This is a genomic window from Novosphingobium sp. BL-S-32 (genome assembly GCF_056857055.1).
Window position 1 is genome coordinate 737317 of sequence record NZ_CM166476.1, and the last position, 57671, is coordinate 794987.

Here is a 57671-nt window from a genome sequence, read left to right on the forward strand (position 1 = left end):
CGCGCATGTGCTCGCCAAGCTCTACAAGATCGACCCCAGCGAAATCCTCGGCGCCGAGACGCTGGAAGAACAGCGCCGCGTGTTCGACGAGCGCTTCGCCCCGATCTTCGAGCGCAAGCTGGTGCGCTGGCTGACCGATCAGCCCGCCTCGCTGTTCGGTCTCGGAATTCCGCCCGCGCAGTACGACGCGCTGGCAGGCGGCCACCGCATGGCCGACGTGCTGCGCGCCCGCCTCGATAAGCTGGCCTGCCACTTCCCGCTGGGTGACAATTACTTCGCCTGGCAGGCCTTCGGACGCGGCTATGGTCGTCAAGCCAAGGCACCGCTTCCCCCCTATCTGCAGGAAGCCAACGTGCCGATGGTGCGTGAACGTCTGGGCCGCCTGACCCTGCGCCATGCGAACTTCACGCAGGTCCTCGCGGAAAGCGCGGATGCCTCGTTCGACCGCTACATCCTGCTCGATGCGCAGGACTGGATGAGCGATGCCCAGCTCACCGAACTGTGGAGCGAAATCACCCGCACCGCCCGCCCCGGATCGCGCGTGCTGTTCCGCACCGCCGCCGAACCCACGCTGCTGCCCGGCCGCGTACCGGAAGAGATCCTCTCGCGCTGGGATTACCGCGAGGACGAATCGCGCGCCGCAACCGAGGGCGATCGCTCCTCGATCTACGGCGGCGTCCACCTCTACGTGCTGAAAGGCTGACGGTGACCGAGACCACCCTTCCCGCCGATCACGCCGCGCTGATGGACCGCGTCTATCGCGGCCAGCGCCACATCTACGACCTCACGCGCAAGTACTATCTGTTCGGCCGCGACCGGCTGATCCGGGAGCTTGATGCGGCCCCGGGCATGGCCGTGCTGGAAGTCGGCTGCGGCACCGGGCGCAATCTCGAACTGGCAGGCAAGGCGTGGCCCGGAGCCACGCTCCACGGCTTCGACATCTCCAGCGAAATGCTCAAGAACGCCCGCAGGCGGTTGGGCGAGCAGGCCGAGCTAACGCCCGGCGATGCCACCCGCTTCGACCCCAAGGCCCTGTTCGGCCGCGGTGGGTTCGACCGCATTTTCCTCTCCTATACGCTTTCCATGATTCCCGGCTGGCAGGACGCCCTGTCGCGTGCAGTGGCGGCGCTTTCCCCCGGCGGCGTGCTTCATGCCGTCGATTTCGGCGACCTCGCGGGCCTGCCTTCCCCCTTGCGGGCGGGCCTGCGGGGCTGGCTGGCGAAGTTCCACGTCACACCCCGGCTGGACCTGCCCATGCAGGCGGCACGCATTGCCGGAGACCGGGGCCTGTCGGTGGAGTTCACGCGCGGGCCACTCGGCTATTACCAGATGGTGCGGCTGACGCGGTGAGTTTATGGCCTTGGCCATGAACGCGAATCTCCCGAATCCGAATCTTCAGCGCCGCCCGACCCACGAAGGCGTGCTCGAAGCCGCCGCCAAAGTCGCGGCGATCCTGCCACGCACGCCGCTGCTGCCGCTTGAGGTCGATGGCCGCACGATCTGGTGCAAGGCCGAGAGCCTCCAGCCGGTGGGCGCCTTCAAGATCCGCGGCGCCTGGCACCGCCTTACCGCGCTAACGGATATCGAGCGGGCGCGGGGCGTCGTCGGCGTTTCCAGCGGCAACCATGCGCAGGGCGTGGCCTGGGCCGCACGACGGCTGGGCATTGCCGCCACCATCGTCATGCCGACCGACGCGCCGGAGGTGAAGCTCGCCAATACCCGCGCCCTCGGCGCCGAAGTGGTGCTCTATGACCGCCCCGGCGGCGAGGACCGTGACGAAGTGGCCAACCGCCTTTGCGAAGAGCGCGGGGCCACGCTCGTCCATGCCTACGGCGACCCCTGGATCATCGAGGGTCAGGGCAGCACCGCGATCGAAATCGCGCTGCAAATGGCCGAACGCGGGCTCGGTGGGCCCGACCAGATCGTCGCCCCCTGCGGCGGCGGCGGGCTCACGGCAGGAATCGCCCTCGCCCTTCCCGATGCGGCCGTGGTGCCGGTCGAGCCCGAAGGCTGGGACGATGTCCGCCGCAGCCTTGCCGACGGCGAGATCCGCCGCGTGGCCGCCGATGCCCCGCCCACGGCCTGCGATGCCTTGCAGACGCCGGCCACCTGGCCGATCAACTTCGAGGTTCTGAAAGCCCGCTGCCCCTTCGGGCTCGTTGCCACGCCCGCCGAAGTGCGCGCGGCGCAGCGCCTCGCTTTCGCCAAGCTGCGCCTTGTCATCGAGCCCGGTGGAGCCGCCGCGCTCGCTGCCGTGCTGGCGGGCAATGTCTCCCTGACCGATCGTACCGCCGTGGTGCTTTCGGGCGGCAACACCGATGCCGAGGCCTTCGCCAAGGTATTGTCCGGAAACGCCTAAGTCCTGACCCAAGTACCGCATTGACAAGCCGGCCGGCGCGGCCGAGGCTCGGGTTCGCAGCAAGGGAGATCCCATGACCGGAATGGCAATCCTGCAACCCGTGGTCGCGCTGGCGGCCTGGACCATGGTCATGTGGTTCTGGCTCTACGGATCGCGCCTTTCCTCGTTCGGCAAAGTCGATCCGGAAGAACTGATCGACGATCCCCATGTCTCGCTCGACCATGTGCTGCCGCCGCAGGTCGAGTGGAAAGCCCATAATTACAACCACCTGCTGCAAGATCCGGTGATCTTCTATGCGATCTCGATCACGCTTGCGCTGCTTGGGCTGGGGGATGGGATGAATGCGCAGGTCGCCTGGGCCTACGTGGGCTTCCGGGTCATGCATTCGATCGTGCAAACAACCTTCAATCGCATGCCGCTGCGCTTCGCGTTTTACGCGCTTTCGACCTTCTGCCTGATGTTCCTGATCGCCCGCGCCGCCGTGGTCATGTTCTAGACGAAGCGCTCCCGGCGTAGTAATCTCCTTATCGGGAGATGCGTAGTTCGGGAGGTGCTGCGTGAAGACAGTTCGCCGGCAATTGGCAAGTCCGCGAGTACTGTGGGCAGTACTCGCGCTGGAAATCGCTTTCATCTTCCTGACTTTGGCCACGCTCGTCAGCAAGGTGATGGCAACCAGCTGGAACCTGAGTTGGTCGATGTTCTTCGTGGGCGTGATCGGCAGCGCCTGGGGCGCAGTGATCTACCAGCTGCTATCCTGCAATGCCGACGAATCCGAGAACGACGGGAATACGTGACGTTCGCGGCGGATCCCTGTAGGGAGCGCCATGGACTTCGACGATCAGCTCCGCCGCTACTTCGGCACCGACGACCTTTCCACCATCGCCCCTTCCACGCTGGAAACCGGGCTCGATCGCATTCGCGTCGATCTTGGCATGGAGAAGGACCGCGCGCGGCGCTTCGCGCTGTGGTGCCTGCTCTATATGTTCAACGCCTCGCCCGATCTCGATGTCGCCTTCGACAACGAAGAGGACCGCAATTTCGCGCGGGACTTCATGGACATGATGGCAAAAGCGCAGGAATCCGACTGAATTCCCGCGCTTTTCACCCGGTCACGCGCGCTCGAAATAGCTCGCGAGTTCGACATGGGTGGACCAGCGGAACTGGCCGACCGGGCGCAGTTCCACCAGCCTGAAGCCCGCCTCGATCAGCCGCGCCGCATCGCGCGACCAGCTTGACGGATTGCACGAAACATAGACCACGCGGCCAACGCTCGAAGCCGCAATGCACTCCACCTGCTCGCGCGCACCGGCGCGCGGCGGGTCGAGGATGATGGCATCGAACTTGCTCAGTTCGTCGGGCTGGAGCGGGTTGCGGAACAAGTCGCGGTGATCGCAGAAAACCGGCAGTTGCGCGCGTCCGGCGGCCGTCTTGCACGCCAGATGGGCATCGCGCGCAGCCTCTGCGGCCAGCACTCTGGTCTGCGGTCCGGCCAGCGCCAGCGCGAACGTGCCGAGGCCGGAGAACAGATCCGCCACGGTCGCCGCGCCTGCCAGCCAGCCGCGCGCGGCCTCTACCAGCGCCTCTTCGCCGTCCGCCGTCGCCTGCAGGAACGCCCCCGGCGGAAGCGGTACCTGGACGCCACCTAACCGCACCGTAACCGGCACCGGCTCCCACACGGTCTCGAAACCGTAGCCGCCATCCATGGTGAAGCGCGCGAGCTTATGTTCGCGCGAAAAATCGAGCATCGCCTCGGTCGCGGCGAGCCCTTCCGCCGTCAGTCCCTTGATGCCGAGATCGACTCCTTGCTCGGTCAGCGTCATCTCGATGTCGGCGGCCATGCGGGGCTGCTGGTGCTTGGTGGGCTTGCCGGGGCGGCCACCCTTCTTGGCAGGCGCCGCCTTGCCCATGGTGATGAGCAGCTTGCGCAGCGGCCCGAGCACGGCGAACAGTTCCGGCGCCATCACCGGGCATTCTTCCAGTTCCACCAGCCGGTGCGATTTCGCCTCGCGGAAGCCGATGGTCACGCGCCCGCCCGAGCTTTCGGCGCGCAACGATACGCGGCGGCGCGCGCCCGGCGGCGAGAGGTAGGGCGGCGCGATCAATTCGGCGCCCAGTTCCTGCGAGGCCGAGGCATTCGCCACGCGCGCGGCGACGAAGTGCTCAAGGCTCTCTTCGTCAAGCTGCTGAAGCTGACAGCCGCCGCAGCGGCCAAAATGGCTGCACGCTGGCTGGATGTGGTGCGGCCCCCATTCGAGGGTATCGTCCTCATGCAGCAGGTCGCCCGGCGCCGCGCCCCAGGCGAAGCGGCCGGATGCGGTCACACCATCGCCCTTGGCGGCGATACGCAGAATTTCTTCGGTTCCAATAGTCACAGGCAGGCCGCTAGCGCAGCCGGGACCATTTGTCCAAGCTGGCCGGCGGTAAAGGCGGGTCCGGCGCGGCGCGCCGCCTCTCCGTGGAGCCAGACTCCCTCGCAGGCGGCCGCGAATCCTTCCGCTCCGGCAGCGAGGCGGCTGGCGATGCAACCGGCCAGAACATCGCCGGTTCCTGCGGTCGAGAGCCACGAACTGGCACGCGGCGCGCAGGCGATCCGCCCGTCCGGAGCGGCGATCACCGTGTCCGGTCCCTTGGCGACCACGATCATTCCGGCCCCCTTGGCCAGTGCCAGCGCGCGGTCGGCTTTGCTGCCCCCACCATCGCAGCCGAACGTCCGTTCGAGCGTCACCAGCTCCCCCTCATGCGGAGTCGCCACTGTCGCGCCCTTGCGCTCGGTCAGCAGGCGCGGCCCGAGCAGCACGAGCGCATCGGCATCGATCACTGCCGGTACCGGATCGGCCAGCGCAATCGCCAGCCGCTCGCGCGCCAGACTGTCTCGTCCAAGACCCGGCCCCACCAGTACGGCGGTATTCCGGTCGTCGACCAGCACGTCGAACAGCTTGCCCTGATCGACCACGAGATCAGCGGGCACATTGCGCTTGCTGTCCGCGAAGAGCTTCACGTACCCGGCTCCGGCGCCTTGCGCCGCCACACTCGCCAGCACCGCCGCGCCGGGCATCGCGCCGCCGACCACGGCGAGCAGTCCGCGCCGATACTTGTGCGCATCCACCGCAGGCGCGCCGATCCGGGGCTTGGCGACCGGAATCGCTGCCCCCTCCACCGGAGCCACGCCAATAGGCACTTGCCGCAGCGTGCCCATCGTCGCTGCAGCCGGCATCAGGAAATGCGCGAATTTCCACGCCCCAAGCCCAATAGTCGCATCGTAATACGGCAGCCCCGGGTTCAACGTCATGCCGGTGTCGGACTGCACGCCGCTCGGCAGGTCGAGCGCCAGCCGGTGGTGATGCGCCTGCGCCAGCCGCGTGAGCAATGCCACATGCTCCGCCGCAAGCGGTCGCGTGAGCCCGCTGCCGAACAGGCAATCGACGAAGACATCGCCGTGAATCTCAGTATCGGGCGCTACTATCGCGCCGTGGTAGAGCGCGCGCGCTTCGCGCGCCGCGTCGGTTTTCGGATCGCCTGCGGCCACCACGGTAACCTGCCCGCCGCGCTCGCGAATGGCTTCGGCGATCACATAGCCATCACCGCCGTTGTTACCGGGGCCGCAGAGCACCGTAACCGCCCTGCCCGCCGAAACCCGCCAGACCCATTCGGCCGCGCCGAGCCCGGCAATCCGCATCAGCGCGGAAACCGAAGACCCCGCCGCGATCAGCGCATCTTCGGCCGCGCGCATCTGCGCCACGGTCAGGATCTGGTCATTCTGGGGCAGCAGCCGATGGGGCATGGGGCTTCCTCGTCGCCGGGAACAGGTAGCGGTCGGCCCCGACCGAAACGTCGAGCCGGTCGCCGTTCAACCTTGTTACCGCCACTTGCGCCCCGTCGGCAACCTCAAGCCCGCGTCCGTCGCTGACCACGGCAAAGCGGCGGAAGCCGCCGTCCGGATGGCGAACCAGCAGGGACAGCCCATCCGGCCCTTCCAGCCGCTCGACCGCGCAGACCGGCTGAAGCTTGCCGGAGCCGGAGACGGCACAGGGAATATGCTCGTCCCCCTCGGCCACTTTCGGCGCTTCATGCCGCGGCGAGCAAGCGGCGAGCGCAAGGAGCAAGGCAATGCCTGTAAGGGAGCGGGCCATGCGCCTCTGCTACAAGGACATTCCCGCAAGCGACAAGCATCTATGCGGCACAGCCCGAGAATGGGACACATGCCGCCAGACTTGAATTCGGCCGAGCCGTAACCCGGCCGGAAAACCCGGGGTGGGACCAAAGCCCACCCCGTGCGTCTTGGCTCAGTAGCCGTCCACGGCCTTGCTGACGAGGATGTTCACCGCAACGCGGCGGTTCTGCGCCTTGCCTTCGGGCGTGCTGTTGTCCGCCAGCGGATCGGCCTTGGCCATGCCGGTGGGGGTCAGCATGCGATAGGGCTTCCAGTGGCAAGCCTGCTGGAGGTAGTTCACCACGCGGGTGGCGCGCTTTTCGCTGAGCGTCTGGTTGTAATCGTCGCTGCCGACGGAGTCGGTGTAGCCGACCACCAGCAGAAGGGCATTATCCATGCCGTCGGCCGAAGTGGCCGCCGAGCAGAGATTGCTCTTCGCCTCGGGCGTCAGATCAAACTTGCCCGTGTCGAAGTTCACGTTCGTCGTGCCCTTGATGTTGTACTTGTCGATGTCGCCCATGCGGCCACGCAGAGCCTCGGTTGCCGCTTCGTTGGACGCGAAGCGCTGATCCGTGCCGTTGTGGATCATGGAGGCGACCTTCATGTCCTTGTTCTTCAGATCGATCGAGCTGGCCACCAGCGCGCCGCCGCCCTGCAAGGTGTCGATCGAAACCGGCAGACCATTGAGAAGCTGGTTTGTCGCCAGCTTGTTGCTGTTCAGGCCCAGGAAGCCGCCGCTGGACTTGACCTTGGTGGCACTGGTGACGGTGACGATCGTCTTGTTGCCGTTGGCGCTGGTAACCTGGACCCGGTCACCGCTGCGCGCGGAGATGATGCCTTCGACCTTGGGACCCTTGGTCATGCCGGCCGTGTCGACCGGCTGCTGGCTGGAGGCGTCTGCCGTAACGCTGCCTTCCAGGCCGTCCTGCTGCTGCGCGGAAACGCTGCCGGCCACCGAAACAGCCAGCGTGCCGATCAGTAAAAGGACTTTGGGGTTTTTGGAAATGACACTCATTGCGCTACTCCTTCAATCTCGACCAGTCGGGCCTGCGTGATCGCAGCTTCTCGTCCGACTGCCGTCCCCCTGTGATGGTGTAACCGGCTGTCAGAACCCCTCCATTTCGCTTCATAAAATGTGCGACCGGTAAGCCGCACCTGAACCATGGATGTTCTGCCTGTTCAGATTCACCTTGCGGGCACATGAACACTCTCCCTAACAACCGGGCCCGTGCGGGTAATCCGAGTGCAACGTGCGGTGAACCGATGGAGACTGCACGGACGAAACGCACTTTTGCGTGATCCGGAACTGCATTTTCACTTGCCGGGATTGGGTTAAGTGGCGCGCTGTTGTTGCGAATAGGGCGGGAATGCGTTTTCGGACCGAATCGAGGGCCTTCTGCTCAACTCATTAAAAACATTCGCGTAGACAGTTCTTCGCGTATGCTTTCCGCGAAACCGGATTTGGTTCCCGGGCGATCAAAATAAAGTGCGGAAGCGAGCGCACCGGGCCGCTTGCACTCTGATCCGCCTGACCGGGAGTACAATAGACAACGGGGCCCCCGCTTTCGCAGGAGCCCCGTCAGGAATTTGGAGATGGGATGCGCCCTGCCGAAGGGCGTCCCTTTACTTCCGCTTGAGCTGCGTCACATCGCGCACCGCGCCCTTGGCGGCGCTGGTGGTCATGGCCGCATAGGCCTGCAGCGCAGCGGAAACCTTGCGCGGGCGCGGATGGACCGGCGACCAGGCATCGGCGCCGCGTGCTTCCTGCTGAGCGCGGCGGTGCGCCAACACTTCGTCCGAGACCATCAGGTTGATCGTGCGGCCCGGGATATCGATCTCGATGGTGTCACCGTTCTCGACAAGGCCGATGGCACCGCCCTCGGCCGCTTCGGGCGAGGCGTGGCCGATCGAGAGGCCCGAAGTGCCGCCCGAGAAGCGACCGTCGGTCAGCAGCGCGCACGCCTTTCCGAGGCCCTTCGACTTCAGGTAGCTGGTCGGGTAGAGCATTTCCTGCATGCCCGGCCCGCCGCGCGGTCCTTCGTAGCGGATGACCACGACGTCACCGGCGCCGACCTGCCCGCCGAGAATGCCGGCAACGGCGGCATCCTGCGATTCGTAGACGCGCGCGGTGCCGGTGAACTTCAGGATGGAATCGTCCACGCCTGCCGTCTTCACGATGCAGCCGTCCTGCGCGATATTGCCGTAGAGCACCGCAAGGCCACCGTCCTGGCTGAAGGCGTGCTCCTTGCTGCGGATGACGCCGTTCTCACGGTCGAGATCGAGCTCTTCCCAGCGGCGCGACTGGCTGAAGGCGGTCTGCGTCGGCACGCCGCCCGGCGCGGCCTTGAAGAATTCCTGAACCGAAGGCGCGTTGGTGCGCGAGATGTCCCAGTGGTTCAGCGCATCGCCCAGCGTGCGCGCGTGCACGGTCGGCAGGTCGGTATGCAGCAGGCCCGCGCGATCGAGCTGGCCGAGAATGGCCATGATGCCGCCCGCGCGGTGAACGTCTTCCATGTGGACGTCGTTCTTTGCAGGCGCGACCTTGGAGAGGCACGGCACCTTGCGGCTCAGGCGATCGATGTCCTCCATGGTGAAGTCCACGCCCGCCTCAACGGCGGCGGCCAGCAGGTGAAGCACGGTGTTGGTGGAGCCGCCCATGGCGATATCGAGGCTCATGGCGTTCTCGAACGCCTTGAAGCTGGCGATATTGCGCGGCAGCGCGGTCTCGTCTTCCTGCTCGTAATAGCGGCGGCAGAGATCGACCGCGAGGCGGCCGGCTTCGAGGAACAGGCGCTGACGGTCCGAGTGGGTCGCCAAGGTCGAGCCATTGCCCGGCAGCGAGAGGCCCAGCGCCTCGGTCAGGCAGTTCATCGAGTTGGCGGTGAACATGCCCGAGCACGAACCGCAAGTCGGGCAGGCCGAACGCTCGATCGCCTTCACTTCCTCATCGGTGTAGCTCTCGTCGGCGGCGGCAACCATGGCGTCGACCAGATCGAGCGCCTGCTCCTTGCCGCGCAGCACGACCTTGCCCGCTTCCATCGGCCCGCCCGAAACGAAGACCACCGGGATATTGATGCGCAGCGCGGCCATCAGCATGCCGGGCGTGATCTTGTCGCAGTTGGAGATGCAGACCATGGCGTCGGCACAGTGGGCGTTGACCATGTACTCCACGCTGTCCGCGATCAGGTCGCGGCTGGGTAGCGAATAGAGCATGCCGTCGTGGCCCATGGCGATGCCGTCGTCGACCGCGATGGTGTTGAATTCCTTGGCGACGCCGCCCGCCGCCTCGATCTCGCGCGCGACCATCTGGCCGAGGTCCTTGAGGTGGACGTGCCCCGGAACGAACTGCGTGAAGGAGTTTACAACGGCGATAATGGGCTTGCCGAAGTCCGCGTCCTTCATCCCCGTCGCGCGCCAGAGGCCACGCGCGCCCGCCATGTTGCGGCCGTGAGTGGAAGTGCGTGAGCGATAGGCGGGCATTGTGCGAACTCCGGGAAATGACCGGTGCCGCACGTCGCGCGCACCGTCTTGCCCGCGCCCCCTACGCGATGCGGGCGGCTTTTGCGAGCCATAAAATGTCCCGGATGACCGATTTAACTTTCCGGATCATGCGCAATCGCGAGGCGCCGGAGAAGCCCCGATTGACAGGATGGGGGCTTCCATGAAACCGTTTGCATCAGGGGCATCCGGGCATGGGGGATCACCATGGCACCAATGCGTTGGAGCGGATTTGGCGGCTTTGCGCTGCTTACGGCGGCGCTGTCGCTGAGTGCTTGCACGAACGCCCCCGGAAGCCGGGGGCCGACCGAAGGCACCGAATACTGCGACGTGATCCAGGACTATGTCCTGCCCGACGACTGCACGGAATTCGCCAAGCAGGCGGCGCGGCAAACCGACGGCACGGCGGCGTTCAACGCGCCCAATCCACTCGAACGCGGCGAGAGCTTTACGGTGTGGCTGGCAGTCGCCGCCGATCCGCCGAAGCCTCATCCCACGCCTGCACCCTCCCCGACGCCGCCGCCCAGCCCCAAACCAAGCCCTGCACCCAGCGAGGACGCGTCGGCCGCGCCCGTGGCCGAGGCGACCGACAATGCCGCGCTCGTCACCCCGGCCCCGCCGTCTGCGACCACCGCAGACCTTGCCCCAGCGCCCGAGCAAGTCGTCGCGCAGATGCCCGGCCAAGTGCAGCACTTCAGCGTCACCGTGGGCGAATTCGTCGCGGCGGACCTGCAAGGCGACGACTCCTTCGAGATCAAGCCGCTGCGCGACCGCACCCAGCGCGTCCACCTCGGCAAGCCCTACCCTTCGACGGTCTGGGGCTGGCAGGTCACACCCAAGCGCGGCGGCGACCACATGATGACGATCACTACCGTAGTGCAGGTCAAGGACCGGCAGGGCCAGTTCTGGGACGTGGTGAGCACGCCGCATTCCTACGGTTTCCACGTCAAGGTGGGCGTGGTCGGCTGGATTCAGGACACTTTGGAAGGCGCGCCGTTCTGGCTGAAGCTGGTTACCGGCGTGGTCGTCGCGCTGTCCGCGCTGATCGTGGCGGTGACCGATCTGCGCAAGAAAGTGCTGGCGCTGTTCGGCATCGGCTCAGGCAAGTCCGACCCGCCCGATCAGCCTTCCGGCGGCAAGCCGTAGCGGTTTTCCTTGGCCCGCCCCGGCTGCGCAAGCAGCAGGACAAGCACGCCTACCGCGCCGAGAAAGAGCAGGCTGTTGAACGCCAGAAGCCCAAACAGGCCCATGTCCGGCTGAGGCCCGACGAAGATCGCAGGCATCCTTGCAAAGGAGAAGAACAGGAACGGCAGCGGCAGCAGTCCCCATGCTCCGCCGCGCCCGGCGTCGTGCAGGCGGCGGACGATAGCGGCGGCCAGCAGGACGATGGCCAGCGCGGCAATGCCCTCCATCGCCGCAAAGATCGGCGCCGGGTCCGGCATCAGTTCAGGGTGATTGCCCTCGATGCGGATCTGGTAGCTGCCCGGCCCGCTCGTGACAGTCGCCTGATCGGGATGCTCGCGAGCGAACTGCTGCATCCGGGTCATGGTGGAGAGCATCATCGGCGCCACCGCGATGACACCGATCACGAACGTCAGCCCGATCACCACGGCGACCCATGGCCAGAACTTCGCACGCGCTTCGCGGCCGGAAAATTTCGCCAGTCGCACCACATGATAGCCGATCATGACGTTCCCCCGATGCTTAGGTGCCGGAAGAGTATCGTGACGGCCCGCACTCCACAAGTCAGCCGAGACGAGCTGCAACCTCCCGGCACACCCGCGCCATGCGGTCGGCCCAGAGCGCCTGCCCGGCCGCGTCCTCGATCTGGTCCTGCCGGATCTCGATGCCGAGATAGGGGCGGCCATGCGCCTCGGCATGGCGGTTCATCGTCGCGTTGAGCACTTTGCCCGAATAGGGCAACTGGTCGCCCACCACGAGGCCCTCCGCCTCCAGCAGCGGAATGGCGATCCGCGCGGCGCGGTCATCCTCGTTGTAGAGCACGCCGACATGCCACGGGCGCGGCTTGTCACAGGTCGCGAGCGCGGGCGTGAAGCTGTGCAGCGAGAGGATCAGCGCAGGCTCGGCGTCCACCAGCCGGGCTTCGAGACCGTCGTGATAAGCGTGGAAATACCGCGCAAGGCGGGCCGAGCGGCCTTCCGTGCACAGCACATTGCCGGGGATCGCGTGGCCGTCCGACACTTCGGGCAGGAGCCCGGGCGCATCGAGGTCGCGGTTGAAGTCGCAGACGAGGCGGCTGACATTGGCGAGCCAAGCGGCGATGCCGCCGCTCCCGCCCTGCTCGACCATCCGCTCCGCGACGCCGGCCACGCCGATGTCGATGGCGATGTGCCGCCCCATCAGTTCGGCGGGAATGCCGAGGTCGATCCCTTCGGGCACGCGGTTGGAGGCATGATCGCCGACGATCAGGATGCCGCCCGCTTGCGGCGTGCCCAGCAGGCGCCAGGCTTCGGTGATGCGAGCTTCGGTAATCAACGCAGGCTCCCGGACAATTGCCACCAATCGGGGCGGACCGCCGCCACCCTTGCCGCCGCTTCGCTTAAGGCTTGCTGACTCTCGTAGAGCGCGAAACAGGTCGCGCCCGAACCGGACATACGGGCAAGGATAGGCGCGGTCTCGCGCAGTGCCGCCAGCACGTCCGCCACCGCCGGGCAGATTTCGATGGCGGGAGCTTCCAGATCGTTGCGGCCGGAGAGCGCGATATCGCGCAGCGTGCCGTCCGGCATGGGCCCCCGATCGATCCTGTCCCAGGCCTTGAACACCGGCCCCGTCGGCACCGGAAGGCGCGGATTGACCAGCAGGACCGGACAGCCTGCGAGGTCGTTTTCGGAAACTTCGGCAAGATCGGTACCGGTGCCGGTGCCGATGCAGGGCCGGGAAAGCACGCAGGCGGGCACATCGGCGCCCAGCTTGGCGGCGCGGGCGTGCCAGTCCTCGGGCAATCCGTGCGCGCGCTCGACCATGCGGAACACCGCGCCTGCGTCGGCCGAGCCGCCGCCCAGACCGGCGGCCACCGGCAGGCGCTTTTCGAGATCGACCGCCCAGCCTTTACCATGAGGCAATGCGGTGAGCGCCTTGGCGACGATATTGCCGAAGGGATCGTCGATCTTCGCCGCGAATTCGCCGTGGGTCGTCAGGCGGTCGGCTTCGGCGGGAACCGCCGTCAGTTCATCCCCGGCATCGACGAAGGCAAACAGCGTTTCCAGTTCGTGATAGCCATCCTCGCGCCGTCTGCGGACGTGGAGCGCGAGGTTGATCTTGGCGTAGGCGGTTTCGGAAATCATCGCCTTGTCCATGCCGCTATGCGAACGGAGAGGCAAGGTGGCCCTCGTTTTCGGACTCCCGAATGTTTTTCCAACACCCGAACGTCCTGCCTTTTGTCATCCTGAACTTGTTTCAGGATCCATCCGGCCGCCTGCTCCGAAGCGTCGTGTCGCCAGCGGAACTCTCGCCTGGCTGTCTCCAGTTCCGCCCACGCTGCACGATGGACCCTGAAACAAGTTCAGGGTGACGATGAAGATGGGCCGCAAGAAAGATTCGCCGCAAATAGAAGCCGAAAAGGGGGAAGGCTCAGCCTTCCCCCTTGCCGATTACATATTCGGGTAGTTCGGACCGCCGCCGCCTTCCGGCGTGACCCATTCGATGTTCTGCGTCGGGTCCTTGATGTCGCAGGTCTTGCAGTGGACGCAGTTCTGCGCGTTGATCTGGAGCTTCATGCCCGAACCGTCCGGATCGACGAATTCGTAGACGCCCGCCGGGCAATAGCGCGCCTCGGGACCGGCATAGACCGGCAAGTTGATCCGCGTGGGAACCGTGGGGTCCGTCAGCTTGAGGTGGACCGGCTGGTCTTCCTCATGGTTGGTGAACGAATAGGACACGCTGGTCAGGCGGTCGAAGCTGATCACGCCGTCCGGCTTGGGATAGGCGACCGGCTTGTAGAGGTCCGCGCGTTGCAGGCTGGAAGCGTCGGTGTGGTGCTTCATCGGCTTGGCCACGCCGAAGCCGAACAGCGTCCGCAGCCACATGTCCGCGCCCGCCAGCACCGTGCCGATCTCGCCGCCCCACTTGGCGACCAGCGGCTCGGCGTTCTGGACGAGCTTCAGTTCCTTGGCGATCCAGCTTTCGCGCACGGCGGTATCATATTCGCCCAGCGTATCCTGCTCGCGGCCCGCCTTGATCGCGGCGGCAATCGCCTCGGCCGCGAGGATGCCGCTCTTCATCGCGGTATGCGTGCCCTTGATGCGCGGCACGTTGACGAAGCCCGCCGAGCAACCCGCCAGCACGCCGCCCGGGAAGGCCAGCATCGGCACCGACTGCCAGCCGCCCTCGTTGATGGCGCGCGCGCCATAGGCCACACGCTTGCCGCCTTCGAGAATGGCGCGGATTTCCGGGTGCTGCTTCCAGCGCTGGAATTCCTCGAACGGATAGACGTAGGGATTCTTGTAATCGAGTGCGGTGACGAAGCCGAGCGCTACCTGGTTGTTCGCCTGATGGTACAGGAAGCCGCCGCCCCAGCTGTCGGTCTCGCTCATCGGCCAGCCCTGCGTGTGGATCACGCGGCCGGGGACGTGCTTGTCCGCCGGGATGTCCCAGAGTTCCTTGATGCCGATGCCGTAGATCTGCGGCTCGCAATCTGCCTCCAGATTGTACTTGGCCTTCAGGCGCTTGGTCAGGTGGCCGCGCGCGCCTTCGCAGAACACAGTGTACTTGCCGAGCAGGTTCATGCCCGGCTGGAAGTCGTCCTTGGGATTGCCCTCGCGGTCGACGCCCATGTCGCCGGTCTGCACGCCGATCACGGCGCCGGCATCGTCATAGAGTATCTCGGCAGCAGGGAAGCCCGGGAAGATCTCGATCTCCAGCGCCTCGGCCTGTTCGGCCAGCCAGCGGCAGAGGTTGCCGAGCGAGCCCGTGTAACTGCCCTTGTTGGACATCAGCGGCGGCATCACCAGATGCGGCAGCGAGAACTTCTTCTTCTTGGTAAGGTGCCAGTGCCAGTTGTCCGTCACCGGGGTTTCGGCCAGCGGGCAGCCGTCTTCGCGCCAGGTGGGCAGCAGCTCGTCCAGCGCCTTGGGATCGATGGTGGCGCCCGAAAGGATGTGGGCGCCGATCTCCGAGCCCTTTTCAAGGACGCAGACGGAAAGTTCGGGATCGACCTGTTTCAGACGGATCGCCGTGGCAAGGCCGGCTGGCCCGCCGCCGACGATGACGACGTCGTAAGGCATCGATTCACGTTCAATCATGGCAACCCTCGTAGTCTGGCCCCGTAATCTGGCCCGGTTCTGGCCCCAACAGCCCCTGAAATTCACGATTCACGCACTTAAACGCGCGATTAATTCGTGTTGTGCCTTGATTGGTGGAATGCGACAGGTCAAGACCCACGCGATGGATCAGGCCCCAAATCGGCAATTTCTGGACGATATCAAATCCGATATCACCGCCGCGCTCGACTGGTGGCGCGAGGCGGGGGTCGATTGCGACTTCCTCGACGAACCGCGCGAATGGATCGTGCCCGAGGAAGAGCAGGCCGAAGACGGCAGTCGCCGCCCGCCGCGCCGCCGCCCGCAAGTGGTGGAGGAAGCCCCCGCCGCGCCCACCAGCATCGATCCCAAGCTGCTGCCCGCCGACCTCGACGCCTTCCGTTCATGGTGGATGACCGAGACCCTGCTCGACGATGGCGGCCCGACCGGCCGCCTGATGCCCGAGGGTGAGGCAGGCGCCGAACTGATGATCGTGGTGGAAACGCCCGAGGGCGAGGACCGCGAGCGCCTGCTCACCGGACCGCAGGGCAGGCTGCTCGACGCGATGCTCAAGGCTTTCGGCATGCGGCGCGAGGATGTCTACCTCGCCAGTGCCCTGCCCCGCCCCGATCCGGTGCCCGACTGGCGCGCGGCGGCCTCTCGCGGGGTGGGCGACGCGCTGGCACGGCACGTCGTTTTGGCCGCGCCGAAGCGGCTGATTGTGCTCGGAGGCAACGTCCTGCCGCTGATCGGCCACGAATCACCGCAACGGGCTGCCGTTTTAAGACAATTCCACCATGAAGGAATGACTATACCTCTGTTGGCAGGATGGGGGCTTGCTGCGCTGCTGCAAAATCCGCGCGCGAAAGCAAGTATCTGGAGGGCCTGGCTGGAGTGGACGGCACCCTGAGGGAGCATCCATCCGGCCACGAAATTCGGGGTCAGGTCGCAGGATGCGGGGAATTGAAGTGAAACACATTGCCAAGGCAGCGCGCGCCGCGGGGGTGGCTGCGCTAGCTGTCGCCACGCTGGCAGCCACGCCGGCATTCGCCAACAGCGCAGCGGTGGAATACTTCCGCACCCGCGCAGACAACACGGCGGTCCCGTCGCTGCTCAGCCAGGACGATCGGGATTACTACAAGCAGGCCTTCGCCGCAGTGGACGCCAAGGACTGGGCGACCGTGCAGAAGATGCTGACGGACCGCCCGGACGGCCCGCTCCACCAGCAGCTCCGCGCCGAATACTTCCTGGCCTCCGGCTCGCCCAAGATCGAGCTTAGCGACCTCCAGACCTGGCTGGCTCAGGGCACCGAGCTTCCCGGCGCCGACCAGATCAGCCGCCTCGCCCTGAAGCGCGGCGCCGCCAGCGTGCCCACCGTCCCCAGCGAACAGGCTTTCGCCCGTCTGCCGACGATGACCAAGCGCGTGCGCCCGGCCTCGATCGATGACGGCACGATGCCCGCCGCGATCTCGGCCAGCATCAACGAGCGGATCAAGAACGACGATCCGACCGGCGCGCGCACGCTGCTCGACGGTATCGACGCTTCGCTCAGCCCCTATGCGCAGGCCGAATGGCGCCAGAAGGTCGCCTGGGCCTATTATATCGAGAACCTTGACGCGCAGGCCTATCAGGCGGCGCAGCTGGGCGCGATGGGCGCCGGTCCGTGGGTGGGCGAATCGTGGTGGACCGCCGGACTTGCCGCCTGGCGTCTGGGCGATTGCGACGGCGCCGCCGACGCCTTCGACAAGACCGCGAAGAATTCCGAAAACGCCGAACTCAGCAGCGCCGCGCACTATTGGCGCAGCCGCGCGCTGGTCCGCTGCCGCAAGCCGGAGATGGCTGCCACCGAACTGCGCCTTGCCGCTGGGCGTGACGAAACGCTCTACGGCATGCTCGCCGCCGAGCAGCTGGGCATGAAGCTGCCCGAACAGCACGCCGCCGCCGACTTCACGCAGGCCGACTGGCAGGCACTGCGCAACACCCCCAATATCCGCGCCGCCGTGGAACTCTCCGAAATCGGCGAGGACGGCCTTGCCGACGAAGTGCTGCGCCATCAGGCGCGCATCGGCGATGCCTCGCAATATGTGCAGATCACGCGCCTCGCCCGCGATCTCGGCCTGCCTTCGACCCAGCTCTGGATGGCCTACAATGCGCCGACCGGCGGCCGTCCGGAACCGGCCAGCCGCTTCCCGACGCCGAAGTGGACTCCGGCCGGTGGCTGGAAAGTCGATCCGGCGCTCGTCTATGCGCATACGCTTCAGGAATCGATCTTCCAGACCAGCGTCGTCAGCCCCGCCGGCGCGCGCGGGCTGATGCAGATCATGCCCGCCGCCGCACGCGACCATGCCGCCGCGCTGGGCGTGTCCGGCACGCCGGGCGACCTCAACAAGCCCGAGGTCAACCTCGCCTTCGGCCAGCAGCACTTGCAGACCCTGCGCGACGCGCCGGGCACGCAGGGCCTGCTGCTCAAGGTCATGGCGGCCTATAACGCGGGCCTCGTGCCGATCACCCGCTGGAATACCGAAGTGAACTGCGGCGGCGATCCGCTGCTGTGGATGGAATCGCTGCCCTACTGGGAAACGCGCGGCTACGTGAACATAGTGCTGCGCAACTACTGGATGTACGAGCGTCAGGCCGGCGGCCCTTCGGAAAGCCGCATGGCGCTTGCACAGGACCTGTGGCCGACTTTCCCGGGCCTCACCGGCTCGCAGGGCGTCCACATGGCAGCGAACGGAGCGATTGTGCGTGGCCATTGATCCCGAACGTCAATTCAAGCCCATCAACATCGCCCTGCTCACCGTTTCCGACACCCGTGGACCCGAGAATGACACCTCGGGCGACATTCTCGAGCAGCGCATTCGCGACGCCGGACACCGGCTCGTCACCCGCGCCATCGAGAAGGACGACGCCGCGCGCCTCGCCAGCCGCTTCAACAACTGGATCGACGATCGCGAGATCGACGCCATCGTCACCACCGGTGGCACCGGCCTGACCGGCCGCGATGTCACGCCCGAAGCGATCGACCGGGTGAAGGATCGGGACATTCCCGGCTTCGGCGAACTGTTCCGCTGGCTGTCCTACAAGACCATCGGCACCTCGACCGTCCAGTCGCGCGCCTGCGCGGCGGTGGCGCGCGGGACTTACATCTTCGCCCTGCCCGGCTCCAACGGCGCGGTGAAGGACGGCTGGGACGGCATCCTTGCCGAACAGCTCGACAGCCGGAACCGCCCCTGCAATTTCGTCGAATTGATGCCGAGGCTCAGTGAAGTCTGAGCCCCGCCTTCTTCAGGCAAACAGTGGCAGGCGTGCCGCTTCCTCGTCGGACAGGGCAATGCCCATGACTTCGCGCAGAGTGCGGGCGTAATCGGCCGCATCGGCAATGTCGCGCGTCTCACTGGCGCCGTTTTGATAGAGCGAAAGCTGGCGGTCCGTCATTGCCGCAAAGCCGTCTTCCAGCACCACGCTGGCCACGCAGAGCGTCGTGAAGCGCGTATTCGGCCGGGTCGAGGTCCAGTGGTTGCCCATCTCGAGATCGTCCTGCGCGACCTCGCTGAGGTCGAAGATATATTGCGGCTGCCAGTCGCCGTGCGGCGCGCTGCGTCCGTCGGTGGCGCTGGCCGGCCCCGCGCGTTCAAGCCGCCATTCGCCGCCAAGCGATCCGCGCTCGCCGCTGCGCAGCAGGCGGTGCCAGGCACCGTCCGGCGTCTGCGCCTGTGCGCCGTCCTCCAGCGGCATCGGCGGCACGAAGCTGCCTCCGAAACCGGCATCGGCGATCCACGCCGCGCCCTGCATGTTCACCAGTAGCAGCGTATGCGTGCGGGGCGGCGCGGCATGTTCGGCCAGCCCCAGCAACACACGCGCCAGCAGCGGTCGGTTGACGAGACCTATGGCTGAGAGAACGTCCGAAAACAGCCGGTTCTGCTCGAAACAATAGCCCCCTCGCCCACGCGTGACGAGCTTGTCGAAGACGCTGGCGCTATCGATGCGGATGCCCTCGCCCAGCGGAATGGCCAGGTTCTCGAAGCCAATCGCGCGGCGATGCGCCAGTTGCAGCGCTGCGAGGCCTTCGGGATCGGCGGCAGGTGCGGCGTCGAGGCCGATACGGGCGAGGTAGCGATCGAGGTTCATCATCGCTCTAGAGCACCTCGTTCCATTGCCGGGCAAGCCTGTTGATAAGTTTGTCGATATAGCAGGCATATCCTGTCGGAAAGCTGTCGGCAGATGGTGCGCAAGCCGGGATAACCTTGCGCAGGTTTGTGGATATATCGGGTATAATCGGTGGACCGACTGTGGGTGGGTTGTGGGCGGCCGGTGGGTAAGGGCTCCGGACTGCGTACCGCTGCTTCTCAAGAAAAGCGGGGTCCCCGCCTTCGCGGGGACGACGGGGTTTGGGTTCTGGAGCCTCGCTCTCTCGAGCTTGCCAATTGCGGGCCCCCGCCCGTCGTCGTCCCGGCAAACGGCAGCATGGTGATTGACGCGCTCCCGGCAAACGCGCCATTCGCATGGCGCTTTGTTCAAGCGCCGTGGCAGGTTGGGAGCGATCCCCGCTTTCGCTGAGATGACGGAGGAGGAAAGGCGGTGCCTAACGCCCCCCGTCATCCCCGCGTAGGCGGGGATCCCGCTTCTTCTGTGCAAGGTGCAACCAGCGCCCCGAATACACTCCGGCGAAGACGACGTCCGTTACTGGCTCGCAAGCTCAAGCAAAAATGGCACCAGCTTCGGCCACGAACGGAACAGCGTGTGCCCGTTTCCGCCCGAATGCGTCTCGACGGAACGCTCGTTCCACTCGTCGTTGCCCCATGGCGGATCGATGAAGCGCGAATGCGGGATCATGCGGTGCACCCATTCCGAAGTGGCCCGCGTGTGCGAAAGATCGCTGGTGCCTGAGCGGAACACCAGCACCGGCATCGTCAGCCGCGCAAAGTCGCGCTGGGTCATGCCGGGGACCGGGCTCACCGGCGAAGGCACGTAGGCCGCCGCCCATTTCTGCATCACCGCGATGAACTTGTCCGGATCCTGCGCCAGGATGAAATCGCGCGCCTGCGGGCTTTTGGCGAAGTTCTCCGCCCAGCTCGTCGCCGAAAGGACAGCCTCCATGCCGCCCCGGCTGGCCAACGTCCCCGCCTCCCCGCAATAATAAGTGGCAAGCTGCATGAGCCCGATCGGATCGCCCGAGATCCACCAGAGCGCAAGGTGCGAGCAGATTTCGGGATCGCGCGCCGCCGCCAGCATCGAGACGCGGCTGCCGCCCGATCCGCCCGCAATCACCGTCGGGCCAAGGTCCAGCTTGCGGATCAGGCCAGCCAGCGCCTCTGCCTGCATCTCGGATTCGCTCTCGCCCAGCAGGCAGGCATCGGATGCGCCGCAGTTCGGACGATCGTAGATCAGGACCCGGCGGCCCGCCGCGACAAGGCCTTCGGCCATCTCGTGCAGGCCCGGTACCTCCATGGTGAAGCGCCCGCCCGGCGTCAGCGCAACTGCCGGGTCGCCCTCCTTGCCGAGCAATTCATAGGCAATGCCGATTCCACCCACGTCGATCCGAGGCATCCGCGTTCTCCCCAATGCGCCCTTCGCGGGCGTCGCGAGCGGAATGCTCTGCCGCCCCACCGACGCGCGCAAGACAGCCGCCGCGAAACCGCCACGGCGTTGCGCCGTGCGGCACCGGGTGGACAGCCTTGTGGATAAGGTCGGTAGAAATAGGGTACAGCCTGTGCATGCACCGGGATAAAAGCGGCCGCAGGCGCACCGGATTTGCCATCAGCTGGCGCCCGAAAGCAGCCGCAATGTGTTGATTCTTCGGGATCTCACGGACCGCGCCGACACGCCGGAATGTCGCCATTCCAGCGTGTCGAAATTACATGGCGTTCGGGACTGAAAGCCCGGAACGCACCTGCTCAGGTAATGACGTCAGGCGCCGTGCGTCCGGTGTGGCGCGCGATCCCGGCGATGGCGTCGGCAGCGGCGATCTGGTGCTCCAGCATCGCGGCGGTCTCGGCGTCGAGATGGCCGAGCGGCTGCTCGTAGCGTTCGAGATAGACGCGCAGCGTCGCCCCTTGGGTGCCCGTGCCCGAAAGGCGGAAGACCACGCGGCTGCCATCCTCGAACAGCACGCGGATACCCTGGTTTTCGCTGACCGAGTGATCGACCGGATCGGTATAGGCGAAGCTGTCGGCATGCGCGACGGTCAGCGGACCGAACGTCTTGCCCGGCAGCGCAGGCAGGGCGGTCTTGAGTTCGGCCATCAGGGCATCGGCGTTTGTCTTGTCGATGGCTTCGTAGTCGTGCCGCGCGTAGTAATTGCGGCCGAAGCGCGCCCAGTGAGACTTCGCCAGTTCGTCCACGCTGATCCCGCGCACGGCAAGGATGTTGAGCCACAGCAGCACGGCCCAGAGCCCGTCCTTCTCGCGCACGTGGTCCGAGCCGGTGCCCGCGCTTTCCTCGCCGCAGATCGTCGCCTTGCCGGCATCGAGCAGGTTGCCGAAGAACTTCCATCCGGTGGGCGTTTCGTAGCAGGGAATGCCGAAAGCCGTTGCCACGCGGTCGGCTGCGCCGCTGGTCGGCATCGAGCGGGCAATTCCGGTCAGGCGGCCGCGATAAGCGGGCGCGATCTCGATATTGGCGGCCAGCATGGCCAGCGAATCGGACGGCGTGACGAAGCGCCCGCGCCCGATGATGAGATTACGATCACCATCGCCGTCCGAAGCGGCGCCGAGATCGGGCGCGTCAGGCCCCATCATCAGATCGTAGAGGTCTCGCGCGTGGATCAGGTTGGGATCGGGATGATGCCCGCCGAAGTCTTCCAGCGGCGTACCGTGCACCACCGTCCCCTGTTCAAAACCGAGGCGTTTTTCGAGGATCTCGTGCGCATAGGGCCCGGTCACGGCCCCCATCGCGTCGAAACGCATGGTGAAGCCGGAAGAGACCATCGCGCGGATCGCGTCGAAATCGAACAGCGTCTCCATCAGTTCCGCATAGTCCACGACCGGGTCCAGAATGGCGACCGTGGTATCGGCCACGCGGACTTCGCCCAGCTTGTCGAGATCGATGTCGTCCGCCTTGACGGTCAGCCAGCGGTCGATCGTCTCGGTCCGCGCGTGGATCGCGCCGGTCACGCTCTCCGGCGCGGGGCCGCCGTTGGCGATGTTGTACTTGATGCCGAAATCCTCGTCCGGGCCGCCGGGATTGTGACTGGCCGAAAGGATCTGGCCGCCGCTGGCGCCGTACTTGCGGATCACGTGGCTGGCCGCCGGGGTCGAGAGAATGCCCCCACGCCCGACCAGCACGCGCGCATAGCCATTGGCCGCGGCCATGCGGATCGCCTGCTGGATCACCTCGCGGTTGTGGAAGCGTCCGTCACCGCCGATTACCAGCACTGCGCCCGGTGCGGGCCTCACCACATCGAACACCGACTGGATGAAGTTTTCCGCGTAATTGGGCTGCTGGAACACCCGCACTTTCTTGCGCAGGCCCGAGGTCCCGGGCGCCTGACCTTCATACGGAGTGGTGGGTACGGTCACGGTCCGGATCAAGGGCGTGTCTCCAATGCAGTGGGGGGGAAGTGTGCGGCAGGAATGTGAAAGCCGAAGGAATGCCGGAAGCGGAGCCAAGCGATTTCGGAAGCTGGACAATTCCGCCGGATAGAGAGTGTCTGGAAATAACGAAAGACAGTCTGGTTCCATCGCCCACAATGTCAAATACCCGAACGGGGCATTTCGGCGGAATGATGGGTCCCGCGCGATAAACGTCTTTCAGATCAATCCTCTCTCGCGAAAACTCACGGTGCGGTTCCAGCCGATCACGACATGATCGTCGAGTTCGAGGTCGAGCGCGCCGACAATCTCGCCGAAATGACGGGTTGCCCGGATGTCCGCCGCGCTGGGCTCGGGATTGCCCGAGGGGTGGTTGTGCGCGATCACCAGCCGCCGGGCGTCAAGGTCGAAGGCACGGCGTACCGTGCGGCGCAGCGGCAGCCTCGCCGTGTTGCAATGGGCCCCCGCGTAGAAATCCTCGGCGATGAACAGACCCTCCGCCGTCAGGAACAGGACCAGCACGCATTCCTCGTGACGCGGGCCGAGCCTGCGGACGAGGTATTGGCGCAGCCGTGGATTTCCCGGCTCGGTGGGTTCGCCATAGAGCGCTTCGCGGGCGGCCAGCATATTGATGTCACGCGCCACGATGATCGCTGCCACCAGCATATCCTCGTTGCAGTTGCCCCCCCTGATCGCGTCAGCGAGAGCCGTGGGCGATGCGCAGGTAATCCCGCGCAGCGACCCGAACGACTGGATCAGGCGGCGGGCGATGTCCTCGGCCTGCCCTTTTGCAAAGGGCTGGAGGATGTGCGCCAGCAGCGATAGCTGCCCGCTGTCTTCTGCCGCCGCATGTGCGACGCAAGACCAATCCCCATCGCGATCGTCTGTGCGTAGGAGGGCATGATGCTCATCGCCAGATAGCCCGTCCCCGCCAAATCGTGGGCCAGCAGCGGATAGAAATGACTTGAGAGCGCCACCATCTGCGCGCCCCCTATCCACAGCGGGTAGCTCCGGTTGGCGCTGAGAGCGACAGTGACGAAGACTGCAAGGCCGATAACGTCGATCGCGAAATGACCAAGGTTCACTCCCATGACCATCACGGGATGCTGTCCGGTGATCAGGTGATAGATCCGGTCGAACACAAGCATGCCGAGAAGGGTTGTCGTCAGGATGCGTTCCGGCGCTGCACCACGGCGCAGCGCCAGAACGAACAATACCAGGAGCACGGCGTGAAGCACGTAGGCCCGCGCATCCCAGATCAGCATGGCAGCCCCCCGCCGCCATGCGAACCCGATCGCGCGGACCTTGCGATCCCGCCGGACCTGTTCAGGCGAACTGAAGCAGCGGCGCTTCTTCGACCAGAGTGCCCGACGCGGGGCAGGCTTCGGGCTCGTCGATGATTGCCTTGACCTCGCGGCCGGCGTCGAGCAGCGCGCGGTGAACGCGGATCATGTCGTTCTGGCATTCGATCAGCGAGCGCTGCGACTTGGCAAGGCGCAGGATCGCGGTCTGGCCCGTGAAATTCGCCACGCCGTCCGCCTGGCGTGCCAGCAGCATCGATTCCATCAGGCGGGCAGAGGCAAGGAGCGCCGAATCGAGCGAAAGCTCGGCTTCGGGGAGCTGGCGGCTGATGCGGGCAGTGGCTGCGGAAATCGTCATCGACATAACGACCCTCCATCGACGCCTTCGACCCGAACGAGACGCCTGACATTGTGAGCGATCGACGCTGGCTCACGAGAGCCGGCTCAGCGCCGTGGCAAGATCCAGCCCAAACACCGCAACAAGCAGCAGGCCGCCGGCGATGAGGACCATGGCTGCCATGCGGTTGAGACCTGCATCGGGACCATCGAGCACCTCGGGAACAAGCCGGTCGACCGGTTCGGCGTGCCAGGGCGCCTCCACTCTGAAGGTCACTCCATCGGCAAGCCTGAGGCGGTCGCCCTGCTCGTCCTGCCCCCACTCTTCGGCGGCAACGTCGATTGGCGAAACCTGGGGATTCTTGTCTGGTAGAGGATTACAGGCTGCAGCCGGCAGCTTCTGGTACTGGCGATAGACGCGCGCCAGCTCCGCCCGCGGCGGCGAGCCGGTGCGATTGCGAACGCCTTCGATGCGCTGATTCACCGCGCTTTCGGAAATCCCGAGTTCCCATGCGATTTCCTTGCTCGTGCGATTCTCCGCCACGAGGCTCAACACCTCATGCTGTTTCTCGGTCAACAGCGGCAAGACTTCCAAAATCCGCCGAAACTGCGCCGATTCCGGTTCGTGCGCCCAACAATCGATTTCCATCGAACCCGTACTTCCCCGTTCCAACGGGGCAGCCCCCACCCCGTCGGTCCTTTCTTGCTACATATATGTCGGTAACCAATTGGTGTTCAACCCGGCGTACCGGCAAATGCCATCGAGCGAGCGGCTTTTCCGGCAGCTTAATTGGGACCTTTTCCAGACCAATCGCCGAAACGCCGCCCTCGTCCGCCGGAATTTCCTGCGCAGGTCTTAACTACGTTCGCAAACACAATGCCTTAGCCGTGCCCATGCATCGAGTTGGTCAGTCTGTAACGACTGCGACGGGACCGTTACAATTTCTTACCATTCGAGGATTTGCCGGGAGGCACTCTCCATCTAGCCCGGAAAACATGAGGACCTCCGCTATCGCCCGCACACGCGCCCTGCCCGCACACCACAGTGCGCTTTACCTTGCGCTGGCCTCCACGGCGCTGGCCGTGCCGGTGGAGACTCGCGCGCAGCAAGCTGCGACGGCCGCGCCCGCTGCGGCACCGAAGTCCTCCGCCGCCAAGAGCAATTCCGCCGCCAGCTCGAACGAGACTGTCAGCAATGACGAGATCATCGTCACCGGACAGGCGGTTCCCGGCGCGGTAATCGGCGACATTCCGCCGGAGAACCAGATCGGCCCGGGCGAGATCGCATCCTACGGCGTCGATTCGATCAGCGACCTGCTGAACGAGATCGCCGACCAGACCGCCAGCATTTCCGGCCGCGATTCGTCGAGCGGGCCGGTCGTGCTGGTCAACGGCAAGCGCGTCTCGGGCGTCAATGAAGTTGGCGACCTGCCGGTGGAATCGGTGCTGCGGGTGGATATCCTGCCCGAGGAAGTGGCCATCAAGTATGGCTACGACGCGCAGCAGAAGGTGGTGAACATCATCCTCAAGCGCCGCTTCCAGTCGCGCGTGGTCGATCTGGGCGGCGGCCTTTCGACCAAGGGCGGCGGCGGGCAGGGCTCGGGCGCGTTCACCTATACGCGCATCCACGACAACGACCGCGTGAACCTGACCGGCAAGATCAACACGCAGGCCGCGATTCTGGAGAGCGACCGCGATATCCAGCCCGATCCCAACAGCGGCATAACCCCGGCGGCCGGGCTTTCCGACGACCGCGCCTATCGCACGCTTCAGGCATCGACGCGCAACTATGCGCTTGGTGCCAGCCTTGCGCACGATCTGGGCGGTTCCGCGAACCTCTCGTTCAACGTCAAGGGCACGTACAAGACCAGCCGCTCGCTGGGCGGACTGGCCGACGGCGAACTGACGGTTCCCGCCGACAATCCCTTCTCGGACGGCACTGCAACCACGCTCAACCGCTATCTTTCGACCGATCCTTTGAACCGGTCGACCAATACCGGCGATGTCACGGCCGGATCGACTTTCAACATGGATCTGTCCACCCGCTGGAAGCTCTCGGTCATCGCCAGCTACGAGCACACCGAGACGGATACCCGCACCGAGACCGGCTACGACACCGCCGCCCTGCAAGCCGCGCTCGATGCCGGGGATCCCACGGTCGATCCCTATGGCACGCTGTCACCCGGCCTGCTGGGGAACATGCTGACCAACCGTGCTAAGTCCAACAGCGACACCGGCAGCGCCAGCGCGTTGATCTTCGGCAAGCTGCTCAAGCTGCCGGCCGGCGACATGGGCGTGAGCCTGAAACTGGGCGGCGACTTCACGTCGCAAACATCGACCACCATTCGCGAGGGCTCGACCATCGATGGCGACGCCAGCCGCACCAACGGCAGCGCCAAGCTCAGCGTCGATATTCCGCTGACCAGCCGCACCAAGGGCTTCCTGGGCGCGATCGGCACGCTCAGCCTCAATCTCAACGGCGGCATCACTCAAGTTTCGGACTACGGCACGCTCGGCACGTTCGGTTACGGGCTCAACTGGACGCCGGTGAAGAACGTGACCGTGATCGCGGCGGTGAACGAGGACCGCAGCGCGCCGACCGTGGCCCAGCTCAGCAATCCGGTGATCACCACCACCAACCAGCGCGTCTTCGACTATGTGACGGGCGAGTCGGTGCTGGTGACGACGATCACCGGCGGCAATCCCAACCTCAAGGCGGATGACCGCCACAGCTTCAAGCTGGGCATCAACGCCCAGTTGACCAGCGAGCCCAAGCTCAATTTCAGCGCCAGCTACGTCGACAGCCGCAATCGCAACGCCATCATGAGCCTTGGCGGCGTGACCGAGCAAGTCGAGGACGCGTTCCCGGATCGCTTCATCCGCGACGATTCCGGCACCCTCACGAGCGTCGATTCGCGGCCGGTGAATGTTTATCGCCAGCGCACCGAGCAAGTGCGCTGGGGCTTCAACTTCTCAGCCCAGCTTCGCAAGCCCAAGCGCCCCGAGCGGCGGCCCGGGGAGGGCCCATGGGGCGGCCGTCGGTTCGGTGAGCAGGGCGAGCGGCCTGCCGGTGGTCAAAGACCCGGGCAGACGCCGGGCCAGCAGACCGGAGTGCCGCAGCCGGGCCAGCCGGGCGCGGACAACGAGATCACCGTCAACGGCCAGCGCGAGGGCGAAGGCCCCGGCGGCGGCTTCGGCCCTCCGGGTGGACCGCCGCCAGACGGTTTCGGCCCTCCCCGCGACGGTCCGCCGCCAGACGGCTTCGGACCGCCTCCCGGTGAAGGCGGTCCCGGTGGCCCGGGCGGCCCCGGCGGCGGCCGACCCGGCGGCTTCGGCGGCCCGGGTGGGCGCGGCGGGCGCGGATTCTCGGGCGGGAGCGACAACGGCATGCGCCTGCTCGCCTCGGTCTACCACACCTGGGTCCTGCGGCAGGACGTGCAGCTTACCGAGGACAGCGAGACGATCGACCTCCTTCACGGCGGCACGATCACCGGCAACGCGACGCCGCAGCACAAAGTCACCGCCAGCCTTGGCGTGATCGACAACGGCCTTGGCTTCCGGCTGGAGGGCAACTGGCAGAGCGCAACCCATGTCGAGGGCGACGGGCTCTCCTCGTCCACCGGCGACCTGCACTTCTCATCGCTGTCGACGCTCGACCTTCGGTTGTTCGGGAACCTGCAAAACCGCTTCCGGGGCAAGGCCTGGGCGCGCGGCACCCGCGTCAGCCTCTCGATCGAGAACCTGTTCGACCAGCGCCAGCGCGTGACCGATGCCACCGGCGCCACGCCTTATGCCTATCAGAAGGACTATCTCGACCCGATGGGCCGGACTGTCCTGCTTTCGGTGCGGCGGATTTTCTGAGGTTGTGGCGGCTTCGGCCGTCGCGCTTGAAGTGAAGCGGGATCCCCGCCTTCGCGGGGATGACGTGGTGGTGGGTTCAGGGTCGTTCGACAGCCCCCGCGACTTTAATTTCGTCATCCCCGCGAAGGCGGGGCTGTGGATTCACATTCGAAGTGCAACGGTTGAAGAGAGCATGCCTCGGCGGGTGTTTTGAAGTCGAGGCATTTTCGCGGTGTATTGTTGTAGCGTTGGATGATGTCCTCAAAGTGGGCAGGCGAGAGATCCTCGATGTTGGTCTTGCGCGGCAGGTCGCGTCTGAGGCGGCCGATGGCGTTTTCGACGCCGCCCTTTTGCCATGGGGCATGGGGGTCGCAGAAGAACGTATCGATGCCGAGACGGTGCAACCTGTGGTGCTGTGCAAACTCGGTGCCGTTGTCGAGGGTCAGGGTTTGGCGCAAGGCGGCGGGCCAGGGCCGCAGCATGGCGGCGAGCAGGTCGGCGGTGCGCCGGGCCTTTCGGTCGGGCGGATGGCAGATCAGGGTGTAGCGCGAGGAGCGTTCATGGGCGACGAGGATGGCCTGGCCGTATCGGGCGAAGAGCATGAAGTCGGCCTCCCAGTGGCCGGGCCGGGACCGATCCGCGGCCTCGTCCGGGCGCATGGCGATGGGTTGGCGCTTGGCGATGAAGCGGACCGAGGATCCGCCGGGCTTGCGGCGCCATCCGCGGCGGGCCTTGGCGCGGGGCAGATAATGGCGCCATGATCGATCGTTCGTCCGCCTGATCTGGGCATGGATGAAGCGATAGATGCTCTCGTGACTGATGATACGCACGCCGGCCTCGCGGGCCATGCGGCCGGCGATCTGCTCGGGTGACCAGCCGGCCGCGAGGCGGCCCAGCACGCCCTCGCGCAAGGCCTGATCGCGTTCGAGGCGCATGCCCGACCAGCGCCGGGCGCGCGCCTGCTCTTGCGCATAGCCGGGCCGATAGCCCACCGTGCTGCCGCTGTTGCGCTTCAGCTCCCGAAAGATCGTCGATGCCGAGCGATCCACAGTTGCCGCGATCTGGCGCAGCGATTGCCCGTCTTCATGAAGACGGGCAATCGTACACCGCTCTTCCAGATCAAGCTGTTCGAAAGCTCTTCCCATGACAACACCATAACCTGGTGTTGCACTTCGTTTGTGAACTTGGCGGATCCCGCTTCCTTCCTCCAACGCCACGGCAAAGAAAAAGGGCGGGAGAGCCTCGCTCCCCCGCCCTTTTCTCAATCCACTCGAAGCGAGCCGGTAGTTGGCCTCACTCCTCGCCCATGCGCAGCGCGGCGATGAAGGCTTCCTGCGGAATCTGCACGTTGCCGTACTCGCGCATGCGCTTCTTGCCTTCCTTCTGCTTTTCCAGAAGCTTCTTCTTGCGCGTGATGTCGCCGCCATAGCACTTGGCAGTCACGTCCTTGCGCATGGCCGAAATCGTCTCGCGCGCGATCACCTTGGCGCCGATCGCCGCCTGAATCGGGATCTTGAACATGTGCCGGGGGATCAGATCTTTCAGACGCTCCACCAGCGCGCGGCCGCGCGGTTCGGCCTGGCTGCGGTGAACCACCATCGAAAGCGCGTCGACCGGCTCGTTGTTCACGAGGATGTTCATCATCACGAGGTCACCCTCCTGAAGCCCGATCTGCTCATAGTCGAAGCTGGCATAGCCGCGGCTGATCGACTTCAGGCGGTCGTAGAAGTCGAACACCACTTCGTTGAGTGGCAGTTCGTAAGTCACCTGCGCGCGGCCACCGACATAAGTCAGGTCCTTCTGGATACCGCGACGGTCCTGACACAGCTTCAGGATCGAGCCGAGATATTCGTCCGGCGTGTAGATCACCGCCTTGATCCAAGGCTCTTCCATGAAGTCGATCTTCACCGGATCGGGCATGTCGGAAGGGTTGTGCAGTTCCTTCACGGTGCCGTCGGTCATCGTCAGGCGATAGACCACCGAAGGCGCCGTGGTGATGAGGTCAAGGTCGTATTCGCGGCTCAGGCGCTCCTGGATGATCTCCAGATGCAGCAGGCCGAGGAAGCCGCAGCGGAAGCCGAAGCCCAGCGCCGCGCTCGATTCCATCTCGAAGCTGAAGGAGGCGTCGTTGAGGCGCAGCTTGCCGATCGATTCGCGCAGCTTCTCGAAGTCGTTGGCGTCGACCGGGAACAGGCCGCAGAACACCACCGGCTGCACTTCCTTGTAGCCCGGCAGAGCCTGCGTCGCGCCGCCCTTCACCGTGGTGATGGTGTCGCCGACCTTGGCCTGTTCCACTTCCTTGATCTGCGCGGTGATGAAGCCGATTTCGCCCGGGCCCAGTTCGGGCAGGTCGATGCGCTTGGGCGTGAAGCAGCCGACGCGGTCGATCAGGTGCTCGGTGCCGCCCTGCATGAACTTGACCTGCAGGCCCTTCTTGATGACGCCGTCGATCACGCGCACCAGAATGACGACGCCGAGATACGGATCGTACCACGAATCGACCAGCATGGCCTTGAGCGGCTGATTGCGCTCACCCTTCGGCGGCGGGATCTTGGCGACCACGGCTTCAAGGATCTCGGCAATGCCGATTCCCGACTTCGCGGAGGCGAGCACCGCTTCCGAGGCGTCGATGCCGATGATGTCCTCGATCTCGGTGCGAACCTTCTCGGGCTCGGCAGCGGGGAGATCGATCTTGTTGATGACGGGCACGATCTCGTGGTCGTGCTCGATCGACTGATAGACGTTGGCCAGCGTCTGCGCTTCCACGCCCTGCGCCGCGTCCACCACCAGCAGCGCGCCTTCGCAGGCGGCAAGGCTGCGGCTGACTTCGTAGGCGAAGTCGACGTGGCCCGGGGTGTCCATCAGGTTGAACTCGTACGTGAGCCCGTCCTTGGCGGTGTAGTTCAGGCGCACGGTCTGCGCCTTGATGGTGATGCCGCGTTCCTTCTCGATGTCCATATTGTCGAGCACCTGGGCGCTCATCTCACGTTCGGAGAGGCCACCGGTCGACTGGATCAGACGGTCGGCAAGCGTGGACTTGCCGTGGTCGATATGGGCAATGATCGAGAAATTTCGGATCTGGGCGAGTTCGGTCATGGAGCGCCGTTAGCAGCGCTTTTGGCCGCTGTCAGCCTGCCTTGCGCATTGGCCCCGAATCGCTTGCCTCGCGAAGGGTGCGCGGAGGGGTAAAAAGCACCGCTCCGTGCGCATCCAGCTCCAGCGGCGCCGCGAATTCGACGCCCATGTGATCTTCGCGGCACCAGCGCGCATGGGCGAGAACGACGTGATCGTCGGACAGATGCAGCGCGAAGCAGGTCTCGACCGGCACGTTCCACAGCCCTTCCACCAGCGCGCCGGTCTGCGACACATTGCGGATGGTGGCATGGTAGATATGGCCGCCGTGCTCCAGCATGACCTTGCGCAGCATGGTCTGGCGCGGCGCACGCGCTGAACGCGGGCCCTGCGCGGTGGCGCCCAGGCCAAGGGCCAGCCGCGCCGCCACGCCAACGCCGTCCAGCGGCCGTTCGTAGATATAGCCCTGCACGTGGCTGCATCCGAGCAGGCGGACGAGGTCCAGCTCGTCCAGCGTTTCCACGCCCTCGGCCGTGGTCTCCATGTTGAGCGCCTCGGCAAGGCTGACGATCGAGGAAATGATCGCGCCGTTGCGGCTGCCTTCGATGGTGGCGCCGCGCACGAAGCTCTGGTCGAGCTTGATCTTGTCGAACGGCGCTTTCTTCAGATAGCCGAGCGAGGAATAGCCGGTACCGAAATCGTCGAGCGCCAGACGCACGCCGATCGCCTTGAGCGCGGCGAACATCGCCTCGGTCGATTCGTCCTCCCCCAGGAAGACGCTCTCGGTGATCTCCAGTTCGAGCCGCGAGGGCGCGATTCCGGCATCGGCGATGGCGCGGGTGACGATCGAAGGCAATGCGGGGTTGGAGAATTGCAGCGGCGAGACGTTCACCGCCACGCGCACTTCGTCCGGCCATGCGGCAAGATGGCGGCAGGCGGTGCGCAGGGCCCATTCGCCGATCTCGGCAACCAGCCCGGTCTCTTCCGCCACCGGCACGAAGCGGGCGGGCGAGAGATAGCCGTGGCGCGGGTGATTCCAGCGCAGCAGCGCCTCGAAACCGGTGATCCGCTCGGTCGTGGTGCGGATCTGCGGCTGGTAATGGAGTTCCAGCGTGCCCAGCGCGATGGCGTCGCGCAGGTCCTGTTCGAGCTGCTGGCGTTCCTTGACGTCCGAATGGAGATCGTCGTCGTAAAAGTAATGCCGCCCGCGCCCGCCGCCCTTGGCCGCATAGAGCGCGAGGTCGGCATTGCGGATGATCTCCTCCGCCGTCACGCCGTTGTCGGGGCAGAGCGAGATGCCCACCGAGGCGCCGATGGTCACTTGCGCGCCGTCGATCGGATAGGCCTGCGACAGGTTCTCGATGATCCGCCGCGCCAGATGGGCAAGGCCCTCATGCTGGTGATGGCCGGGCAGCAGGACCTGGAACTCGTCGCCGCCAAGGCGCCCGACACGGCCCATGGCGCCGACAGTGCCGGTCAGCCGCTCGGCCACTTGCTTGAGCAGCGCGTCGCCGGCCGGATGGCCCATGGTGTCGTTGACTTGCTTGAAGCGGTCGAGATCGAGCAGGAACACCGCGCAGGCGCGGCTTTCGAGGCGCGGCGAGGTGAGGATCTTCTCCAGCCATTCCGCCATCTGATAGCGGTTGGCGAGCGCGGTCAGCGAATCGAAGCGCGCCAGCTGCGTCACGTGCTGCTGCGACTTACGGGTCTCGGTCAGGTCGGTGCCCGAACCACGAAAACCCAGGAAATTGTGGAACTGGTCGAGCACCGGACGGCCCGAGATCGACCACCAGCGCTCATCCGCCTCGCCCGTCGCGGCGCGCACGGTCAGGTCCTGAAACGAGGAGCGCGTGGCGAAGTGGAAGGCCAGCGTGCGCTCGCTCTCCTGCTGTCCGCCGGTCTCGACATGGAACAGGCTGGCGAACGTGCGTCCGGCTGCTTCTTCCTGCGTGCAGCCGAGAAGCTGGGCAATGCGCGGCGAGACATACGTGACCAGCCCGCGCCGGTCGCTCTCCCAGAACCAGCCCTGCCCGGTGTCTTCATATTCGCCGAGCAGTTCCTCGGCGCGGTGCTGACGCAGTGCCTGTTCGGCGCGGCGGGCCGATTCCGCCGCCGCCGTCCGCATCTGGCGTCTGGCGACGACGAGGCCCACGGCACTCCCCGCGACGATCAGGCCGAACGCATGAAACGAGGTGGACGGCAGCGAAGCGCCGCACCACAGGGCCACGGTCGCGGTCACGATGGACGTCTGCCGCCCTTCGAGCAGCACGGTCGCCAGCAGCACGGTCAGCACGAAGACCGAGATCGTCACGCTTCCGCCAAGCTCGGGAGAGGACAGGGTCCAGTCCGTCGCCGCGGTGCCGAACAGTGCCATCGGCAATGCGATCGCCAACAGCATCAGCGGGTAACGCTTCCAGCTATCGTGCGCGCAGCGTTCCTCGATACGGGCGAGCCACGGCGCGGCAAGGCAGCCAAGCGCCGCGAACAGCGTCAGCAACGAGGGCCCGGGACCCGGCGCAGCCCGCGCCACCAGCCCCATGATGACCAGCGCGCAGATCATGCACGGCGCCATCAGTTCCCAGCGGCGGGCAATGAAATAGAACAGCGGGTCGCTGCTTCCGCCCTTGGGCCGCAGCAGCGCGAAATTCCCGGCGGCACTGCGCGGGGCAGTCGCTTCCGATACCGGCTCGTCGACGGCGAGAATGTCCGGAGCACTATCTTGTGAAACAGTCAGCTCCGATTCGCCGGCCGCATCGACGCGCAGCGGCGCAGAGGCGCGCGAATCCGGCACGCCCTCGCCAGCGATCGGCCATCGCCGTCTGGAACCTGTTTTCGCCATGCCCTCGCTATTGCAGGCGGGGCCATTTCAAAAGGGTTAAGCCCGCACCGCTCGGTGACCCCAAAAATCCGAATTTGCTGCGCCTCACAGGGGATAACACTTATCCGCGACGGGCACCCGCCCACTTGGGACAGAGCGCAGCCAAGTGGCCGTTTTCGCTTGCTCCGTGCCCTGCCCCATGCTTGCTTGCAAAGTGACGGGGCGCACGCCCGGTGCGCCCTCTCACGGGAGAGCAAGTCCATGCGGCATATCGCGATCGTGGGTTCGGGACCGGCCGGCTACTACACCGCCGAGGCAGCGCTCAGACAATGGGGAGACGGTGTGCGCGTCGATATCTTCGATGCTCTTCCGGTACCCTTCGGATTGATCCGCAGCGGCGTGGCCCCCGATCACCAGTCGATCAAGGGCGTCTCCCGCCGCTACGAAACGACCGCGCTTTCCGAAAATGTCCGCTTCGTCGGCAATGTTTATATCGGCCGCGACGTTACCGTGGCCGAACTGCGCGACCTTTACGATGCCGTTGTGCTGGCCACCGGCGCCCCCAACGACCGCAAGCTGGGCCTGCCCGGAGAAGATCTGGCCAATGTCTTCGGCTCGGCCGCCTTCGTCGGCTGGTACAACGGCCATCCGCAATTCTCCGGGCTCGCCCCGCAGCTTTCGAACGATACGGCGGTGGTGATCGGCAACGGCAATGTCGCGCTCGACGTGGCGCGCATCCTTGCCAAGTCCAAGGAAGAGTTCGCGGGTTCGGATATCGTCCGGCACGCACTCGATACCTTGCTGGGGTCGCAAGTCCGCCGCATCGTCATCCTCGGGCGGCGCGGGCCGCACCAGATCGCGATGACGCCCAAGGAACTGGGCGAGCTGACCCACCTCACCCGCGCCTGGCCGCATGTCGATCCGGCCGACCTGCCGCCCATCGCCGAAGACGCCGCGCTCGAACCCGGCCAACGCAAGGCGGTGAGCCATTTGCGCGCCTTCGCGGCGGTCGAATCGGAGGCCGAAACGGGCCCCGAGCCCGCAGGCGGCCGCGTCGTCATCGATTTCGACTTCTTCGCCGCCCCGCGCGCCATCCTGGGCGAAACCCGTGTCGAGGCGGTCGAGGTGGAGCGCACCCGGCTGGAAAACGGCAAGGCAGTCGGCACCAGGGAGATCTATCGCATCCCCGCCGGACTAGTGATCGCCTGCATCGGCTACCAGACCTCGCCGATTCCGGACGTGCCCTATGACGACAAGCTCGGCCGTTTCGCCAATGAGGACGGCCGGATCGCGCCGGGGCTCTATTGCGTGGGCTGGGCCCGGCGCGGCCCCACCGGCACGATCGGCACCAACCGACCGGACGGTTTCGCGATCGTCGAGAAGATTTCCGACGACCTTGGCGGCTTCCGCGCCGATGGCGCCGGCAAGCCCGGCCGCCCCGGGTTCGACGCGCTCGCGGCCGAACGCGGGATAGACTACGTCAAGTTCACCGACTGGCAGAAGATCGACGAGGCCGAGATCGCCAATGCGCGCGACGGCGCCCCGCGCGAAAAGTTCGTCGCGGTGGAACATATGATAGAGGCCGCCGGAAAACACTGACACCGTCTGCCGGTGGCTGCCGATCCAGCGGCCACCGGCAACAAATGCGTAATTTTCACTGGACCGCCCCGCCGCCGCAGCTATCCCCTGCCACTCTTGCGAACAGGGGGTTACGCACGATGAAGATGAAGCATGTCCGCACCGCAATCGCGGCGGCATTGATGTTGGCCATGCCTGTGGGGACAGTCGAGGCCAAGCCCGCACCGGTGGTCGGCCAGATGGCGCCGGACTTCGAAATCACCCTGATGGACGGCAGCAAGGTCACGCTCGCACAGCTTCGCGGGCAAGTGGTCGTGCTCAATTTCTGGGCGACGTGGTGCGTGCCCTGCCGCAAGGAACTGCCCACGCTCGATCACTACTACAAGATCCAGCACCAGCACGGCCTCAGCGTCTTCGCGATCACCACGGAAGACTCCGCGCCGCTCTATCTGCTGAAGGACCTGTTCAAGGCCATGGCGATCCCGGCCGCCCGCAAGATCAAGGGCCCGTATGGACCGCTCACCGGCGTCCCGACCAATTTCGTCATCGATAGGAACGGAAGGCTGCGTTACGCCAAGGCCGGCGCCTTCGACCTTGACGATCTGAACGCGGTTTTGGTGCCGCTGCTCCAAGAAAAGGCTGTCGTTACCGAAGCGAGAGCCGAAACCGCTGCAAAAGCCCGCCTGTAAAGCGCCTTAACATTGCACTTTGATGACAGCATTTGAAATTAAATAGTTGTTATTATTATGATTTCTTAGAACTTGTCGTCTACTTAGCCGTCCGAAATCAACCGGGGCGATATCGAAACCCCGAAACTTCGGGTGCATGATGTCATCTTGGAAACCGGCGATTGGCCGGCTGCTTTCGTCGCTGGAAACGCGTCTTGTCGGCGCGCTTGCGCTAATCGTCGTGGCGACCGTGCTGTTGCAGGTCGTCACCCAACGCGAAGCCTTCGGGCTGCGCCATGAGGGCGAGGCGCTTGTTCACGCATCGGCCATTGCCGAGAACGCGGACCAGTTCGCCGAGGCCGTAGGCAAGCTGCGCATGGCCACCAATCGCGGCCTTGTCGCCAGCGACGATACCGCGGACGAACTGACCGACGCGGCCATCGCCATCGGCGACCGGCTCGGCAAACTGCGCAACAGCGGCATGGCGCTCTATGACCTGCCGGAAGCCTCCGATCCTTTCGCGGATCTGGACAAGCACATCGCCGCCATTCTCGAAATCCAGTCCCGCCACAACGCCGGCCAAGGCCTGATCGACCGGATCGAGGCGCGCAACAATGCCATGGCCGGCCTTGCCGCCCGCATCGTCGAGCGTGCCCATGCCGAGCGCGAGGCCGCGCAGCGCCGACTGGTCGCGTCGATCGGGCGCTGGCAGATGCTGGTGCTCGGCACCGGGCTGGTGACGATCCTGATCGTCTCGCTGGTGCTGTTCGACATCCTCAAGAACATCCTGCCCGCCGTGCGCCGCATGCACGGTTCGCTGCAACGCCTTGCCAATGGCGACCTCGACATCGAGATCGGCTCCTTCCGCCTCAAGGAACTGAAGGACCTGTCCGGCCCGCTCGAAACCTTCCGGCGCAATGCCAAGGCGGTCAAGAACCTGGCCTTCAGCGACCCGGCCACCGGCCTGCCCAACCGCCGCGCGTTCCAGGAAGACGTGACCTGGCTGTTCAGCGCCGCGCCCGAGCGCCGCTTCGCCTGCATGCTGATCGACATCGACCGCTTCAAGCATATCAACGACGATTACGGCCACGCCGCCGGAGACGATCTGGTGCGACTGATCGGCGCCCGGCTCAAGGCCAATCTCGGCGACGGCAGCATCGTCGCCCGCGTCGGCGGGGACGAGTTCGCGGTCTGCATCGAAATGGCCGAGGGCGAATCCGCCACCGTACTGGCCTCCCGCCTCACCGATTCGGTGCGCACGCCCTTCAGCCTCGGCGAATATTCGGTGGCGATCACCGCTTCGATCGGCGTCGCCGAAGTGGAAGCCTCGGACGAGGCCGACATCGACGAGATCCTGCGCAATGCCGACATGGCGCTCTATGCGTCAAAGAAGAACGGCCGCAATTCCGCCACCGGCTTCGCGCCGCAAATGGCCGAAGAGCGCGCGGTCGACCGCGCGCTTGAAAAGGACCTCGAAACCGCTTTCGAAAGGGGCGAGCTGCGCATGGTCTACCAGCCGATCCATCCGGTTTGCGACACCGTGCAGGAAGTGGAGGCGCTGGTCCGCTGGAAGCATCCGGATCTGGGCGAAGTTCCGCCTTCCACATTCATCCCCGCTGCCGAGCGCAGCGGCCAGATGGTGCGGCTGGGCGAATGGATCATCCGCCGCGCGCTGGCCGATTTCGCCCGCTGGCCCGACATGACGATGAGCATCAACCTCTCGCCGCTGCAACTCCAGCACGACGGCTTCAGCGCCTTCCTGCTCGACGCCTGCGGCCGCCACGGCATCGCGCCGCAGCGCCTGTTCCTGGAAGTGACGGAATCGCTCTCGATCGAGCGCAATACCCGCGCGCTGCTTACGCTCAACCTGCTGCGCAATCTTGGCTTCCGCATTGCGCTCGACGATTTCGGCACGGGCTATTCGTCGCTGTCGATGGTCAAGAGCTTCAAGTTCGACCGCATGAAGCTCGACCGCAGCCTCGTCATGGATCTCGGGCAGGACCCGGCCTCGGTCGCGGTGCTGGAAGCGGCGGTGACGATGGCCCGGCATGTCGGCGCCGAAGTGGTGGCCGAGGGCATCAGCGAGGCCCACCTCATCGACGCCACCAAGGGCGCGGGCTGCACGCACCTGCAAGGCTACTTCTACAGCCAGCCGATCGAGGCGGATGAAGTGCCGCACTATTTCGCGGTAGAGACCGACGTGCGCACTGAGGTGGCCTGAGTTACAGAACTGATTGAAGGTCGTGAGCCGATCCTCTCCAGCCCCTAACCCAATAGACCATCGTCGCCCCCGCGAAGGCGGGGGCCCCGCTTCTTTCGCGCCACGCCTCAAAGAAAAGCGGGATCCCCGCCTTCGCGGGGATGACGGCAAAGGTTCGAGACGGCGGAGGCTTGGGCAAGCAGCCTACCCATCCCGAACGCGCAAAGAAAAAGGGCCGGAGCTTTCGCCCCGGCCCTCTATCCTGCGATAATGCCCGAAATCAGACGCGCATCGGCATCAGCACGTAGAGCGCGGGGCTCTTTTCATCCTGACGGATCAGCGTCGGCGCCCCGGCGTCAGCAAGGTGCAGTTCCACCGTGTCGCCGTCGATCTGACCAAGGATGTCCTTGAGATAATTGGCATTGAAGCCGATCTCGAAACCATCCGACGAATAGTCCGCCGGTACTTCTTCCGCAGCCGTGCCGTTGTCGGGCGAGGTGACCGAAAGCGTCACGCGGTCCTGCTCCAGCGCCATCTTCACCGCGCGGGTCTTTTCGGTGGCGATGGTCGCCACGCGGTCCACACCTTCGAAGAAGCTCTTGGGATCGATGCGGAGCAGCTTGTCATTCCCGGTCGGGATGACCCGCGTGTAGTCCGGGAACGTGCCGTCGATCAGCTTGCTGGTCAGCACAACGCCGTGCTCGCCGCCCAAAGTGAAGCGGACCTTGCTGGCCGAAAGATCGACCAGCACATTGGTATCGAGCGCTTCTTCGAGAAGCTTGCGCAGCTCGCCCACGCACTTGCGGGGCACGATCACGTCCGGCATGCCCTCGGCGCCGTCGGGACGGGCCAGGGTGAAGCGGGCAAGGCGGTGACCGTCGGTGGCGGCAGCCTTCAGTTCCTCGTCCGAGACGTGGAGGAAGATGCCGTTGAGATAGTAGCGCGTTTCCTCGGTCGAAATCGCGAAGCGCGTGCGGTCGATCAGCTGCGCCAGCGTTGCCGCCGGAATTTCGAAGCTGGTCGGCAGCTCGCCCTCGGCGATCATCGGGAAATCGTCGCGCGGCAGCGTCGGCAGCTGGAAGCGGCTGCGCCCGGCCTTCACCACCATGCGGTTGTCGGCCGCATCGAGGCTGACCTGGCTACCGTCCGGCAGCTTGCGAGCGATGTCGAACAGGAGGTGGGCGGAAACCGTGATCGCGCCGGCCTGCTCTACCGAGACCGCGCCAAGGGTTTCCACCACCTGCAAGTCGAGGTCGGTCGCCATGATGCGCAACGACCCACTGCCCGAAGCCTCGATCAGTACGTTCGAGAGAATGGGAATGGTATTGCGCCGCTCGACGACGGACTGCACGTGACTGAGGCAGCGCAGGAGCGTGGAACGTTCGATGGTGGCCTTCATGTCAGCCTCAGGTCCCCCTTGGTCGGGCTTGGGACACCCCCGCGAAGGCGGGAGATCCCGAATTTCAGGACGAATATCTCTAGCGTACGTAAGGCTTGCGGCAAGCGAGTAATGCCCCCTGAAAGGCGAAACTGGGGATAAATCGGGGGTTTCTCGTGACTTTTCGCCCCGGCGCCGCAGCCCGCCGCATTCCGGCGCCCCGATGACGCTCGCCGCTTGCCCCCAAGACGCGTTCGGAGCATGTTCACAAGTACCCCCAGCCACGCCGAAATCGTGGGAGACGAACCACTTGTCTGACCATCTGCGCATCGAACGCAAGGATGAGAGCGGCGAAATTCGCCCGATCACCCTGCCTGAATGGAAAGAGGCCGTGATCGGCATCGAAGGCGTGCGGCTTGCCGATGGTGACGCCAACGCGCTCAATCCGGTTACCCGCGAGTGGGTCGTCATGCCGAACCGTGGCGGCGATGTGGAAGTCTGGCGCGATGGCTATGGCGGCTGGCTGCGTGCGCTCTGGTGGTCGCCCAACGGCACCGTGAGCTTTGCAGCGCCTGATCCCGAACCGGACGGCCACTCGATCCTTGCCGTCGCGCGCGATCTCGCCGGAAAGCTGGGCGCGGATATCGTGAGCGCGGACCGCACCGTTCACGATTAGGATTCGAGCATTTTCCCGAGACAGATCGACTGCGGCCGATCCGCATAGCGGCCATACGGTGCGATCTCGACATAGCCGTGACGCTCGTAGAACGAGACCGCACGGGCGTTGACGCGCCGGGTGGAGAGGCATGGCGCGCCATAGCCATCGGCGCGCGCGGCAGCTTCGAGATGGGACAGAATCGCCGCGCCGCTACCGTGTTCGGCATACATCCGCTTGATCTCGGCCACATCGCCTTCGAGCGGCCGATAGGCGCCGCAACCGATCGCGGCGCCATGCTCATCCCGCGCGATCACGAAAAGCGCGCGGGACAGGAGCACGTCGGCCGGATCGAAGGAGGACGTACCGCCATCGCCGGTGATGGCGTTCAGCGCCTGCGAAAGACGCTCCATCACCGAAACGGCATGGGGATCGCGCGGATCGCAGGGCTCAACCCTGACCATCCGCGCCAATCTCAAGGTCATGTCAGACCATCACCATGCCGCCGTTGACGTGGATCGTCTGGCCGGTGACGTAGCCCGCTTCCTTCGAAGCGAGGAATACGGCGGCAGAGGCGATGTCCTCGCCCTCGCCCATGCGGCCCATCGGGATGCGGCCGTTGAGCGCGTCCTTCTGCGCGTCGGGCAGAACGTCGGTCATCGCGGTGCGGATGAAGCCCGGGGCGATGCAGTTCACGGTAACGTTGCGGCTGGCGAGTTCCTGCGCGAGGCTCTTCGACATGGCGGTGATGCCGCCCTTGGCCGCGCAGTAGTTCATCTGGCCGGGGTTGCCGGTGGTGCCGACGACCGAGGTGACGTTGATGATGCGGCCGAAGCGCGCCTTCATCATCGGCTTGGTCACGGCGCGCATCAGGCGGAAGGTCGATTCGAGGTTGATCTTGATGACCTGATCCCACTCCTCGTCCTTCATGCGCATGGCGAGGTTGTCGCGAGTAATGCCGGCGTTGTTGATCAGGATGTCGATCTTGCCCAGCGATTCGAGCGCGGCAGGGACCAGCTTCTCGACCTGCTCGGCATCGCCGAGGTTGCAGGCGATGGCAACGTGGTCGACGTCCTGCAGGTGCTGCGGGGTGTGCTCGTCCAGCTCGTCGCGGAAGGCGCGCAGCTTGTCGGCATTCGAGCCCGAGATGGCAAGGCGCGCCCCCTGCGCGGCGAGCGCGCGGGCAACGGCGGAACCGATGCCGCCCGAGGCGCCGGTGACGAGGGCGGTCATTCCGTTGAGGTTGAACATCTTTTCAAAATCTCCGTGAATCGCCTGCCTGAACGGCAGCGACGGCCCGCTGAACGGCGCCTTTCTTCAAACCTTCAGGGCCGCCGGGTCAAGCCCGGCGCGCCGATCAGAGCCCCAATCAGAGGCCTTTAGCCAGTTCCTCGATCTCGGCCATGGTCACGGCGGAGATCACCTCCACCTCACCGGCCGAACGCTTGATCATCGGACCGAGCACCTTGCCGCCGAGTTCGACGAAGGTCTCGACGCCAGCCTCGCGCATGGCGATCGCGCTTTCGCGCCAGCGGACGCGGCCGGTGACCTGCTCGACCAGCAGGCGCTGGACTTCGGCGGGATCGGTGACCACCGAGGCGGTGACATTGGCGAACAGCGGCACGTGCAGGCTGCCCGGCGGAGTCTTGCCCAGCGCCTCCGCCATGGCATCGGCTGCGGGCTGCATCAGCGGGCAGTGGAACGGCGCCGAAACCGGCAGCAGCACGCCGCGCTTGATGCCGTGGTCCTTCACCAGCGCGATGGCGCGCTCGATGGCTTCCTTGTGGCCGGAGATCACGACCTGCGTGGGGTCGTTGTCGTTGGCGACGGTGCAGACCTGACCTTCGGCAGCGGCTTCGGCCAGCGCCGTGGCCTTTTCGATATCGGCGCCGAGCAGCGCCGCCATGGCGCCAAGACCGACCGGAACGGCCGCCTGCATCGACTGGCCGCGCAGCTTCAGCAGGCGCGCGGTGTCGGCAAGGCTGAAGGCACCGGCGGCGCAGAGCGCGGTATATTCACCCAGCGAGTGACCGGCGACGAAGTCCGCCTTGTCGGCGAGCGAGATGCCGCCTTCCTTCTCCAGCACGCGCAGGACGGCGATGGCATTGGCCATGATCGCCGGCTGGGCGTTCTCGGTAAGGGTCAGTTCCTCTTCCGGGCCCTGCGTCATGATACGGAAGAGATTCTGGCCGAGCGCGTCGTCCACTTCCTGGAAGACTTCGCGCGCAATGGCGCTGGCTTCGGCGAGTTCGGCGCCCATGCCGACTTTCTGGCTGCCCTGTCCGGGGAATACGAATGCACGCATGTGGCGGCTCCTCCTGTCCGGCGGGTTAGCGGATGCGCCCTGCCGATTTGCGATTCGAACGTGGCGCGGCGGGTTATTGACCTTAGTGTCTCTCGGCAAGCCCGAAGGGAACGATGCGGTTCATCGCGTCATGCCCGATATCGGCGCTGCCGAGGTAGGGGATCGAGTGATGCGCGCACCAGTGGCGGGCGATTTCCTCGGCTTCGATGCCGAACGGACGGTCATTTTCGGGCACGTCGCTGACCCGGCCGAGGCGCAGGCCGGCCACGCCGCCGAGGTGCGCGGTCAGGTGAAAGAACAGCCGGTCCACGGCATAGAGATACTCGGAAACTTCCTCCACCAGCACGACATGCTTGGCCAGCCCCGGCATCAGGCGGGTGCCGCAGAGCATCGACAGCGTCATCAGGTTGAAGGCGACGCGCGGATGATCGTCGCCGGTGGGTTCGACGCCGGAAGCATCGCCAGTAAGCCAGCGTAATGCGCGGCGCACCGCTTCTGCCCCGCCCTCGCGCCGGATATCGGCCAGCATCGGCCCGTGAACCGGCTTGCCGATCCGCGCACGATAGAGCCCGCCAAGCAGGTAGCCCGCATCGGAATAGCCAAGGAAAGTCTTCTTCTGTGCGTCATGCGTGAATTTCGCGATAGCGCTTTCGGCCACGCGGCAGGCGCCGTAGCCGCCCCGCGCGAACCACACTGCGTCCACCGAGGGGTCGTTGGCGCATTCCACCAGGGCCGCGATCCGCCGCGCGTCGCTGCCGGCGAAATGGCCTTCCACTTCGAAGCACTGATCGTGGATCGCAAGCTCCACGCCGGGGAACTCTTCTGCCGCCAATGCGACGACGGCCTCCGCATCCTCGCGGGTGATCGGGGTGGACGGTGCACAAACTGCGATACGGGTCATGGCTCCTTCCTATCGAGGTTGTCAGGACGAACAAGGCCGCATACCGAAGCGTCATGACTTCCGAGCATCACGACCTCACTTCACATCCCTGGTTCTTCTGCGGCATCGGCGGATCGGGCATGTTGCCGCTCGCGCTGATCCTCAAGGGGCATGGCGCGCAAGTAGCGGGCTCGGACCGCAGCCGCGATCAGGGCCGTACGCCCGAAAAGTTCGCCTGGCTGGAAAGCCTCGGCTTCAACCTGCACCCGCAGGACGGCAGCGGCATTACCGGCGCGGCGCAGACATTGGTCGCCTCGGCAGCGGTGGAAGACACCGTTCCCGAAGTGGTCCGCGCGAAGGAATTCGGCTGCCCGCGCATGAGCCGTGCGCAGCTTCTGGCGACTTTGTTCAATGCCGCGCCTTTCGGCATTGCCATCGGCGGCACCTCGGGCAAGTCGACCGTCACCGGCATGACCGGCTGGATCATGACCCACGCGGGCCGCGATCCCACGATCATGAACGGTGCGGTGATGAAGAACTTCGCTTCGCCCGATGCGCCTTTCGCCAGCGCCCGGGTGGGTGAGGGCGACGTCTTCGTGTCGGAAGTGGACGAGAGTGATGGGTCCATCGCGCTCTATCGCCCCAAGGTCGCGGTGCTGGGCAATGTCAGCCTCGACCACAAGAGCCTTGAGGAACTGCGCCAGCTTTTCGGCGATTTCCTCGGCTGCGCGGAAGTTTCGGCGATCAATCTCGACGACGCGGAATCGGCCGCCCTCGCCCCCCATGCAAATGCGCTGGTGACGTTCGGGATCGTTTCGCCGGATGCGCAGATCACTGCGACGGATATTGTGGAAGAGCCGATTTCGCTGACCGCAACGGTCGTGGATCGCCGCGACGGTTCTGCCCACGCGCTGGCGCTCAAGGTGCCGGGCCGCCACAACCTCTACAACGCGCTCGCCGCCATTGCCGCCGCCAATGCCGCGGGGGTTTCTGCGGCCGAGGCGGCCGAGGCACTGGGCAGTTTCGTCGGTCTGGCGCGCCGGTTCGACATCGTCGGCACCTCCCCCTCAGGCGTGACGGTGATCGACGATTTCGGCCATAATCCGGATAAGGTCTCGGCCACGCTCGCCACGCTCAAGGCACACGAAGGCCGGGTAATCGCCTTCTTCCAGCCGCATGGTTACGGCCCGCTGCGCCAGATGGGCCACGAACTGGCCGAAGTCATCGCGGCGAAGCTGGGTCCGGACGACGTGACGATCCTGTGCGATCCGGTCTATTTCGGCGGCACGGTGGACCGCTCGCAGGGCAGCGAGCGCATCGTCGGCCTGATCGAAGCAGCCGGTGGAAAGGCGGAGTATGTCGCCGCTCGCGAGGACTGCGCCCGCCGCATTGTCGAGATCGCCAAGCCCGGAGACCGCGTGGTGATCATGGGCGCGCGCGACGACACGCTGACGGTATTCGCGAAAGAACTGCTCGCGGCGCTTCCCTGATCGCCGATCAGTGCGCCTTACCGCGCACTTTGGCGATCAGATGCACGATCAGCGCGATCACGCCGCCCAGCAGGAGCCCGACCACGGCCGAAGCCAGCGCATAGCCCAGCCAGCCGAGCACACCGCCCAGCGGCCCGCCCAGTACCGTGAGCCAATGCTGGAAGCCGTGCGCCAGATGCGCCGGAGCAGGAACGCCCAGTTGCTCAAGGCCGTGGAGGATGATCCCGCCGCCGACCCACAGCATCGCCACCGTGCCAACCGAGGCCAACACGGTCAGCACATTGGGCATGCCCTGCACCAGCATGCGGCCCACGGCCTGCGTGCCCTTCCCTTCCTTCCGGGCGAGGTGGAGGCCGATGTCGTCCATCTTCACGATCAGCGCCACTGCGCCATAGACGCCCGCCGTGATCAGCACGCCCACCAGCGCCAGCGCCACCGCGCGCGTCACCAGCGAACTGTCGGCGACTTCGGCAAGAGCGATGGCCATGATCTCTGCCGAAAGGATCAGGTCTGTACGGATGGCGCCGGAAACGCGCAGCTGTTCGAACGTCGTCGCGTCCTGAACGGGACTTTCCAGCGTTTCGCCGTGCTTGGCGCCGCCCAGCTTCTCGATCACTTTTTCCGCGCCCTCGAAGGCGAGATAGCTGCCGCCCAGCATCAGGATCGGCGTGATGAGCCAGGGCAGAAACGCGCTCAGCACCAGAGCAATCGGCAGCAGGATGAACAGCTTGTTGCGCAGCGATCCCTTGGTGATCTTCCAGATGATCGGCAGTTCGCGATCGGGCGTGAAATCGGTGACGTAGCCCGGCGTCACCGCCGCATCGTCGATCACCACGCCGGCCGCCTTGCTCCCGGCCTTGGCCACGCCCACCCCCACGTCATCGAGCGAGGCGGCGGCAGCACGCGCGATCACCGCAACGTCATCGAGCAGGGCAACGAGGCCGGAAGGCATTGGAAGAACAATCCTTGGTCGGTTGAACAGAATTCCCAAGCCATGCGGGGGAATTTTTCACCGATCAAGCAATTCCGGCAAAAACCTCGCCAATGAAGGGGTTTGCGGCCTTTCGTGGTGGCCGCCGCCGCGCTTCCGCAAGACCGATCGCCATTGCTCCCCTCACACTGCCCTTAACGGCGTTCGATGCCCACCGTTCTCTCCCCTGTCCGGAACGAGCCTCGACGGTGACTTTCAACGTACTGAAACTGGGGAACAATCATGTCGGTCATCAACACGAACATCAGCGCCATCCGCGCCTCGAACGCATCGATTGCCGCCAACGCGGCGCTCGGCACCGCGATGGAACGCCTCTCCACCGGCAAGCGCATCAATTCCGCCAAGGACGATGCCGCAGGCCTTGCCATCTCGACCTCGATGAGCTCGCAGATCCGCGGCATGAGCCAGGGCATCCGCAACGCCAACGACGGCATATCTCTGGCGCAGACCGCCGACGGCGCGCTGGACGAAGTGGCCAACATGCTCCAGCGGGTCCGCGAACTGGCGATCCAGTCCGCATCGGGCACCTATCAGGACACCGACCGTGACGCGATGCAGCAGGAAGTGTCCGCGCTGACCGACCAGATCGGCGACATTCTTTCCACCACCACGTTCAACGGCAACAAGCTGTTTTCCACCACCTCCGGCTCGGACGTGACATTCGACATCCAGACCGGTTCGAACTCCGGCGAAAAGGTTACGCTCACCTCGGTCGCCATCGACGGCACCGATCTCGACGCCACGGCGCTGGACGTTTCAACCAGCACCGCCGCCTCGAACACGCTGGACCATGTCGACGATGCGCTGAAATCCCTGAACGTCAACCGCGCCTCGCTCGGCGCCGGACAGAACCGGCTGGAATCGGCAATCAACAACCTGACCAGCAATGTGACCAACCTCTCCGATGCCCGCTCACGGATCGAGGATGCCGATTACTCCGTTGAAACCACGCAGATGGCCAAGGCGCAGATCCTTTCGCAAGCCTCCACCGCGATGATCGCGCAGGCCAATCAGGCCCAGCAGAACGTCCTCACGCTTCTGCGCTGAACGGTTCCCCAGCGGGATCCCTGAGGTCCCGAAAGCACCCGGCGGGCAGCGATGCCCGCCGGGTCGTCTTTGCTCTCAGAACTCGACGTCGAGTTCCTCGATATCTTCCGGCTCTGCCTTGGCGGCGGCCAGCCACTCGGCCATTGGCGCCCAAACGGCGATGGTCTCGCAATAGGCGCGGCACAGGTCGTTCATCGGCACGGCATAGCTCAGGAAGCGGCGCGTGACCGGCGCATACATGGCATCGGCCACGGTCGGCTCGCTCCCGAACAGATAGGGACCGCCGTAGATCTCGATGCATTCCTGCCAGATTGCCTCGATCCGCTCGATATCCGGGCGCGCCCCGGAAAAGATCGGGAAGCTTTCATGCACCACCTTGAGGTTCATCGGCAGCGCCGAGCGCAAGTTGGTGAAGCCGGAATGGATCTCGCCCGAGATCGAGCGACAGTGCGCCCGCGCGATCGGATCCTGCGGCAGCATTCCCGCGCCGGGGTATTTCTCGTTGAGATATTCGGCGATCGCCAGCGTATCCCACACGCTGGCGCCCTCATGTTCGAGACGCGGCACCAGAACCGAGGGCGAGAGCAGCAGCAGCTCCGCGCGATTGGCCGCATCGTTGGCGACCACTTTCTCCTCCACCTCGATCCCCGCAAGGCGGCACAAGAGCCAGCCACGCAGCGACCAGGCCGAATAGGTCTTGCTCGAAATCGATAGCTGGGCGCTTCCCGACTCGCTCACCGCCGTCTCCGCATAATGTGCTTTTGCTTGCATCAGCTTATGATGCAGCGCAGCATGAATCCAGCACCGATTGCGCCTCGAAACGAATCGCGCGCGAAACCGCGGCAGGGAAAGACCACGCATGCTCTACCAGGCGTACCAGGCCTATTCGGACCTGCTCGAACTCCCCCGCTGGGCCGCGCGCAACACCGTCGAGATGCGGGACCGCTACTTTGGCGGAGCCCACGATCAGCCCTGGTTACGCCGCTTTTTCGCGCTTTCGGAGACCTTCGAGAAGGCCACGATCACCCACGCGCGCCCGGCCTACAACATTACCTCGGTACTGAGCGGCAACCGCGAGGTCGCCGTGCGTGAGGAAGTGGTGGTGGACCTGCCCTTCGGCAACCTTCTCCACTTCGCCAAGGACGATGTTGCAGCGCCGCAACCGAAGATGCTGGTCGTCGCCCCGCTCTCCGGCCACTACGCGACCCTGCTGCGCGATACCGTGTTCACACTGCTGAGCGATCACGACGTCTACATCACCGACTGGAAGAACGCGCGCGACATCCCGCTGAGCCAGGGTCACTTCGGCTTTGACGACTTCATCGACTATGTAATTCACTTCCTGCAGGAACTGGGCGACGCCGACGGCAAGCGCGGCGCGCATGTGCTTGCGGTGTGCCAGCCCTGCGTGCCGGTGCTGGCGGCCGTCGCGCTGATGGCGCAGGACGACGATCCCTGCCAACCCCGCTCGATGACGTTGATGGGCGGCCCTATCGACACCCGCGAAAGCCCCACCAGCGTCAACGAACTGGCCACCGAACACCCCTTCGCCTGGTTTCAGGACACGATGATCGAGACGGTGCCGTGGCGCCACAAGGGCGCCGGCCGCAAGGTCTATCCCGGCTTCATCCAGCTCTCCGCCTTCATGTCGATGAACCTGGGCCGCCACTTCGGCCAGTTCCGCAAGCTCTATCAGGCGCTGGCCGATGACCGGCAGGCCGATGCCGACAAGATCGAGACGTTCTACGAGGAATATCTCGCCGTACTGGACCTCACGGCCGAATTCTATCTCGAAACGATCGACAAGGTGTTCCAGCGAGCGCTGCTGGCCAAGGGCGAACTGGAGCACCGGGGCCGCAAGGTCGATTGCGGTGCGATCCGCAAGACGGCCCTGCTCACTGTCGAGGGCGAGCGGGATGACATCTGCGCGGTGGGCCAGACGGCGGCGGCGCACTTCCTGTGTTCCAGCCTGCGGCCGCATCTGAAGCGGCACCACCTCCAGCCCGGCGTGGGCCATTATGGCCTGTTTGCCGGGTCGCGCTGGGAAACGCAGGTTTACCCGCAAGTGCGCAACCTTGTTCTGGCGGTGAGTTAGGGCGGCAGGGAGTAATTCGAGCGCTTAATCCATCTGTTGCTTCCGTTACGCGAGATCTGTCTTTCCGGAATCGCCGTTGTGCCCGCCCAATTGTTGCCCCGTTTCTCGACGAAGCTGCTCTTCGAACAATGAGCAGGATGAGCATGGCGACTGCCCTTACCCTATGTGAAACCCCGGCGGACACGATCCGGGATGCGATCTTGCGCCCACTGGCGGCCTTCAATGCCGAGAACGGTTACCCCCCAGACCCTCAACCCGTCGCCATCACCCTCACTGGCGAAGATGGCGCGATCATCGGAGGCCTATGGGGCAAGACTGTTTATGATTGGCTCTTCGTTGACTACCTTGTCGTGCCGACTGCACTAAGGGGGCAAGATTTAGGCGCGCAATTGTTGGCATCGGCGGAAGAACTCGCGATTGAGCGAGGGTGTGTAGGGTCCTGGTTGACCACTTTCACTTTCCAGGCGCGGGGGTTTTACGAGAGGCTCGGATACGAGGTGTTTGGCACGCTCGATAATTCGCCACGTGACAATGTCCGCATTTTCCTTCGCAAGCAACTGAAACCGGCCTGACTGTTTCCCGCAATTTTGGCCATTTCAAGCAATGCTTCCGCGCCGGAAACAGACATCGATATTTCCGCTCATTCAACCATTTTCCGGATCCCGCTCAGGCTGAGCTTGTCGAAGCCCTCGGCGGCGTAGCGCGGTGCTGCCATCCTTCGACAGGCTCAGGATGAGCGGTGTGGAGAGCGAATAGGTACGATTGGCCGATCAAAACACAGCGCAAGCGGCGCGATGGATCCTGAAACAAGTTCAGGATGACGGGGCGACCAAAGCTTTTTTCCGCTCATTCAACCATTTTCTCGATCCCGCTCAGGCTGAGCCTGTCGAAGCCCTCGGCGGCGTGGCGCGGTGCTGCCATCCTTCGACAAGCTCAGGATGAGCGGTGTGAAGGGCGCGCAGGTGTGATTGGCCGCTCAAAACACGGCGCAAGCGGCGCGATGGATCCTGAAACAGGTTCAGGGTGACGGGGGTTTGGAGGCGGCGAAAGCTTTCCATCGGGCGCCCAGAAAGACGTGCCATTTCTCGCCCACCCTATTGCGCGGCAATGGCAATGGATTACACATTTGCGCCGTTCAATTGGGGGAAATTCAGGTGCATCTGGGCAAAGTCTCGCGGGCCGTTCTGGCCTGCGCCATCGTTGCGGCTATTCCGTCTCCGGCCTTTGCGGGCGAGACCGTTCTCTACCAGCCCTCGCCCGCCTGGGTGAAAGTCGCCGCTCTGCCTGCCGCCACCGGCTCCGACACGGCGCCCATCGCCATCTACGATTCGCAGCAGAAGGTCGAAGGCGGCCAGCTTTGGCGCTATAACGATACGGCGGTACGGATCGCTTCTGCCGAGATGCTCGCCCAGTTCTCTACCGTCGCCGCGCAGTGGTCGCCCGATCAGGGAGACCTCATCATTCACGAGATCTCGATCGTGCGCGACGGCGAGACTATCGACCTCCTCAAGGGCGGCATGAAGCTCGACGTGCTGCGCCGCGAGGAATTGCTCGAACAGCGCCAGCTCACCGGCGTACTTAGCGCCACGGCCGCGATTCAGGGCCTGCGCGTGGGCGATCTGTTCCGCCTGCGCTATTCCAGCACGCAGCATGACAAAGTGCTAGGCGATCACGTGCAGGCCATGGCCGTCCTCCCCGTTCGCCCCTTGCGGATCGGCACCGGGCGCCTGCGCGTGATCTGGCCGGTGGCGGAGAACGCCAAATGGCAGATCCTCACCAAGGACAGCCCGGCAGCCCCGGTCCGCCATGGCGACACCATGGAACTGGAAGTGCCGCTGCCGCTGGCCAAGCAGCCCGAAATGCCGGCCGACGCACCCGCGCGATTCCGCCCTCTGCCGCTGTTCGAATTCTCCACGTTCCGCGACTGGCCTGAGGTTTCGCGCACGTTCGCCCCGCTCTACGCGGCGCACGGGCTTATTGCCGACGGCACGCCGCTGGCCGCCGAGGCGGACAGGATCGCCGCCGCCTCGACCGATCCGCTGACGCGTACGCAGGCCGCGCTCCAGCTGGTGCAGGACAAAGTGCGCTATCTCGCGGTCCAGATGAACGGCGGCAACTATACGCCGCAGAAGCCGGAGGAGACCTGGCAACTGCGCTACGGCGATTGCAAGGCCAAGACCCTGCTTCTGCTGGCCTTGCTTGACCGGCTGGGCGTGGAGGCCGAGGCGGTGACCGCCAGCGCCACAGGCGGCGCTTTCGACCTGCCGCGCCGCCTGCCCAGCGCCGCCGTGTTCGACCACGTGCTGGTCCGGGCGAAAGTGGGCGGACAGAGCCTCTGGCTTGACGGCACCGGGCTCGGTTCGCGGATCGAGGACATCCATGACACGCCCGATTTCGGCTACGTCCTGCCGCTGCGTACGGCCGGTGCCGAGCCCGAACTGATCGAGACCCACGCCAACGCGCGGCCGACGCTGGAGCTGGAGGCAGACTATGACGAGAGCACCAGCCTCGATCTGCCGGCGGTCGTTACGGCCAAAGTCACGCTCCACGGCGCGCAGGCGCTCGGCATCGGGCTAGCCGCCAATTCGCTCGATCCCGAGCAGCGCGACGACATGGTCCGCAGCCAGCTTACGCGCGTGCTTGGCCAAGGTCAGTACCCCGAGGTTTCGATCGAAACCTCGACCGACAATGCCACCATCGTGCTCAAGGGGCGCGGCATCGTCACCACCGTGTGGAGGCCGCGCGACCGGCTGATGCAACGGCGGATGGAAAGCATGCTCGCCGACTTCTCCTTCATTCCCGACCGTGCCCGCGCCGAATGGCGGCAGCTTCCGGTGGCGACGACGCAGCCCGTCAGCATGGTCTATCATGTGCGGATCAAGCTGCCTGACGGCGGCAAGGGCTATACGCTCCAGGGCGCGAACGACATCGACGCATCGGTCGGCGGATCGCGCTTCACCGGCCATGCGGCGCTCACTGGCGGCCTGTTCTCCTATGACGAGCGACAGGACGCTTCGGGGCAGGAAGTTCCCGCGGACCGGATCGCCGCCGACCGCGCGCAGCTCGCCAAGGCGCAGGCGCAAGTCCCGCAAATCGTCGCCCCCGCCAATGCCACGCGCCGCTGGGATCTCACTCCGGCCGCCAAGGGCACGACGCAGGCCGCCGCCATCGACGGCATCTTGACCAAGGCCATGGCGGCCAAGGAGCCCAAGCCGGATCCCTGGATCGCACGTGCCAGCGTGCGCCGGGGCATCGGTGACTATAAAGGCGCGCGCGAGGACCTGACCCACGCCATCGCCCTTTCGGCGGATGCGCCCTCCTATCTCGAACGCGCCGAGGTCAACCGCGCGCTGGGCGACGTGCCCGGTGCCATGGCCGATGCCCGCAAGGCGCAGGAACTCGATCCTTCGGACAGCGCCTCCGCCGATCTCGTTGCCACGCTGCTGGCACTGGAAGGCAAGACCGACGAAGTTCGCGAACTGATCGACGAGAAGATTGCGCTGGGCGGCGACGAACTGCGGTTCTGGCAAATGTCGAAAGTCGAGAAGCTGGGTCTCTATGCCGATGCGACCGAGGCGCTGTCGATGCTGGACACGTTGATGACGCAGAGGCCGCAGAGCCCGGACCTGCTCAATCTGGCCTGCTGGATCAAGGGCATGCGCGGGGTCGAGGTGGAAAGCGCGGTTCGCCAGTGTTCCAGCGCGGTCGAACTGGCCGCCAGCCCGGTCGGCCCGCTCGACAGCCGGGCGGTGATCTGGTTCCGGCTCGGTCGCTATGACGATGCCCTGCATGACCTCGATGCCGTGATCCTGGAGGCGCCGACCCAGGCCGAAAGCCGTTACATGCGCGGCATCGTCCTCGCCCGCCTTGGCCGCGCGGCCGAGAGCCGGGACGAAATCGCCGTTGCCCGCCGGCTGGATCCGGGCGTGGATGCGCTCTACACGAAGCTCGGGATCAAGCCCTGAGCGCCCGTTTCGCTTCGCACGCCTCCGGCATCGGCCGGGGGCGTGCGGTCGGATAGAGCTTGCATTTCCCGGCCACCCCGCATAAGGGCGCGCCTTCCGACCGTGCCGCATGGCCGCTCGGGAAGGACGAAAGCCGGAGGGGCCCCGCAATCCCGCGGACAGCCAGCGATCGGTTAGATTAGAGAAAAGGAAGTGCCGTGGCTCTTTACGAGCACGTGTTCCTGGCACGCCAGGACCTCAGCCAGGCGCAAGTCGATACGCTTGCCGCCACCGCCACCGAGATCGTCGAGTCGAACCAGGGCAAGGTCACCAAGACCGAGACCTGGGGCCTCAAGAATCTCGCCTACAAGATCAAGCGCAACCGCAAGGCGCACTTCGTGATGCTGAACATCGAAGCTACCGGTGACGTTGTCGCCGAGCTCGAGCGTCAGACCGCGATCAACGAAGACATCATCCGCTGGATGACCGTCCGCGTCGACGAGCACGAAGGCGGCCCCTCGGTCATGATGCGCAAGAGCGATCGCGAGCGTACTCGCCGTCGCGAACGTGAAGGAGCCTGATCCATGGCACGTGCATTCTTCCGCCGCCGCAAGTCGTGCCCGTTCTCGGGCAAGAACGCTCCGGCCATCGACTACAAGGACGTGCGTCTGCTTCAGGGCTTCATGTCCGAGCGTGGCAAGATCGTTCCCAGCCGCATCACCGCGGTTTCCGCAAAGAAGCAGCGTGAGCTGAGCCAGGCGATCAAGCGCGCCCGGCACATCGGCCTCCTGCCCTACATCGTCAAGTAAGGGGGACGAACCTCATGGATATCATCCTCCTCGAACGCATCGAGAAGCTCGGCGCCATTGGTGACGTCGTTTCCGTCAAGGACGGTTACGCACGCAACTACCTGCTGCCGAACAAGAAGGCGCTCCGCGCCAACGAGCGTAACAAGCAGGTCTTCGAGACCAACCGTGCGAAGATCGAAGCCGAAAACGCTGAGCGTCGTTCGGCTGCCGAGCAGCACTCGGGCGACGTCGAAGGCAAGCAGGTCGTCCTGATCCGCGCTTCGTCGAACTCGGGCCAGCTCTACGGTTCGGTTTCGGTGCGCGACATCGTCGACGCCCTGAACGCCGATGGCGCCAAGGTTGCGAAGAACATGATCGTTCTCGAACGCCCGATCAAGACGATCGGCGTGTTCGACGTTCGCGTGAACCTGCACCCCGAAGTCGCCGTCACCGTCAAGGTGAACGTCGCTCGCTCGCCCGACGAAGCCGACCTGCAGTCGCAGGGCGTCGACGTCATGGCCGCGATGTTCGAACAGGACGTCTCGGGCTTTACCGAAGCCTACGACCCGAACGCCGAACCCGGCGAAATCGCGGTCGAAGAAGCTGCGGTGGAAGGCGAAGAGGAAGCCTGAGCTTCCCCTTCTGCTTGACCAAGCGTTTCGAAAGGCCCTCGCTCCTCACGGAGCGGGGGCCTTTCTCCTTTGTGCGGACCTGACGATGACCGACCCCACCGATCTGCGCCCCGGCTATGCCACCAATGCCGAATTGCGCGCGGCGTTGCTGGCGCTCAACAATGCCCATGCGGTCGAACTTTCGCTGGCCGACGCGGCACGGATGGAGCTACTGGTCGAGCGCGCCTTCGTGGCGGCGCGGATTGGCCGGAATGCCGGAACGCTGGACGCAGCGCTGATCGCCTTCGATCAGGATGCGGACTACGACAGCGCCAATTTCCAGTGGTTCCGCGCACGTTACCCGCGCTTCGTCTATGTCGATCGCGTGGTCACCGCGCCGGAGGCACGCGGGCGCGGGTTTGCCCGCAAGCTCTACGCCCATCTCTTCGAGCGAGCCCGCGCCGCCGGGCATGAGTGCGTGGTCTGCGAAGTTAATTCCGACCCGCCCAACCCGGTCAGCGAAGCCTTCCATCAGGCGCTCGGCTTCGAACCCGTGGGCGAGGCGCTGCTGGAGAACGGAAAGACTGTGACCTATCTGATGCGCATCATAGATTGATGCGCGCGGAGGCGCGGAGACGCGGAGGAATAGCGCCGGCGGCAAAGCCGCACTCATACTCGCGGCACGCGCAAAACGCTGACGACACATACTGAAGGCGCCCATGGCGCACCAGAAATCCTCCGCGCCTCCGCGTGAAACCTTCCCACGCAAACACCCCAATCCAATCGCCCGGCCCGACTATTGCACTGCAATACGAATCGCGTAAGTGTGGGCGATGGAAACGATCGAAAGCACGATCGCGGAACTGGTCCGCGTTTACGAAACCGCCGTCACCACTCTGAAGGCCGATATCGCCGCCTTTGTCGAGAACGGCACACTCCCCCCTGTCGAACGCCGCGAAGCACGCGCCTGGTGCTATCCCGAGCTGCGCATCACCTATCATGGCGTCGAGCGTGGTTCGCTCTACAGCCGCTCGTTCGGACGGCTGAACGACATCGGCACATACGTCACCACGATCACGCGCCCGCGGCTCTTCGCAGACTATCTGCACGAACAGCTCGGCCTGCTCCACGAAGACTATGAGATCGCCATCGAAGTGGGCCGCTCCACGCAGGAGATCCCCTTCCCCTATGTGCTCGACGGCATCGGCATGGGCAGCGTGACGCCGCAGGAACTGGCAGCGCACTTCCCGACCACCGAACTCGCCATGATCGGTGACGAGATCGCCGACGGCACCTTCATGCACCCGCAGAACGAGCCGCTGCCGCTGGCCCTGTTCGACGGGCTGCGCACCGACTTCAGCCTCGCGCGCCTTCAGCATTACACCGGCACCAGCGTCGAGCACTGCCAGCGCTTCATCCTCTTCACCAACTACCACCGCTACGTGGACGAGTTCGTGGACTGGGCGGGCCGGCAGATCGGCACCGATGGCTACACCGCGCTTTCTGGCGCGGGCGGGCTCTATCTCGACACGCCGGTCGACAATGCGCGTGAACGCCTGTCGGACACTGCGTGGCGCCGCCACCAGATGCCGGCCTATCACCTGATCCGGCCGGACAAGTCGGGCATCACGCTGGTCAATATCGGCGTCGGCCCCTCGAACGCGAAGACCATCACCGATCACCTCGCGGTCATCCGCCCGGAGGTCTGGCTGATGATCGGCCACTGCGGCGGCCTGCGCGAAGGCCAGCGCATCGGCGACTATGTGCTCGCCCACGCCTATCTGCGCGACGATCACGTGCTTGACCGCGTGCTGCCGCCGGAAATCCCGCTGCCTGCCATTGCCGAAGTCCAGCAGGCCCTTGCCAGCGCGGCCGAGGCGGTGAGCGGCGAAGGCGGCGCCAATCTCAAGAAGCGCATGCGTACCGGCACCGTGGTCACCACCGACGACCGCAATTGGGAACTGCGCTACACCGAATCCGCGCACCGTTTCAGCCTCAGCCGCGCCATCGCCATCGACATGGAAAGCGCCACGATCAGCGCGCAGGGCTACCGCTTCCGCGTTCCCTACGGCACCCTGCTCTGCGTTTCCGACAAGCCGATCCATGGCGAACTGAAGCTGCCGGGGCAGGCCAACCGGTTCTATGAGGAAGCCATCGCCAGCCACCTCAAGATCGGCCTCCAGGCCTGCGACCTGCTGCGCGCCGAGGGCGAGCGCCTGCACAGCCGAAAGCTGCGCGCATTCAACGAACCGCCGTTCCGTTAAACAGCCGCGGTTCGCCGCCGGCCCATCACCAAGACACGAATGAGCCGCCGTTTTCGTCATGAAAGCGGCGGCTTTTCGTTGTACGGCTCTCCGGCGGACCAGCGCAATCAACCATCGCATCACCACAGAGTGGTATAATTATATTCCATAATATACGATATTATTGACACATTTTGACTTGATTGATGCTCAAACAACCAATAATCGAGATATAACCCTTCAAGAAAAGAACATGAAATTCCATTTCAATTGTATTTCTTTTGAATTTCGAATTTTTCATCTTCTTTTCTTGATCTGAAATAGTTGTGGCAGTTCTACAACTAACCCTGAATCAATCAAACACAACTACTGATCTCGCATGACAAGCGTGGGACTCCCGCGCAGACACCCTTTCCTGATTTCGACGCGCACACCCCTCTCCCGCGCCGAAATCCGCAATAGGGAGTAATCAATGACATCCGAGATGAAGCGCCTTCTTCTGGCGTCCACGCTCCTCATGGGTCTGCCGGTCGCAGCTCAGGCCCAAGACACTGCCGCCACTTCCGGCAATGAAACCGACGCCGGTGCCGATACGGGCGCCATCGTCGTCACCGGCTCGCGCCTGTCCAGCGCCAAT

The 57671-nt window shown here is 65.1% G+C and carries 52 protein-coding genes (2 of these 52 only partly in view); 26 read left to right on the plus strand and 26 right to left on the minus strand.

Annotation, left to right across the window (positions count from 1 at the left end; all coding sequences use genetic code 11):
* From AC1VVK_RS03445 to AC1VVK_RS03470, 6 genes are all read left to right on the plus strand, one after another.
* On the plus strand, nt 1-703 hold the 3' portion of the coding sequence (locus tag AC1VVK_RS03445) for a BtaA family protein (protein ID WP_482904389.1). It extends 518 nt beyond the left edge of the window; only the last 703 of its 1221 coding nucleotides appear in the window; its start codon lies off the left edge, out of view; the stop codon is at nt 701-703.
* 2 nt (nt 704-705) lie between these two features.
* The gene (locus AC1VVK_RS03450; RefSeq protein ID WP_482904390.1) at nt 706-1350 is read left to right on the plus strand and encodes a class I SAM-dependent methyltransferase; all 645 of its coding nucleotides are present in this window, start codon (nt 706-708) and stop codon (nt 1348-1350) included.
* Nucleotides 1351-1366: 16 nt separating this feature from the next.
* Nucleotides 1367-2359 (plus strand): threonine ammonia-lyase, encoded by a 993-nt coding sequence (locus AC1VVK_RS03455; RefSeq protein ID WP_482904391.1) that lies wholly within the window; start codon nt 1367-1369, stop codon nt 2357-2359.
* Nucleotides 2360-2432: 73 nt separating this feature from the next.
* On the plus strand, nt 2433-2855 hold the full coding sequence (locus AC1VVK_RS03460; protein WP_132385623.1) for an MAPEG family protein: 423 nt from the start codon (nt 2433-2435) through the stop codon (nt 2853-2855).
* A 61-nt stretch (nt 2856-2916) separates the two neighbouring features.
* Complete coding sequence (locus tag AC1VVK_RS03465) at nt 2917-3153, plus strand: hypothetical protein (RefSeq protein WP_482904392.1); 237 nt, start codon at nt 2917-2919, stop codon at nt 3151-3153.
* A 30-nt stretch (nt 3154-3183) separates the two neighbouring features.
* Nucleotides 3184-3447 carry a hypothetical protein gene (locus AC1VVK_RS03470; protein ID WP_132385625.1) on the plus strand — a complete coding sequence of 88 codons (264 nt, stop codon included), beginning with the start codon at nt 3184-3186 and terminating at the stop codon, nt 3445-3447.
* Between the two features lie 21 nt (nt 3448-3468).
* On the opposite strand, the gene AC1VVK_RS03475 is transcribed toward AC1VVK_RS03470, so the two are convergent.
* The 5 genes from AC1VVK_RS03475 to ilvD all read right to left on the minus strand — a co-directional run bounded on the left by AC1VVK_RS03475 (nt 3469) and on the right by ilvD (nt 9989).
* Nucleotides 3469-4731 carry a class I SAM-dependent RNA methyltransferase gene (locus AC1VVK_RS03475; RefSeq protein WP_482904393.1) on the minus strand — a complete coding sequence of 421 codons (1263 nt, stop codon included), beginning with the start codon at nt 4729-4731 and terminating at the stop codon, nt 3469-3471.
* Nucleotides 4728-6140 (minus strand): NAD(P)H-hydrate epimerase, encoded by a 1413-nt coding sequence (locus tag AC1VVK_RS03480; protein WP_482904394.1) that lies wholly within the window; start codon nt 6138-6140, stop codon nt 4728-4730. Before AC1VVK_RS03480 ends, AC1VVK_RS03475 begins: the two co-directional genes overlap by 4 nt.
* Entirely contained in the window at nt 6112-6489 is a 378-nt protein-coding gene (locus AC1VVK_RS03485) for a hypothetical protein (RefSeq protein ID WP_482904395.1), read from the minus strand. Before AC1VVK_RS03485 ends, AC1VVK_RS03480 begins: the two co-directional genes overlap by 29 nt.
* A gap of 153 nt (nt 6490-6642) precedes the next feature.
* The gene (locus AC1VVK_RS03490; RefSeq protein ID WP_482904396.1) at nt 6643-7524 is read right to left on the minus strand and encodes an OmpA family protein; all 882 of its coding nucleotides are present in this window, start codon (nt 7522-7524) and stop codon (nt 6643-6645) included.
* Between the two features lie 608 nt (nt 7525-8132).
* Entirely contained in the window at nt 8133-9989 is a 1857-nt protein-coding gene (gene ilvD, locus AC1VVK_RS03495; protein WP_132385630.1) for a dihydroxy-acid dehydratase, read from the minus strand.
* Nucleotides 9990-10214: 225 nt separating this feature from the next.
* Here ilvD and AC1VVK_RS03500 point away from each other — a divergent pair, with 225 nt between their 5' ends.
* Nucleotides 10215-11153: a hypothetical protein gene (locus AC1VVK_RS03500; protein ID WP_482904397.1), complete on the plus strand. Its 939-nt coding sequence runs from the start codon at nt 10215-10217 to the stop codon at nt 11151-11153.
* On the opposite strand, the gene AC1VVK_RS03505 is transcribed toward AC1VVK_RS03500, so the two are convergent.
* From AC1VVK_RS03505 to AC1VVK_RS03520, 4 genes are all read right to left on the minus strand, one after another.
* Nucleotides 11129-11695 (minus strand): DUF805 domain-containing protein, encoded by a 567-nt coding sequence (locus AC1VVK_RS03505; RefSeq protein ID WP_482904398.1) that lies wholly within the window; start codon nt 11693-11695, stop codon nt 11129-11131. The genes AC1VVK_RS03500 and AC1VVK_RS03505 overlap by 25 nt on opposite strands.
* A gap of 58 nt (nt 11696-11753) precedes the next feature.
* Complete coding sequence (locus tag AC1VVK_RS03510; RefSeq protein ID WP_482904399.1) at nt 11754-12503, minus strand: N-formylglutamate amidohydrolase; 750 nt, start codon at nt 12501-12503, stop codon at nt 11754-11756.
* Entirely contained in the window at nt 12500-13324 is an 825-nt protein-coding gene (locus tag AC1VVK_RS03515) for a 4-(cytidine 5'-diphospho)-2-C-methyl-D-erythritol kinase (RefSeq protein ID WP_482905108.1), read from the minus strand. Before AC1VVK_RS03515 ends, AC1VVK_RS03510 begins: the two co-directional genes overlap by 4 nt.
* A 294-nt stretch (nt 13325-13618) precedes the next feature.
* Nucleotides 13619-15268, minus strand: a complete 1650-nt coding sequence (locus tag AC1VVK_RS03520) for an electron transfer flavoprotein-ubiquinone oxidoreductase (RefSeq protein WP_482904400.1) — start codon at nt 15266-15268, stop codon at nt 13619-13621.
* A 118-nt stretch (nt 15269-15386) separates the two neighbouring features.
* On the opposite strand from AC1VVK_RS03520, the gene AC1VVK_RS03525 reads away from it, so the two are divergent.
* The 3 genes from AC1VVK_RS03525 to moaB are packed head-to-tail and all read left to right on the plus strand — an operon-like array spanning nt 15387 to nt 18538.
* On the plus strand, nt 15387-16175 hold the full coding sequence (locus AC1VVK_RS03525; protein WP_482904401.1) for a uracil-DNA glycosylase family protein: 789 nt from the start codon (nt 15387-15389) through the stop codon (nt 16173-16175).
* A gap of 43 nt (nt 16176-16218) precedes the next feature.
* The gene (locus AC1VVK_RS03530) at nt 16219-18021 is read left to right on the plus strand and encodes a lytic transglycosylase domain-containing protein (protein ID WP_482904402.1); all 1803 of its coding nucleotides are present in this window, start codon (nt 16219-16221) and stop codon (nt 18019-18021) included.
* Nucleotides 18011-18538, plus strand: coding sequence for a molybdenum cofactor biosynthesis protein B (gene moaB / locus AC1VVK_RS03535; RefSeq protein WP_482904403.1), 528 nt, complete (start codon nt 18011-18013; stop codon nt 18536-18538). The genes AC1VVK_RS03530 and moaB overlap by 11 nt, the downstream gene beginning before the upstream one ends.
* A gap of 12 nt (nt 18539-18550) precedes the next feature.
* Here the strand turns inward: moaB and AC1VVK_RS03540 are convergent, their stop codons facing one another.
* From AC1VVK_RS03540 to AC1VVK_RS03570, 7 genes are all read right to left on the minus strand, one after another.
* Nucleotides 18551-19393: an arylamine N-acetyltransferase family protein gene (locus AC1VVK_RS03540; protein WP_482905109.1), complete on the minus strand. Its 843-nt coding sequence runs from the start codon at nt 19391-19393 to the stop codon at nt 18551-18553.
* Nucleotides 19394-19945: 552 nt separating this feature from the next.
* Nucleotides 19946-20812, minus strand: coding sequence for an alpha/beta fold hydrolase (locus tag AC1VVK_RS03545; protein WP_482904404.1), 867 nt, complete (start codon nt 20810-20812; stop codon nt 19946-19948).
* Nucleotides 20813-21159: 347 nt separating this feature from the next.
* Nucleotides 21160-22794, minus strand: coding sequence for an alpha-D-glucose phosphate-specific phosphoglucomutase (locus AC1VVK_RS03550; protein WP_482904405.1), 1635 nt, complete (start codon nt 22792-22794; stop codon nt 21160-21162).
* Nucleotides 22795-23013: 219 nt separating this feature from the next.
* Nucleotides 23014-23460, minus strand: coding sequence for a JAB domain-containing protein (locus AC1VVK_RS03555; protein WP_482904406.1), 447 nt, complete (start codon nt 23458-23460; stop codon nt 23014-23016).
* Between the two features lie 89 nt (nt 23461-23549).
* Nucleotides 23550-24059 carry a hypothetical protein gene (locus AC1VVK_RS03560; RefSeq protein ID WP_482904407.1) on the minus strand — a complete coding sequence of 170 codons (510 nt, stop codon included), beginning with the start codon at nt 24057-24059 and terminating at the stop codon, nt 23550-23552.
* Nucleotides 24060-24120: 61 nt separating this feature from the next.
* Complete coding sequence (locus tag AC1VVK_RS03565; RefSeq protein ID WP_482904408.1) at nt 24121-24453, minus strand: hypothetical protein; 333 nt, start codon at nt 24451-24453, stop codon at nt 24121-24123.
* 72 nt (nt 24454-24525) lie between these two features.
* The gene (locus AC1VVK_RS03570; RefSeq protein WP_482904409.1) at nt 24526-25080 is read right to left on the minus strand and encodes a sigma factor-like helix-turn-helix DNA-binding protein; all 555 of its coding nucleotides are present in this window, start codon (nt 25078-25080) and stop codon (nt 24526-24528) included.
* 347 nt (nt 25081-25427) lie between these two features.
* Between AC1VVK_RS03570 and AC1VVK_RS03575 the strand changes: the two genes are divergently transcribed.
* Entirely contained in the window at nt 25428-28292 is a 2865-nt protein-coding gene (locus tag AC1VVK_RS03575) for a TonB-dependent receptor (protein ID WP_482904410.1), read from the plus strand.
* A 113-nt stretch (nt 28293-28405) separates the two neighbouring features.
* Here AC1VVK_RS03575 and AC1VVK_RS03580 read toward each other — a convergent pair whose 3' ends face one another.
* From AC1VVK_RS03580 to AC1VVK_RS03590, 3 genes are all read right to left on the minus strand, one after another.
* Nucleotides 28406-29416: an IS30 family transposase gene (locus AC1VVK_RS03580; RefSeq protein ID WP_482904411.1), complete on the minus strand. Its 1011-nt coding sequence runs from the start codon at nt 29414-29416 to the stop codon at nt 28406-28408.
* A 148-nt stretch (nt 29417-29564) separates the two neighbouring features.
* Complete coding sequence (gene lepA / locus AC1VVK_RS03585; protein ID WP_132385644.1) at nt 29565-31367, minus strand: translation elongation factor 4; 1803 nt, start codon at nt 31365-31367, stop codon at nt 29565-29567.
* Between the two features lie 31 nt (nt 31368-31398).
* Nucleotides 31399-34182 carry an EAL domain-containing protein gene (locus tag AC1VVK_RS03590; protein WP_482904412.1) on the minus strand — a complete coding sequence of 928 codons (2784 nt, stop codon included), beginning with the start codon at nt 34180-34182 and terminating at the stop codon, nt 31399-31401.
* 240 nt (nt 34183-34422) lie between these two features.
* Between AC1VVK_RS03590 and AC1VVK_RS03595 the strand changes: the two genes are divergently transcribed.
* The 3 genes from AC1VVK_RS03595 (at nt 34423) to AC1VVK_RS03605 (ending at nt 38628) form a co-directional block, all read left to right on the plus strand.
* Nucleotides 34423-35760: an FAD-dependent oxidoreductase gene (locus tag AC1VVK_RS03595; protein WP_482904413.1), complete on the plus strand. Its 1338-nt coding sequence runs from the start codon at nt 34423-34425 to the stop codon at nt 35758-35760.
* A 119-nt stretch (nt 35761-35879) separates the two neighbouring features.
* Nucleotides 35880-36428 carry a TlpA family protein disulfide reductase gene (locus AC1VVK_RS03600; RefSeq protein ID WP_482904414.1) on the plus strand — a complete coding sequence of 183 codons (549 nt, stop codon included), beginning with the start codon at nt 35880-35882 and terminating at the stop codon, nt 36426-36428.
* Between the two features lie 136 nt (nt 36429-36564).
* Nucleotides 36565-38628 (plus strand): putative bifunctional diguanylate cyclase/phosphodiesterase, encoded by a 2064-nt coding sequence (locus AC1VVK_RS03605; RefSeq protein WP_482904415.1) that lies wholly within the window; start codon nt 36565-36567, stop codon nt 38626-38628.
* A 259-nt stretch (nt 38629-38887) separates the two neighbouring features.
* Here AC1VVK_RS03605 and dnaN read toward each other — a convergent pair whose 3' ends face one another.
* Nucleotides 38888-40006, minus strand: coding sequence for a DNA polymerase III subunit beta (gene dnaN, locus AC1VVK_RS03610; protein ID WP_132385649.1), 1119 nt, complete (start codon nt 40004-40006; stop codon nt 38888-38890).
* A 289-nt stretch (nt 40007-40295) separates the two neighbouring features.
* Between dnaN and AC1VVK_RS03615 the strand changes: the two genes are divergently transcribed.
* Nucleotides 40296-40661 carry a hypothetical protein gene (locus AC1VVK_RS03615; RefSeq protein WP_132385650.1) on the plus strand — a complete coding sequence of 122 codons (366 nt, stop codon included), beginning with the start codon at nt 40296-40298 and terminating at the stop codon, nt 40659-40661.
* On the opposite strand, the gene AC1VVK_RS03620 is transcribed toward AC1VVK_RS03615, so the two are convergent.
* The 4 genes from AC1VVK_RS03620 to AC1VVK_RS03635 form a co-directional block, all read right to left on the minus strand.
* Complete coding sequence (locus AC1VVK_RS03620) at nt 40658-41125, minus strand: GNAT family N-acetyltransferase (RefSeq protein ID WP_482904416.1); 468 nt, start codon at nt 41123-41125, stop codon at nt 40658-40660. The two genes, AC1VVK_RS03615 and AC1VVK_RS03620, sit on opposite strands and share 4 nt — an antisense overlap.
* 1 nt (nt 41126) lies before the next feature.
* A complete protein-coding gene (fabG, locus tag AC1VVK_RS03625) occupies nt 41127-41891 on the minus strand; it encodes a 3-oxoacyl-[acyl-carrier-protein] reductase (protein WP_482904417.1) in 765 nt (254 codons plus the stop codon).
* A 118-nt stretch (nt 41892-42009) separates the two neighbouring features.
* Nucleotides 42010-42945: an ACP S-malonyltransferase gene (gene fabD, locus AC1VVK_RS03630; RefSeq protein ID WP_482904418.1), complete on the minus strand. Its 936-nt coding sequence runs from the start codon at nt 42943-42945 to the stop codon at nt 42010-42012.
* 82 nt (nt 42946-43027) lie between these two features.
* Complete coding sequence (locus AC1VVK_RS03635; protein WP_482904419.1) at nt 43028-43846, minus strand: LD-carboxypeptidase; 819 nt, start codon at nt 43844-43846, stop codon at nt 43028-43030.
* Nucleotides 43847-43899: 53 nt separating this feature from the next.
* Between AC1VVK_RS03635 and AC1VVK_RS03640 the strand changes: the two genes are divergently transcribed.
* Nucleotides 43900-45315, plus strand: coding sequence for a glutamate ligase domain-containing protein (locus AC1VVK_RS03640; protein ID WP_482904420.1), 1416 nt, complete (start codon nt 43900-43902; stop codon nt 45313-45315).
* 7 nt (nt 45316-45322) lie between these two features.
* Here the strand turns inward: AC1VVK_RS03640 and AC1VVK_RS03645 are convergent, their stop codons facing one another.
* The gene (locus AC1VVK_RS03645; RefSeq protein ID WP_482904421.1) at nt 45323-46267 is read right to left on the minus strand and encodes a DUF808 domain-containing protein; all 945 of its coding nucleotides are present in this window, start codon (nt 46265-46267) and stop codon (nt 45323-45325) included.
* Nucleotides 46268-46528: 261 nt separating this feature from the next.
* Between AC1VVK_RS03645 and AC1VVK_RS03650 the strand changes: the two genes are divergently transcribed.
* Nucleotides 46529-47353, plus strand: coding sequence for a flagellin N-terminal helical domain-containing protein (locus AC1VVK_RS03650; RefSeq protein ID WP_482904422.1), 825 nt, complete (start codon nt 46529-46531; stop codon nt 47351-47353).
* 75 nt (nt 47354-47428) lie between these two features.
* On the opposite strand, the gene AC1VVK_RS03655 is transcribed toward AC1VVK_RS03650, so the two are convergent.
* Nucleotides 47429-48124 (minus strand): glutathione S-transferase, encoded by a 696-nt coding sequence (locus tag AC1VVK_RS03655; RefSeq protein ID WP_482904423.1) that lies wholly within the window; start codon nt 48122-48124, stop codon nt 47429-47431.
* Between the two features lie 88 nt (nt 48125-48212).
* Here AC1VVK_RS03655 and AC1VVK_RS03660 point away from each other — a divergent pair, with 88 nt between their 5' ends.
* The 9 genes from AC1VVK_RS03660 to AC1VVK_RS03700 all read left to right on the plus strand — a co-directional run.
* A complete protein-coding gene (locus AC1VVK_RS03660) occupies nt 48213-49448 on the plus strand; it encodes a polyhydroxyalkanoate depolymerase (protein ID WP_132385658.1) in 1236 nt (411 codons plus the stop codon).
* Between the two features lie 143 nt (nt 49449-49591).
* Nucleotides 49592-50020, plus strand: a complete 429-nt coding sequence (locus tag AC1VVK_RS03665) for a GNAT family N-acetyltransferase (protein WP_482904424.1) — start codon at nt 49592-49594, stop codon at nt 50018-50020.
* A gap of 582 nt (nt 50021-50602) precedes the next feature.
* Nucleotides 50603-53413: a tetratricopeptide repeat protein gene (locus AC1VVK_RS03670; protein ID WP_482904425.1), complete on the plus strand. Its 2811-nt coding sequence runs from the start codon at nt 50603-50605 to the stop codon at nt 53411-53413.
* 197 nt (nt 53414-53610) lie between these two features.
* Nucleotides 53611-53973: a 30S ribosomal protein S6 gene (gene rpsF / locus AC1VVK_RS03675; RefSeq protein ID WP_132385661.1), complete on the plus strand. Its 363-nt coding sequence runs from the start codon at nt 53611-53613 to the stop codon at nt 53971-53973.
* Between the two features lie 3 nt (nt 53974-53976).
* Nucleotides 53977-54201, plus strand: coding sequence for a 30S ribosomal protein S18 (gene rpsR / locus AC1VVK_RS03680; RefSeq protein ID WP_021232952.1), 225 nt, complete (start codon nt 53977-53979; stop codon nt 54199-54201).
* Between the two features lie 14 nt (nt 54202-54215).
* Complete coding sequence (rplI, locus tag AC1VVK_RS03685; RefSeq protein WP_132385662.1) at nt 54216-54812, plus strand: 50S ribosomal protein L9; 597 nt, start codon at nt 54216-54218, stop codon at nt 54810-54812.
* Nucleotides 54813-54897: 85 nt separating this feature from the next.
* A complete protein-coding gene (locus AC1VVK_RS03690; protein ID WP_482904426.1) occupies nt 54898-55407 on the plus strand; it encodes a GNAT family N-acetyltransferase in 510 nt (169 codons plus the stop codon).
* Nucleotides 55408-55624: 217 nt separating this feature from the next.
* On the plus strand, nt 55625-57055 hold the full coding sequence (locus AC1VVK_RS03695; protein WP_482904427.1) for an AMP nucleosidase: 1431 nt from the start codon (nt 55625-55627) through the stop codon (nt 57053-57055).
* Nucleotides 57056-57518: 463 nt separating this feature from the next.
* Nucleotides 57519-57671 carry the start of a TonB-dependent receptor gene (locus AC1VVK_RS03700; RefSeq protein ID WP_482904428.1) on the plus strand. 2637 nt of this gene lie beyond the right edge of the window, so only the first 153 of its 2790 coding nucleotides appear in the window; it begins with the start codon at nt 57519-57521; the stop codon falls past the right edge of the window.

Coding starts and splice junctions, on each gene's coding strand:
- AC1VVK_RS03455 (WP_482904391.1), top strand. CDS start 1,367: ATGAACGCGAATCTCCCGAATCCGAATCTTCAGCGCCGCCCGACCCAC.
- AC1VVK_RS03460 (WP_132385623.1), top strand. CDS start 2,433: ATGACCGGAATGGCAATCCTGCAACCCGTGGTCGCGCTGGCGGCCTGG.
- AC1VVK_RS03470 (WP_132385625.1), top strand. CDS start 3,184: ATGGACTTCGACGATCAGCTCCGCCGCTACTTCGGCACCGACGACCTT.
- AC1VVK_RS03480 (WP_482904394.1), bottom strand. CDS start 6,140: ATGCCCCATCGGCTGCTGCCCCAGAATGACCAGATCCTGACCGTGGCG.
- AC1VVK_RS03485 (WP_482904395.1), bottom strand. CDS start 6,489: ATGGCCCGCTCCCTTACAGGCATTGCCTTGCTCCTTGCGCTCGCCGCT.
- AC1VVK_RS03490 (WP_482904396.1), bottom strand. CDS start 7,524: ATGAGTGTCATTTCCAAAAACCCCAAAGTCCTTTTACTGATCGGCACG.
- ilvD (WP_132385630.1), bottom strand. CDS start 9,989: ATGCCCGCCTATCGCTCACGCACTTCCACTCACGGCCGCAACATGGCG.
- AC1VVK_RS03500 (WP_482904397.1), top strand. CDS start 10,215: ATGGCACCAATGCGTTGGAGCGGATTTGGCGGCTTTGCGCTGCTTACG.
- AC1VVK_RS03505 (WP_482904398.1), bottom strand. CDS start 11,695: ATGATCGGCTATCATGTGGTGCGACTGGCGAAATTTTCCGGCCGCGAA.
- AC1VVK_RS03515 (WP_482905108.1), bottom strand. CDS start 13,324: ATGGACAAGGCGATGATTTCCGAAACCGCCTACGCCAAGATCAACCTC.
- AC1VVK_RS03520 (WP_482904400.1), bottom strand. CDS start 15,268: ATGATTGAACGTGAATCGATGCCTTACGACGTCGTCATCGTCGGCGGC.
- AC1VVK_RS03525 (WP_482904401.1), top strand. CDS start 15,387: ATGCGACAGGTCAAGACCCACGCGATGGATCAGGCCCCAAATCGGCAA.
- AC1VVK_RS03530 (WP_482904402.1), top strand. CDS start 16,219: ATGCGGGGAATTGAAGTGAAACACATTGCCAAGGCAGCGCGCGCCGCG.
- AC1VVK_RS03540 (WP_482905109.1), bottom strand. CDS start 19,393: ATGAACCTCGATCGCTACCTCGCCCGTATCGGCCTCGACGCCGCACCT.
- AC1VVK_RS03545 (WP_482904404.1), bottom strand. CDS start 20,812: ATGCCTCGGATCGACGTGGGTGGAATCGGCATTGCCTATGAATTGCTC.
- AC1VVK_RS03555 (WP_482904406.1), bottom strand. CDS start 23,460: ATGCTGGTGGCAGCGATCATCGTGGCGCGTGACATCAATATGCTGGCC.
- AC1VVK_RS03560 (WP_482904407.1), bottom strand. CDS start 24,059: ATGCTGATCTGGGATGCGCGGGCCTACGTGCTTCACGCCGTGCTCCTG.
- AC1VVK_RS03565 (WP_482904408.1), bottom strand. CDS start 24,453: ATGACGATTTCCGCAGCCACTGCCCGCATCAGCCGCCAGCTCCCCGAA.
- AC1VVK_RS03570 (WP_482904409.1), bottom strand. CDS start 25,080: ATGGAAATCGATTGTTGGGCGCACGAACCGGAATCGGCGCAGTTTCGG.
- AC1VVK_RS03575 (WP_482904410.1), top strand. CDS start 25,428: ATGAGGACCTCCGCTATCGCCCGCACACGCGCCCTGCCCGCACACCAC.
- AC1VVK_RS03580 (WP_482904411.1), bottom strand. CDS start 29,416: ATGGGAAGAGCTTTCGAACAGCTTGATCTGGAAGAGCGGTGTACGATT.
- lepA (WP_132385644.1), bottom strand. CDS start 31,367: ATGACCGAACTCGCCCAGATCCGAAATTTCTCGATCATTGCCCATATC.
- AC1VVK_RS03590 (WP_482904412.1), bottom strand. CDS start 34,182: ATGGCGAAAACAGGTTCCAGACGGCGATGGCCGATCGCTGGCGAGGGC.
- AC1VVK_RS03595 (WP_482904413.1), top strand. CDS start 34,423: ATGCGGCATATCGCGATCGTGGGTTCGGGACCGGCCGGCTACTACACC.
- AC1VVK_RS03600 (WP_482904414.1), top strand. CDS start 35,880: ATGAAGATGAAGCATGTCCGCACCGCAATCGCGGCGGCATTGATGTTG.
- AC1VVK_RS03605 (WP_482904415.1), top strand. CDS start 36,565: ATGATGTCATCTTGGAAACCGGCGATTGGCCGGCTGCTTTCGTCGCTG.
- dnaN (WP_132385649.1), bottom strand. CDS start 40,006: ATGAAGGCCACCATCGAACGTTCCACGCTCCTGCGCTGCCTCAGTCAC.
- AC1VVK_RS03620 (WP_482904416.1), bottom strand. CDS start 41,125: ATGACCTTGAGATTGGCGCGGATGGTCAGGGTTGAGCCCTGCGATCCG.
- fabG (WP_482904417.1), bottom strand. CDS start 41,891: ATGTTCAACCTCAACGGAATGACCGCCCTCGTCACCGGCGCCTCGGGC.
- fabD (WP_482904418.1), bottom strand. CDS start 42,945: ATGCGTGCATTCGTATTCCCCGGACAGGGCAGCCAGAAAGTCGGCATG.
- AC1VVK_RS03635 (WP_482904419.1), bottom strand. CDS start 43,846: ATGACCCGTATCGCAGTTTGTGCACCGTCCACCCCGATCACCCGCGAG.
- AC1VVK_RS03640 (WP_482904420.1), top strand. CDS start 43,900: ATGACTTCCGAGCATCACGACCTCACTTCACATCCCTGGTTCTTCTGC.
- AC1VVK_RS03645 (WP_482904421.1), bottom strand. CDS start 46,267: ATGCCTTCCGGCCTCGTTGCCCTGCTCGATGACGTTGCGGTGATCGCG.
- AC1VVK_RS03650 (WP_482904422.1), top strand. CDS start 46,529: ATGTCGGTCATCAACACGAACATCAGCGCCATCCGCGCCTCGAACGCA.
- AC1VVK_RS03655 (WP_482904423.1), bottom strand. CDS start 48,124: ATGCAAGCAAAAGCACATTATGCGGAGACGGCGGTGAGCGAGTCGGGA.
- AC1VVK_RS03660 (WP_132385658.1), top strand. CDS start 48,213: ATGCTCTACCAGGCGTACCAGGCCTATTCGGACCTGCTCGAACTCCCC.
- AC1VVK_RS03665 (WP_482904424.1), top strand. CDS start 49,592: ATGGCGACTGCCCTTACCCTATGTGAAACCCCGGCGGACACGATCCGG.
- rpsR (WP_021232952.1), top strand. CDS start 53,977: ATGGCACGTGCATTCTTCCGCCGCCGCAAGTCGTGCCCGTTCTCGGGC.
- rplI (WP_132385662.1), top strand. CDS start 54,216: ATGGATATCATCCTCCTCGAACGCATCGAGAAGCTCGGCGCCATTGGT.
- AC1VVK_RS03690 (WP_482904426.1), top strand. CDS start 54,898: ATGACCGACCCCACCGATCTGCGCCCCGGCTATGCCACCAATGCCGAA.
- AC1VVK_RS03695 (WP_482904427.1), top strand. CDS start 55,625: ATGGAAACGATCGAAAGCACGATCGCGGAACTGGTCCGCGTTTACGAA.